Source organism: Acinetobacter sp. GW821-FHT01C12 (assembly GCF_059422625.1).
Window position 1 is genome coordinate 461,372 of sequence record NZ_JBWKXD010000003.1, and the last position, 44,867, is coordinate 506,238.

General features: G+C 38.5%; 45 protein-coding genes, 1 tRNA gene and 1 riboswitch (1 of these 47 cut by a window edge). Of the genes, 19 read left to right on the plus strand and 27 right to left on the minus strand.

All coding sequences use genetic code 11. The features are described from left to right. Positions 1-145, minus strand: partial view of a valine--tRNA ligase gene (locus AC07WY_RS11330; RefSeq protein WP_494736393.1) — the start only. 2,750 nt of this gene lie to the left of the window's left edge; 145 of the gene's 2,895 nt are visible here — the first part of the coding sequence; it begins with the start codon at positions 143-145; its stop codon lies beyond the left edge, outside the window. Between the two features lie 349 nt (positions 146-494). Between AC07WY_RS11330 and AC07WY_RS11335 the strand changes: the two genes are divergently transcribed. From AC07WY_RS11335 to AC07WY_RS11345, 3 genes are all read left to right on the plus strand, one after another. Then, on the plus strand, positions 495-1,190 hold the full coding sequence (locus AC07WY_RS11335) for a hypothetical protein (protein WP_004722586.1): 696 nt from the start codon (positions 495-497) through the stop codon (positions 1,188-1,190). A gap of 80 nt (positions 1,191-1,270) precedes the next feature. Then, positions 1,271-2,068: an SDR family NAD(P)-dependent oxidoreductase gene (locus AC07WY_RS11340; RefSeq protein WP_494736394.1), complete on the plus strand. Its 798-nt coding sequence runs from the start codon at positions 1,271-1,273 to the stop codon at positions 2,066-2,068. Between the two features lie 97 nt (positions 2,069-2,165). Beyond that, positions 2,166-2,930, plus strand: a complete 765-nt coding sequence (locus AC07WY_RS11345; RefSeq protein WP_494736395.1) for a PA3715 family protein — start codon at positions 2,166-2,168, stop codon at positions 2,928-2,930. A gap of 137 nt (positions 2,931-3,067) precedes the next feature. Here AC07WY_RS11345 and AC07WY_RS11350 read toward each other — a convergent pair whose 3' ends face one another. The 9 genes from AC07WY_RS11350 to sdsA form a co-directional block, all read right to left on the minus strand. Continuing rightward, on the minus strand, positions 3,068-4,099 hold the full coding sequence (locus AC07WY_RS11350) for an agmatine deiminase family protein (RefSeq protein WP_494736396.1): 1,032 nt from the start codon (positions 4,097-4,099) through the stop codon (positions 3,068-3,070). A 159-nt stretch (positions 4,100-4,258) separates the two neighbouring features. Further along, positions 4,259-4,687, minus strand: a complete 429-nt coding sequence (locus tag AC07WY_RS11355; RefSeq protein ID WP_239046328.1) for a YbjQ family protein — start codon at positions 4,685-4,687, stop codon at positions 4,259-4,261. 9 nt (positions 4,688-4,696) lie between these two features. Next, positions 4,697-5,047 (minus strand): YbjQ family protein, encoded by a 351-nt coding sequence (locus tag AC07WY_RS11360; protein ID WP_004819546.1) that lies wholly within the window; start codon positions 5,045-5,047, stop codon positions 4,697-4,699. Between the two features lie 103 nt (positions 5,048-5,150). Next, positions 5,151-6,611, minus strand: a complete 1,461-nt coding sequence (gene adeK / locus AC07WY_RS11365) for a multidrug efflux RND transporter AdeIJK outer membrane channel subunit AdeK (protein WP_004722574.1) — start codon at positions 6,609-6,611, stop codon at positions 5,151-5,153. After that, on the minus strand, positions 6,611-9,790 hold the full coding sequence (locus AC07WY_RS11370; RefSeq protein WP_494736397.1) for an efflux RND transporter permease subunit: 3,180 nt from the start codon (positions 9,788-9,790) through the stop codon (positions 6,611-6,613). Before AC07WY_RS11370 ends, adeK begins: the two co-directional genes overlap by 1 nt. A gap of 13 nt (positions 9,791-9,803) precedes the next feature. Continuing rightward, positions 9,804-11,060 (minus strand): efflux RND transporter periplasmic adaptor subunit, encoded by a 1,257-nt coding sequence (locus AC07WY_RS11375; protein WP_035371662.1) that lies wholly within the window; start codon positions 11,058-11,060, stop codon positions 9,804-9,806. Next, positions 11,060-11,698 carry a phosphatase PAP2 family protein gene (locus tag AC07WY_RS11380; protein WP_494736398.1) on the minus strand — a complete coding sequence of 213 codons (639 nt, stop codon included), beginning with the start codon at positions 11,696-11,698 and terminating at the stop codon, positions 11,060-11,062. Before AC07WY_RS11380 ends, AC07WY_RS11375 begins: the two co-directional genes overlap by 1 nt. 158 nt (positions 11,699-11,856) lie before the next feature. After that, positions 11,857-13,911, minus strand: a complete 2,055-nt coding sequence (locus AC07WY_RS11385; RefSeq protein WP_262085250.1) for a site-specific recombinase — start codon at positions 13,909-13,911, stop codon at positions 11,857-11,859. A gap of 15 nt (positions 13,912-13,926) precedes the next feature. Continuing rightward, positions 13,927-14,910: an All-trans-nonaprenyl-diphosphate synthase gene (gene sdsA / locus AC07WY_RS11390; RefSeq protein ID WP_244015307.1), complete on the minus strand. Its 984-nt coding sequence runs from the start codon at positions 14,908-14,910 to the stop codon at positions 13,927-13,929. 430 nt (positions 14,911-15,340) lie between these two features. On the opposite strand from sdsA, the gene rplU reads away from it, so the two are divergent. From rplU to AC07WY_RS11430, 8 genes are all read left to right on the plus strand, one after another. Next, the gene (gene rplU / locus AC07WY_RS11395; protein WP_004722561.1) at positions 15,341-15,652 is read left to right on the plus strand and encodes a 50S ribosomal protein L21; all 312 of its coding nucleotides are present in this window, start codon (positions 15,341-15,343) and stop codon (positions 15,650-15,652) included. 19 nt (positions 15,653-15,671) lie between these two features. Then, complete coding sequence (gene rpmA / locus AC07WY_RS11400) at positions 15,672-15,926, plus strand: 50S ribosomal protein L27 (RefSeq protein WP_004722560.1); 255 nt, start codon at positions 15,672-15,674, stop codon at positions 15,924-15,926. 252 nt (positions 15,927-16,178) lie between these two features. After that, positions 16,179-16,874 carry an outer membrane lipoprotein periplasmic chaperone LolA gene (gene lolA / locus AC07WY_RS11405; RefSeq protein ID WP_004722558.1) on the plus strand — a complete coding sequence of 232 codons (696 nt, stop codon included), beginning with the start codon at positions 16,179-16,181 and terminating at the stop codon, positions 16,872-16,874. A 174-nt stretch (positions 16,875-17,048) separates the two neighbouring features. After that, positions 17,049-18,575 (plus strand): carotenoid oxygenase family protein, encoded by a 1,527-nt coding sequence (locus AC07WY_RS11410; protein WP_262085251.1) that lies wholly within the window; start codon positions 17,049-17,051, stop codon positions 18,573-18,575. 102 nt (positions 18,576-18,677) lie between these two features. Beyond that, a complete protein-coding gene (locus tag AC07WY_RS11415) occupies positions 18,678-19,484 on the plus strand; it encodes an RsiV family protein (RefSeq protein WP_270382742.1) in 807 nt (268 codons plus the stop codon). A gap of 108 nt (positions 19,485-19,592) precedes the next feature. After that, positions 19,593-20,864, plus strand: a complete 1,272-nt coding sequence (serS, locus tag AC07WY_RS11420) for a serine--tRNA ligase (RefSeq protein ID WP_004722550.1) — start codon at positions 19,593-19,595, stop codon at positions 20,862-20,864. Between the two features lie 81 nt (positions 20,865-20,945). Continuing rightward, entirely contained in the window at positions 20,946-22,319 is a 1,374-nt protein-coding gene (gene cysG / locus AC07WY_RS11425; protein ID WP_034615647.1) for a siroheme synthase CysG, read from the plus strand. Positions 22,320-22,403: 84 nt separating this feature from the next. Further along, positions 22,404-22,883, plus strand: a complete 480-nt coding sequence (locus AC07WY_RS11430; RefSeq protein ID WP_004819563.1) for a tRNA (cytidine(34)-2'-O)-methyltransferase — start codon at positions 22,404-22,406, stop codon at positions 22,881-22,883. 693 nt (positions 22,884-23,576) lie between these two features. Here AC07WY_RS11430 and AC07WY_RS11435 read toward each other — a convergent pair. Together AC07WY_RS11435 and AC07WY_RS11440 are read right to left on the minus strand one after the other, a co-directional pair. Then, positions 23,577-23,954 carry a hypothetical protein gene (locus tag AC07WY_RS11435; protein ID WP_494736399.1) on the minus strand — a complete coding sequence of 126 codons (378 nt, stop codon included), beginning with the start codon at positions 23,952-23,954 and terminating at the stop codon, positions 23,577-23,579. Positions 23,955-24,056: 102 nt separating this feature from the next. Continuing rightward, positions 24,057-24,458, minus strand: a complete 402-nt coding sequence (locus AC07WY_RS11440) for a winged helix-turn-helix transcriptional regulator (RefSeq protein WP_494736400.1) — start codon at positions 24,456-24,458, stop codon at positions 24,057-24,059. A 167-nt stretch (positions 24,459-24,625) separates the two neighbouring features. Here AC07WY_RS11440 and AC07WY_RS11445 point away from each other — a divergent pair, with 167 nt between their 5' ends. Beyond that, complete coding sequence (locus tag AC07WY_RS11445; protein WP_494736401.1) at positions 24,626-25,327, plus strand: SDR family NAD(P)-dependent oxidoreductase; 702 nt, start codon at positions 24,626-24,628, stop codon at positions 25,325-25,327. A 31-nt stretch (positions 25,328-25,358) separates the two neighbouring features. Beyond that, on the plus strand, positions 25,359-25,916 hold the full coding sequence (locus AC07WY_RS11450) for a flavodoxin family protein (RefSeq protein ID WP_244015315.1): 558 nt from the start codon (positions 25,359-25,361) through the stop codon (positions 25,914-25,916). A 74-nt stretch (positions 25,917-25,990) separates the two neighbouring features. On the opposite strand, the gene AC07WY_RS11455 is transcribed toward AC07WY_RS11450, so the two are convergent. The 6 genes from AC07WY_RS11455 to rpoD form a co-directional block, all read right to left on the minus strand. Next, entirely contained in the window at positions 25,991-27,403 is a 1,413-nt protein-coding gene (locus AC07WY_RS11455) for an APC family permease (protein WP_004722537.1), read from the minus strand. Between the two features lie 333 nt (positions 27,404-27,736). Then, a complete protein-coding gene (locus tag AC07WY_RS11460; protein ID WP_419334813.1) occupies positions 27,737-28,921 on the minus strand; it encodes an iron-containing alcohol dehydrogenase in 1,185 nt (394 codons plus the stop codon). 3 nt (positions 28,922-28,924) lie between these two features. Then, positions 28,925-29,458: a hypothetical protein gene (locus AC07WY_RS11465; protein WP_004722534.1), complete on the minus strand. Its 534-nt coding sequence runs from the start codon at positions 29,456-29,458 to the stop codon at positions 28,925-28,927. 79 nt (positions 29,459-29,537) lie between these two features. Further along, on the minus strand, positions 29,538-30,227 hold the full coding sequence (lipB, locus tag AC07WY_RS11470; RefSeq protein ID WP_419334812.1) for a lipoyl(octanoyl) transferase LipB: 690 nt from the start codon (positions 30,225-30,227) through the stop codon (positions 29,538-29,540). A gap of 171 nt (positions 30,228-30,398) precedes the next feature. Next, positions 30,399-30,686 carry a YbeD family protein gene (locus tag AC07WY_RS11475; protein WP_004722529.1) on the minus strand — a complete coding sequence of 96 codons (288 nt, stop codon included), beginning with the start codon at positions 30,684-30,686 and terminating at the stop codon, positions 30,399-30,401. A gap of 127 nt (positions 30,687-30,813) precedes the next feature. After that, the gene (gene rpoD / locus AC07WY_RS11480; RefSeq protein WP_419334810.1) at positions 30,814-32,757 is read right to left on the minus strand and encodes an RNA polymerase sigma factor RpoD; all 1,944 of its coding nucleotides are present in this window, start codon (positions 32,755-32,757) and stop codon (positions 30,814-30,816) included. A 331-nt stretch (positions 32,758-33,088) separates the two neighbouring features. Here rpoD and AC07WY_RS11485 point away from each other — a divergent pair, with 331 nt between their 5' ends. Then, a complete protein-coding gene (locus AC07WY_RS11485) occupies positions 33,089-33,295 on the plus strand; it encodes a PA3496 family putative envelope integrity protein (protein WP_004722524.1) in 207 nt (68 codons plus the stop codon). Between the two features lie 66 nt (positions 33,296-33,361). After that, positions 33,362-33,886, plus strand: a complete 525-nt coding sequence (locus tag AC07WY_RS11490; protein WP_004722523.1) for a YecA/YgfB family protein — start codon at positions 33,362-33,364, stop codon at positions 33,884-33,886. A 71-nt stretch (positions 33,887-33,957) separates the two neighbouring features. On the opposite strand, the gene AC07WY_RS11495 is transcribed toward AC07WY_RS11490, so the two are convergent. The 3 genes from AC07WY_RS11495 to trhO all read right to left on the minus strand — a co-directional run bounded on the left by AC07WY_RS11495 (position 33,958) and on the right by trhO (position 36,854). After that, a complete protein-coding gene (locus AC07WY_RS11495; protein ID WP_262085261.1) occupies positions 33,958-34,566 on the minus strand; it encodes a LysE family translocator in 609 nt (202 codons plus the stop codon). 608 nt (positions 34,567-35,174) lie between these two features. After that, positions 35,175-35,750 (minus strand): DedA family protein, encoded by a 576-nt coding sequence (locus AC07WY_RS11500; protein WP_034615618.1) that lies wholly within the window; start codon positions 35,748-35,750, stop codon positions 35,175-35,177. A 171-nt stretch (positions 35,751-35,921) separates the two neighbouring features. Further along, entirely contained in the window at positions 35,922-36,854 is a 933-nt protein-coding gene (gene trhO / locus AC07WY_RS11505) for an oxygen-dependent tRNA uridine(34) hydroxylase TrhO (RefSeq protein WP_262085262.1), read from the minus strand. A 235-nt stretch (positions 36,855-37,089) separates the two neighbouring features. Here trhO and AC07WY_RS11510 point away from each other — a divergent pair, with 235 nt between their 5' ends. Continuing rightward, positions 37,090-37,572 carry a DUF1289 domain-containing protein gene (locus tag AC07WY_RS11510; RefSeq protein WP_494736402.1) on the plus strand — a complete coding sequence of 161 codons (483 nt, stop codon included), beginning with the start codon at positions 37,090-37,092 and terminating at the stop codon, positions 37,570-37,572. A gap of 212 nt (positions 37,573-37,784) precedes the next feature. On the opposite strand, the gene ribB is transcribed toward AC07WY_RS11510, so the two are convergent. After that, entirely contained in the window at positions 37,785-38,444 is a 660-nt protein-coding gene (gene ribB / locus AC07WY_RS11515) for a 3,4-dihydroxy-2-butanone-4-phosphate synthase (protein WP_004819596.1), read from the minus strand. A gap of 108 nt (positions 38,445-38,552) precedes the next feature. After that, a riboswitch (FMN riboswitch) is annotated at positions 38,553-38,710 on the minus strand. Between the two features lie 170 nt (positions 38,711-38,880). On the opposite strand from ribB, the gene AC07WY_RS11520 reads away from it, so the two are divergent. The 3 genes from AC07WY_RS11520 to AC07WY_RS11530 all read left to right on the plus strand — a co-directional run bounded on the left by AC07WY_RS11520 (position 38,881) and on the right by AC07WY_RS11530 (position 42,231). Then, positions 38,881-40,710, plus strand: a complete 1,830-nt coding sequence (locus AC07WY_RS11520; protein WP_494736403.1) for a DUF2157 domain-containing protein — start codon at positions 38,881-38,883, stop codon at positions 40,708-40,710. Then, complete coding sequence (locus AC07WY_RS11525; protein ID WP_494736404.1) at positions 40,707-41,321, plus strand: GDYXXLXY domain-containing protein; 615 nt, start codon at positions 40,707-40,709, stop codon at positions 41,319-41,321. Before AC07WY_RS11520 ends, AC07WY_RS11525 begins: the two co-directional genes overlap by 4 nt. Positions 41,322-41,532: 211 nt before the next feature. Continuing rightward, entirely contained in the window at positions 41,533-42,231 is a 699-nt protein-coding gene (locus AC07WY_RS11530) for a DUF4882 family protein (protein ID WP_333667992.1), read from the plus strand. Positions 42,232-42,276: 45 nt separating this feature from the next. Here the strand turns inward: AC07WY_RS11530 and panD are convergent, their stop codons facing one another. The 5 genes from panD to AC07WY_RS11555 form a co-directional block, all read right to left on the minus strand. Then, positions 42,277-42,657 (minus strand): aspartate 1-decarboxylase, encoded by a 381-nt coding sequence (gene panD, locus AC07WY_RS11535; protein WP_004722504.1) that lies wholly within the window; start codon positions 42,655-42,657, stop codon positions 42,277-42,279. A gap of 153 nt (positions 42,658-42,810) precedes the next feature. Further along, on the minus strand, positions 42,811-43,389 hold the full coding sequence (pth, locus tag AC07WY_RS11540) for an aminoacyl-tRNA hydrolase (RefSeq protein ID WP_004722502.1): 579 nt from the start codon (positions 43,387-43,389) through the stop codon (positions 42,811-42,813). Between the two features lie 20 nt (positions 43,390-43,409). Further along, on the minus strand, positions 43,410-43,706 hold the full coding sequence (gene rplY, locus AC07WY_RS11545) for a 50S ribosomal protein L25 (protein WP_004722499.1): 297 nt from the start codon (positions 43,704-43,706) through the stop codon (positions 43,410-43,412). 97 nt (positions 43,707-43,803) lie between these two features. Further along, positions 43,804-44,757, minus strand: a complete 954-nt coding sequence (locus AC07WY_RS11550; RefSeq protein WP_004722497.1) for a ribose-phosphate pyrophosphokinase — start codon at positions 44,755-44,757, stop codon at positions 43,804-43,806. Between the two features lie 35 nt (positions 44,758-44,792). Next, a tRNA-Gln gene (locus AC07WY_RS11555) sits at positions 44,793-44,867 on the minus strand.

The window sequence follows — 44,867 nt, forward strand, 5'->3', positions numbered from 1 at the left end:
CGTTCGGTGGCGGAATCATGATACAGAATGAATCGCCTTTACGAGACGGTTGGAAATAACCTTTCTCTTCCCAAGTCTTGTACCATTTTTTCTCGATCTCGGTAGGATCGTAGGTTGTAGCAATATTTTGCGCTGAATCAGTCATAGTAAAAACAGATCAAAAGTAAGTAAAAAATTGCATTCATTGTAGCAAATATTCATTAGGAATGTTGATTCCTGTTATGGCATATTTATCTTGAATTAAATGCAGCAATCAAAACATGAGAATACAAGATGCATTTGTTGTTTTTATCGATCTTAAATATGACAAATGTTGGATATTGTGGGGTTTTAACTGAGTCATATTTACAAATGCGTGTTTTAGATATTTGATTTGTTGAGAGTATTTGTGATTGATATTCAACAAATAGCAGTAGTTAAAGACAATGCAAGATATTTCAAGTTTTGCTAAGATCAAAATTGAATAGGACAAAACAACAAAAGGACACATAACAATGCAGTATAAAATCGATTTATTGATTAAACAGCAGACTTACCAAGAGTTAAAAAGCATTACCCAAAGTTTGAATCATGGCGAAAAAAGAGATCTGGCAAAACAATTAGGTAATGTCTTTACGGAAATGTCATGCCAAGTGCTGGATCAGGTTTTTGGAACCTTACTTGATGAACAACGTAAAAATGATGCACTAGATGCGACAGGGAAGAAAAAGCTCAAAGAAGCTGAACAGATTTTTGATCAGATTGAAGGGGCATTAAAAAAATATATGCCGTGGTCAATTTCCTTTTTTAGTAATGATCGTCTAAAGCCTGTGGCAAACCATATTCTTAAAAAGTTTGAAGATTCAGATGCAACTGAAGTGGTGATGTATTACCAATTAGACCGTAGCTTAGGGCAAGAAGCGACTAGCAATATTCAAAAGGTCATTCAAGGGGATACCAGTGCTTTGCCTGTAACACTAAAAAATTTGGTTAAAATTATTGACCTCGGTGTATCAGAATTTATCCGTGACCCTAAGACTTTGTTAAAATTTAACTTTGTGGTCGATAAAACCTTAAATGGTGTGATTAATATGATCACCAGTACTGGCTATAAACGCTTAGAAAAAGTTGGCGATGAATACAATCCTCGCAATGTAGAAAAGGCGCAACATTATGCAGAACATTTTAAAAAGTTTTTAGTTGAAGGTTAGTTTTTAAAAGCAAATCACTTGATTGATTTGGTGGGTCACGTGGTCTAATATTTATTCACCATATTCAAGAGCATAATAAAATGGAAAGCTTAGAAGGAAAGGTGGTTTGGATTACAGGCGCATCTTCAGGGATTGGTAAAGCCTTGGCTGCTGAATGTGCTTTACAAGGTGCACAAGTGGTTTTAAGTGCAAGACGTTTAGAAGAACTTGAAAAAGTTCGTATAAGTCTTCTTAACCCAGATCATCATATTTCTGTGGCAATGGATATTACCGATGAAGCACAAGTACGCCATGCATATGAACAAGTCTTAGATGAGAAAGGGTGTATTGATTGGTTGATCAACAATGCGGGTTTAAGCCAAAGGGCACTGATTGCTGATACCACAATGCAAACTGAACGTGCGATTATGGAAATTGATTACTTCTCTCAAGTGTTTTTGACCAAATTGGTTTTACCAACCTTTTTAGCTCAAAAATCTGGGCGAATTGCGTATATTTCTAGCGTTGCGGGCTTATTAGGGACGCAATATCGGGCATCTTACTCTGCAGCAAAAGCAGCGATTCATATGTGGGCAAACAGTTTACGCGCAGAAGTGGCACAAGATGGTGTTAATGTTTCTGTTATTTTCCCTGGTTTTGTAAAAACCAATGTATCTTTCAATGCCTTAAATGGTGCAGGAAAAGCACAGGCACATCAGGATGAAGCCATTGAAAATGGATTAGAAGCTGATGATTTTGCGCAGAAAACAGTTTCCGCTTTATTAAAGGGTCAAGAATATATTGTCGTGGGTGGGCGTAAAGAAAAATTGGGTGTGTTGGTTTCTCGTCTATCACCATCGACACTTTATAAAATGATTCGCAAGATGAAAGTAAAGTGATTGAAAATTCATAAATTTTGCCTGTATTGATAAGGCGTTTATACATTGTCTAAGCGCTTTTTCTTAATATGTTCCGTCTTTATAAGCACAAAAAAAGATGTTAAATCTAATGAAAATAATTTTTAAAGCCATCAGTCTACAATTCATATTGATCAGTGCCGTTTATGCAAATATTTGTGATGATACTCAAGTTGTTGCGCAAATATTGAAGCAGGCTAAAATTGTAAAGCTTGAACAGTCTTTAATCGACTGTAAACTCGATCCTGTTGATAATTCAAATATGATCATGGCTTATGCGCAATGGATTCCTGTAAAAGGTCATCCAGAAGAAGGGGATTATGCTTTAAATTTATTTAAGTTTAATCCAAAAAATTTAAAGCTTGTTTATCACTATGTTGTTGCAGAACGTATGGTTTCGGATGCAATTAGCTTAAATTCAATCCAGCTCGATACAGCAAATTATAAAGTCACTGATTCAAATCGAGCTTTGGGTTTAAGATTAAACTACTCAGGTCACTCACAACCCTTTCCTTTTTCTATGCAAGTGTTAAATTTATATGACTTAAAAAATAAAAAGCAAATCTTAGATAGTCTGATAGTTGAACGTGATCGGGCAGAAACGGATATGCAGTGTAATGCAGATATTGAAGAACGTGCTTCAACCTTAGTCATGCAGTCAACCCAAACCAAGAAATATACGGATATTTTGGTCAATAGCAAAATTAAACGCTACCAGATGCAAGTGATAAACGAAGATTGCCAAGAAGTTAATCATCACTCATCGCAACAACGGTTTGTTTTAAAATTTGATGGGAAAAAATATCAATTTCCTAAAAGTTTTAAAGATGAATATCAGTACTGATAGGCAATATAAGCAGTTGGATAGTAATGCTGAATATTAAACATTCATCTTCTGGTTAGCGAGCTAAAAGTTAGTCGTGAACTAAAAGATGAATGCTTTTAAAATAACAGGGTATTTAATGGCGATAAATGAAATATTTAATGTGTTTTATTGAAGTAGTTTAATAACAATTCAGCATTTTTGCCCCTTAATTGCCATGACATACAGCGTACGCCACCACCCATATGACAGACCTGTGCGGAGTGAATTGGAATGACAGTTCGTTTGGTTAGACGACGAATTTGCTGTAATGCCAGTGCATCTTGTTTAATACCAAATTGCGGAAAATAAATACGCTCAGGCGTAACCAGCATATTGGTATATAAACCACAAGCTGAACCAAATTTCTCATCATAAATTTCACTACCATCATAAGGTGTGGTGATTTCATGAATTTTGATATCTGGAATACCGCGTTTTAAATCAATTTTTAACTGTTTGGCGTAGTCGGGGTCTTCAGGATAGGTGTTAATCACTAACGTATTCTGATCTATAAAGCTTACGACACCATCCGCATGTTCTAAACCACCTTGTTCATCTGCTTCAATAAATGCAATATGTTTAGTACCTGTCAAACGGACCAGTTGTGCTCTAGCTTGAGTTTCGGTTAAATGATTATCAGCTAAGAATTTGGTACTTAACACAACATTACCATAACCATCTTCAACCCAATTACCACCATCATTGAGCAGTTGGGTCTGGGTAAATTTTAAACCAGCCTTTTGGCTATAGGCTTTAAAGTCTGCTTGAACATCATCAGAAATGGCTTGAGCTTTTTGGGTTCCACCTTGTCCTGCTGCGGTATAACGAAAAAGAACAGGTTGATTTGGATTGGCGCTGCTAAAATCACGCATCCAAATATCTTGCATAGGCGCGATGGTGACATGCTGTTTACCCAGTGCTTTGACATAATCAGGGTAAAGTTGTTGATCGGTTAAGATCATCACATTGTCACCATTTTGGATAATTTTCTTTGCATAATCGACATGAAAATCAAAAATGTCATCGATTTTTTCTGCATAGTATTTATCCTGACTTTGTGGCGAAGCCAATACAATCAATTCCGCATTTATTGTGAATGGAAGCATAGACAGTAATCCAATACTTATTTTAAGTGCTAAAGCTTTCATGATATCTAACCTGTTCATGAAGTTAAGATTCTTTCATTTTTGTTATGATCAGTGTATTTCATGATTTTTACATCACCAGAATACAAAATCAAACCGTCCAACAAAGATTGTGTATTCTAATGAAAAAATCATGATGATTATTTAAAAAGAGGAGGGAGATTAAGTTGCTGTTCCATAGGCAAATACTTCAACCATTCCACCTTGCATACCGAGTTCTGTGGTACTTAAACGTAAGCCCATAATATGCGTAGCTCCAATATTTTCAGCTTCCTGTTTTAATCTAACAATCGCCTCTCGACGTGCGCGATCGACGACACTCTCATAGGTGGTTAAACGACCACCAAAGAAGTTCTGAATTTGCGCAATAATATATTTAAAATAATCATGCGAAATCACCACATTACTACTGATAAGTTGCCCTTGCTTTTCAGAGACTTGGAACTTATTGGTATCAATACGAATATGAGCAAGCCGTTGTTCATTGTCTGTCAATTCTTTTAAATGCTTTTGTTCGATAAAACGTCCAAAACCCCAACCAATAAAAAACAGAACCAGTGTGAGCCCAATTTTAAAAATTAAACCATCCATCTGTTTCGCCTATTTTGAAAATGGATCAGGAAGTTGAGTTGTGGTCGGTTCAACAATGACCGCAGTACCATAGACAAAAAGTTCTGATGCACCTTGCGCAATATTAGAGGTGGAAAAACGGATTCCAACAATTGCATTGGCACCTAAACCATGTGCTTTTTCAATCATACGATTCATGGCTTCTTGGCGCGATTCTTCTAATAACTCGGTATAGCCTTTGAGTTCACCACCGACAATATTTTTTAGACCAGCCATAAAGTCACGTCCAACATGTTTACTACGGACGGTACTTCCATAAACGACATCAAGCTGTTGCTTTATGACATGTGCTGGAACAGTTTCTAAATTACTGAGTTTCATTTTAAATATTCATTGATGATGTCTTGCTTCAAACATAGGAAATTATCCATCAAAAAGCAATAAAAAAAGCCCACCGAAGTGAGCTTTGATCATCAAACTGAGATTAACTGACTTTTTTATCTTTTGAATGATATTTCAATTCAGATGAAGAGGCCGGTTGTGCAATTTGATCCGCAGTGTTGGCTTTTAGACCACCACCAAGGGTTTTATAAACCTCTACCTGATTGTTTAAGTTCGCTTGCTCTAATAGCAATAAACCTTGTTCAGCAGAGTAAGACGTACGTTGAGCATCTAAAACAGTTAAGTAACTATCAATACCAGCACGGAAGCGGGCATTTGAAAGTTTATAGGTTGTATTGGTTGCATCAACTAAACGTTTTTGAGCAGAAAGACGATCACCAATATTTTGGCGAGTCGCTAATGCGTCATTCACTTCACGGAAAGCAGATTGAATTGATTTTTCATAGTCAGATAACGCAATTTGTTGATCTGTTTCTGAAATCTTAATGTTCGCTTTACGTGTGCCCCAATCCCATAACGGAATATCAAGACTAGGACCTAAAGACCAAACGAAAGCACCTGATTTAAATAAATCACTTAAATCAGTAGATGCATAACCTGCAGTACCCGTCAAACTGATGGTTGGGAATAAGCGCGCTTTCGCAGCACCGATATTTGCACCAGCAGCAGAAAGTTGGTATTCAGCCGCTTTGACGTCTGGACGGTTGTTCAGCAAGTCACTTGGTAAACCTGATGCGAACGCAGCATTTGAAGTAATACGCGTTACACGTTGTGTTGGCAATAAGTTGTCTGGAACTGATTGTCCAACAAGCAGATTTAGCAAGTTCTGAGCTTGTGCAATTTGAGTCTTATAATTGGCAACATCATTACGTGCAGTTTCAACAGAAATCTGAGCCTGACGAACAGGCACTTCACTGTCAATACCGACATCAAAACGTTTTTTGTTGAGGTTATAAGAGTCAAGCTGCGCTTTTAATGTTTGGTCAGCGAGCTTAAGTTGTGCACTGGCAAAAGAGTAATTTAGCCAAGCTTGCGCAACTTGACTAATTAAGCTGATTTGCGTTGCATCACGCGCACTTGCAGTCGATAAATAAGTATCAAGCGCATTGTCTTTTAAACTTTTTACTCGACCCCAGAAGTCTAACTCATAAGCAGTCACACCAAGGCCAACATTATAACGTGTTTGAGCACCTACACCTTGATCCTGACGTAACAGACCACCACTTGCACCAATCGTTGGTAGTTGATTGTTTTCAGTGATTTGATAGGCTTGTTGAGCACGTTGAATGTTCAATGTTGCTGTACGTAAATCACGGTTATTGGCTAAAGCAAGATCAAGTACTTGAAGTAAGCGTTGATCTGCAAAAAACTCTTTATAACCTTGTTCAGCAATAGATGTACCACCGTTATTTTGAATATAACCTGTTGGTATGTTCGCCTGAGCTACGGGTTCTGGGCCACGCATGCTTTGACACGCTGTCAAAGCAAGCGCAAGTGCAGATACCGCAATGCTACGACCTGAAATAGACCATACTTTTTGCATCACGATTTATGCTCCTGAATATTTTGATTTTTAGGTTTGTACTTAAAGATACTACGAATCCATACGAAGAACACAGGAATAAAGAAGATACCTAAAAGTGTTGAGCTAATTACACCACCCAATACACCATAACCGACTGAGTGTTGGCTACCAGCACCAGCGCCGCTTGATAAAGCAAGTGGCAATACACCGAAACCGAACGCTAAGGTTGTCATGATAATTGGACGTAAACGCATTTTTGCAGCATGCAATGTCGCTTCAAACAATTCTTCGCCTTGTTCTTGCAACTCTTTTGCAAACTCTACAATCAAAATCGCATTTTTTGCAGACAAACCGATGACTGCAACGATCGCCACTTGGAAGTAGATGTTAAATGATAAGTTAGGATCACCTTTGATGACCATGCCTAACCAAGTTAAGGTAAATGCACCAATAACACCTAATGGCACGACCAGCAATACTGAAACTGGAATTGACCAACTTTCATATAAAGCTGAAAGGCAAAGGAACACGATAAGCAATGAAAGAATTAAAAGCGGAACAGTTTGACTGCCAGATTCACGCTCTTCTAAAGACAGACCCGTCCATTCATAGTCGAAACCTGTTAAGCCCATAGACGGTAACTTACCAATAATTTCTTCCATAGCAAGCATCGCATCTCCCGAACTTACGCCCGGTGCTGGTGTACCTTGAATGTTTGCAGAAGCTACACCGTTATAACGCTCGAGACGAGGTGAACCATAAGTCCATTGGCCTGTTGCAAATGCAGAGAATGGAACCATGGTGCCGCTATTGTTACGAACATACCACTTGTTTAAATCTTCAGGCATCATGCGAGAGCTTGATTCACCTTGAACATAAACTTTTTTCACACGACCACGATCAACGAAGTCATTGATATAAGAACCACCCCATGCCATGCTCATGGTCGAATTAATATCCGCAATACTGACTCCCATTGCACCAGCTTGTGCTTGATCAATGTTGATTTGATATTGAGGGGTATCTTCTTGACCATTTGGACGAACACCAGCAAGACGTTTGTCTTGAGAAGCCATACCTAAAATAGCATTACGTGCAGCAATAAGTTTATCGTGACCTTGACCACTGGCATCTTTTAATTGGATGTCAAAACCTGATGAAACACCTAATTCTGGCATTGCTGGTAATTGCAATGGCATGATGTAGGATGCATCTTTGACGATCATATTCAGTGCCATACCGCGTTGAATAATGGCGCCAATTTGTGATTCAGGTGTAGTACGTTCACTCCAGTCTTTCAATTTAATGAAAGCTAAACCAGCATTTTGCCCGACACCTGTAAATGAGAAACCAGAAACTGTAAAAATAGTATCTACATTTGCTTTTTCCTTATTTAAGAAGTAATCGGTCATTGTTGTGATGACTTTATCTGTCCGTTCAAGGCTGGCACTTGGTGGTAACTGAACAAGTGTCATAACTACGCCTTGGTCTTCTTCTGGTAAGAAAGAAGAGGGGAGCATTTTGTACAGTCCAACTAAGGCAACAATCACAGCAATATAGATCGCACCAGAGAAGATCTTATGATGGGTCATACGATTGACACCACCTTGGTATTTCTCCGCTACTTTTTCAAAACTGCGGTTAAACCAACGGAAGAAACGCGCAAAAATGTTATTGCTTGGTTCTTGATTTGGATCATGCTGTTTTAACAATGTCGCACAAAGAGCAGGGGTAAAAGTTAAAGCAACGATTAAAGACAAAACCATTGCTGTAACGAGCGTGATCGAAAACTGACGGTAAATTACACCTGTAGTACCACCAAAGAATGCCATAGGTACAAATACAGCAGTCAATACGCTGGTAATACCCACCAAAGCACCTGAAATTTGTTTCATCGATTTTTCAGTGGCTTCAACTGGACCAGCATGTTCTTCTTGCATTACCCGTTCGACGTTCTCAACCACAACGATGGCATCATCGACCAATAGACCAATTGCCAGCACCATGGCGAACATGGTTAAAGTATTGATCGAGAAGCCGAAAATATTAATAACTGCAAATGTCCCAAGTACAACCACAGGAACTGCCATTGTTGGGATAATCGTTGCACGCCAGTTCTGTAAGAACAAGAACATCACGAAGAATACAAGAACGATTGCTTCAATTAATGTATGTACCACACTTTCAATTGAAAGCTTAATAAACGGTGTGGTGTCATAAGCAATTTTATCTTTTAAGCCTTCAGGGTAGTTTTTACGCAATTCAGTTAAGCGTTTTTCTACAGCAGCAGCTGTATCAAGTGCATTTGCACCTGTTGCCAATTTAATTGCTACACCGCCCGCAGGGTTACCATTAAATTTAGAATCGAATTGATAACTGTCTGAACCTAATTCTACACGTGCAACATCACCCAAACGAACTTGAGCACCAGAAGACGTGTTTTTTAGGAAGATGTTTTTAAATTGTTCAGGTGTTTGCAACATGCTTTGCGCATTGACAGTCGCATTGAGGATCTGACCTTGTACAGCTGGAGCACCACCCAATTGACCTACAGCCACTTGTGAGTTTTGTGCACGAATGGCAGCAGCAATATCACTTGGTGTAACTTGCAAACTGGTCATTTTAGCTGGGTCTAGCCAGATACGCATTGCATATTGACCACCAAAGACTTGAATTTCACCTACGCCTGCAACACGACTCAGTGGTTCAGAAATATTTGAGTTTACATAGTCTTTAATGTCAGCGCCAGAAAGGCTGCCATCTGGCGAATAAAATGCAAGTACTTGCATAAAGCTCGCACCAGATTTGGTCACTTTTACGCCTTGACGTTGTACATCTTCAGGTAAAAGTGCAGTCGCTGACTGCAATTTGTTCTGTACTTGAACCTGTGCAATGTCTGGATCAATACCTTGTTCAAAATTCAGGTTGATTGATGCCTGACCATTACCCGCACTGTTCGATGAGATGTAACGTAAACCATCTAGACCATTCATTTGTTGTTCAATGATCTGCGTTACGGTGTTCTCAACAGTTTGTGCAGAAGCACCAGGATAAGTTGCAGCAATTGTCACTACAGGAGGAGCAATTGTTGGATACTGAGCAACAGGCATTTTTGTCAGCGTCAGGATACCCGCCAACATAATTACCAGTGCAATCACCCACGCAAAAATGGGGCGATGAATAAAAAATTGAGCCATATTCGTCTACCCCTTATGCATTTGAAGTAGCTTTTTGTTCACTGGATTTATTTTGTTGAACAGGTTGTGCTGCTGTACCTGGTTTAGCACCTGCTTGTGGTGCAGCCGCTTGAGGCTGATAAGGTTTAGCAACCACAGCTTGTTCTGGTTTTACTTTGGCAATACCATCAACAATCACTTTATCGCCAGTATTTAGGCCTTGAGTGACGATCCAATCTTTACCTTGAACACCTACAGTTGTTACAGGACGGCTTTCAACAACACCTTTTGCATTTACAAGCATCGCGATTGCTTGGCCAGTTGGTGTGCGTGTAATTGCTGCTTGTGGAACTAAGTAAGCATTTGGAATTACGCCTTGTACGATCTGCGCATTGGCAAACATACCTGGCAATAATAAATGATTAGGATTTGAGAAGACTGCACGTAAAGTCACAGAACCAGTGCTTGGATCTACACTCGCATCAGAGAATGCAAGGTTTCCTTCCACACCGTAGTAGCTACCATCTTCAAGTTTTAAACGAACTTTGGTGTTATTGCTACGATCAATACTACCTTGACTTAACTGTTGGCGTAGACGTAATAACTCAGCACTTGATTGGCTGATGTCTACATAAATTGGGTCAAGTTGCTGAATCGTAACCAAAGCATTGGCTTGGTTTGCAGTCACCAAAGCACCAGCAGTGACTGAAGAACGACCAGATTGACCTGAAATAGGTGAACGAACAGTCGAATAACCTAGGTCAATTTGTGCATTTTTAACAGCAGCATTTGATGCTGCAATATCTGCTTCAGCAAGTTTGATTTGTGCAAGCAAATCATCAAACTCTTGCTTAGAAACAGCATTGATGCCGACAAGTTGACGATAACGATTTGCTTTAACCTGCAAGGCATTTAAGTTTGCTTGCTGACGTACTAAAGCTGCTTTTGCACTGTCTAAGTTTGCACGATTGATGCTCGAGTCAATCTCATAAAGAGGTTGGCCTTCACGAACAAAACTACCTTCCGTAAACAAACGTTTTAAAATCACACCATTTGTTTGTGGGCGAACGTCAGAGATTTGATACGCTGAAGTACGACCCGAAAGTTCAACACTTTGTTCTACGCTTTGTGGCTGAGCAACAATGACACCAACTTCAGTCGGCGGCATTTTTTGGGCAGCACCACCAGCTTGTTGTGCTGATTTAGGATCTTTGCTGCAGCCTACAAGTGCAATACTTGTTGCGAGAGCACAAGCAGTAAGGGCAGGAGCCCAAAGCTTTGCCGACATCATTATTCCACCTCGTTTAGATTCTTATCTAAAAATAATTTGTTCTGTCTTAACGTTTCTCGTGACAGTATGAGCCATAAAATTGCAGCCCATATGACACCTATACTCCATCCAGTGAGTACATCAGTTGGGAAATGTGCCCCTAGATAAATTCTAGAGCCCCCCATGCTTAGAAACCATAAAAAGCCCCCCAAGCTAATCCATTTAACTTGGCGATGCTTTTGAAATATAAACATAATCGAACAGCATACAATCGCTGCATAAATGCTGTGAGCACTAGGAAATGAAGCACCATAGGTTTGCACCATTTGGTAGATTTCATCGGGTCTAGGACGATTAACCAGATATTTGAGTATCCAACCAATCGCCGCAGCACCGAGCAGTCCAATACTGATCATCAGCACATTTGCATATTGTTTTAGGCGTATGAAATATAAATTACATAGCCCTGCAATCACGATCATTGACGGTAAGCCGCCCAGATAGGATAGGGTGAGTGATAGACCATTTAAGACTTCTAAACGGTGTGAACTCATCCATACAACGCTTGAAAAATCAAACTGTTGTACCTGGTTAATGTTTAAACCAACACTCCCAATAAGTAAACCTATACAGCCAATAAGGAGCAATACGTAAGGCATAAGTTAACCTAGAGTATATAATTGCGTACGTTAAGTTTATTTAATCAACCGAAGTGTACTAGCCAGTACACTTTTTTTCAAGTGAGTAAATTTAGGTAATTTATACTAATTTCTTTTTGTGAAATAATTAACAATTTGCACAAAAAATAACAAAAATCCTAGTGATTTAGTTTGCTTTGTGAGTTTGCCTCATCTTCAAGTTGTAAGGGTTGTTTTGGCGGCCAGAAGAAATCTAAAGGACGGGTAGAAAAATGGGTAAATATGAGTTTTGCCAATGGTTTCCATTGCGAAAAACGAACTTGTCTTGCTCTGAGTGCGACAATAATGGTGAGTGTGAAGCTGACAAATAAGTTGGTCAAACCAATACACAACACGCCAAGGAAAGACACTATGATGAGGCCAATATCAGGTGAACCATTGATGGTCATTAAGCCTTGAATAAAGTTGGCAGCAGCAAACGCAATATGGCGAATATCTAATGGTAAACCTAAGATAAAACCAATGGTTCCCATACTTCCAAGCATGATCCCAAAGATAAAATTACCCGCTAAAGCGCCTAAGTTTCGCTCGATATAGTCTGCAAACTTGTCCAGTCTGGCTTGTCCCATCATTTTTTTCAATTTTATGTGAGCTTTTAAGCGAGGCCCGACTTTTCGATAGACTGACATATTGTCAAAATATCCAGCGATTAATCCCGATAAAAATAAACAAACACCTGCAATTGCTGCATGTGGAATTGCCAATGAGGTAAATGGATTTAGGCTGGCGAGTAAGGTTGTGGCTTTAGCATGCGTCAAAAGTGGTTCATGCATTGACAGTTGCCATAGATAGGTAATTAAGGCGGCAGTTGGAATCGCAATCGAAATATTTCCCAGAATTGCAATAAACTGGGTCCGAATAATATTAATAATCAGTCCAGCAAGTTCAGCAATTTGCGCTGTTTTTGAACCCTTTTGGTGCTGAACTGTTGATGCAAGTGCGGCCGCCGTCATCGCAGGCTGTTTGGTTGCTACAGTAAAGTGCAAAACATGGATCAGGATAAAGCCCAATGAATAATTCATACTGTAGAGAAAGGCATGCAAAAATGGCGCAAGGACTAAACGTGCAGTCAGTATTTTCAGGGTTGCCATGGTTGCAATAATCGCACCTGCGCCTGCAGCTGCTTTATACATGCCAAAGAAACCTTTTTTATCGGTACTTACATAATGTTCGCCTGTCTTACTGGCATTTTCAGTGACTTGTAGTGCGATTAACTCACTGTTGGTTTTAAGCAAATCACGCACACTGGTTTCACTATAGTGAGCATTGACTAAGTCAGTGAGCAATTCACCACAGAGCTGATAACGGATCTGATCATCTTCTACAAGAAGATTGAGTAAGAGTTCGATTCGATCAATACATTGTTCTAGTAACGAGAGTAGATAAGTCAGACTTAAACTCACCCCAATCCGTTTGATTGCTCGACGGATTTTTTGTACCACATCACGACATTGTTCAATCATGACCAACGCTTGGTCTGCATCAGGAGGAATACCCACAGCAAGCTCATCTTCATCGCGATGTTGTTTTTTATACGCTTCTATAAACTCAACAATTTCACGGTTTTGAACTAAAAAAGGCGATTCATATTCTTGAAGCTCAGGGTAGGCATTGATAAATTCAGGATATAAGCCAATACCACTGATTCGATAGGAAAGCACAGTAATGGCTTTGACAATATCGCGTTTAATTCCCAATTTATCGTTTTTATAACGATGACCTTGATTGAGTAATCGGAACAATTGTTCCCATTTCTTTTCACTGATATTTTCCAGCCAATATTTATCACTACGTTGGTGAAACACTTTGCCAACCAAATCTTTGAGATCTGATTCGTCTGTCAATAAAGGTAGAAAATGTGCGCCAATCCGTTGCCCAAGCTGATTCCAAAAGCCGTCTAAAGATAAAATCCCACTATCTGCATACAATCCTGCTTGTTTATAGTGATTGACCAGCTTGAGTAAGTAACCTTGAAATGCAGAAGATGCATTGGGTGTAGTGAGCAGTGCTTGAATTAAAGCATCAAATTTATTTTGACTTTCTTCTAAATTGTGGCTGTCACTGGGTCTGATACGATTGATTAACTCAATTAATATATCAGGATTGGGAACAACTTTTATGCCGTCAAGTTGTTCCTGCATAAGGAGGAAAAGATCATTAAATTGTATATGCATAAGCCTTGTTAAATTTTATTGAATTCGATGTAAGGCAAGTTGCGCTAAATTATACAATGCCTGGCGATACTCAGATTCAGGCAAATGATTCAAAGCTTGAATCGCAGCTTGAGTTTCTTCTGTGGCACGGCGACTACAATAATCTAAAGCACCTGAGCTCTGAACAATTTCAATCACACGATTTAAATCGCTTGTTCCACCAGTTGCGATACTTTTACGGATAATTTCGTGCTCTTCACCCTGAGTATTTGCTAAGGCAGAGATTAAAGGTAAAGTGGGTTTACCTTCCATTAAATCATCACCAATATTTTTACCTAATGTTTCAGCATCAGAGGTATAGTCTAAAATATCATCAATAATTTGAAAGGCATTGCCAAAATGACCTGCAAATAAACGTAATGGTTCACGATACTCAGGTTTCCCTGCAATGATGGCAGCACCTTCAGTTGCAAGTTCAAATAAACGAGAAGTTTTACCGTGAATAATATCTAAATAAGTTTGTTCAGTTGTTTCGGGTTGGTGCTGTGCTTGAAGCTGTAATACTTCACCTTCGGCAATTTCACAAGTGCCCGTCGAAAAGTCTTTGAGCAAGATCATATTGTCGAGATCAACCAGAAGATCAAAAGCTCGAGAAATCAGAAAATCACCCACCAACACCGCAGTTTGGTTGTTCCAAGTTGCGTTCGCAGTTGGACGACCACGACGTAAACCAGATTCATCTACAACATCATCATGTACCAATGTTGCGGTATGCAGCATTTCAATGATTGCTGCCAGTTTACGATAAGGGTCCATCTGTAGATCTGTTGCACCACATGCTTTTGCTGCAAGTAGGCACATGATTGGACGCATGCGTTTACCGCCAGCTTCAACAACATGTTTACTGACGGCCATCACTAAAGCAACTTTTGAGGTAATCCCTTCATTAATAAACTTGTCCATTGCAGCAAAGTCGGTTGCAACTGGAGCGAGAATATCTTGCTTAAAGTCGATGGTCATCGGGTGGGAGCCTCATGCAAATGCGTTATAAGTTGCTAGTGTAACAATTAACATGTCTGAATGTTGCTTTTGCAAGCAGACATCGTGCCTGAATCTTAATGATTTGTTCTTTCTTTGTCCAAAGATGAATAAAGCATTGAACATTCAATCGATCATTCTTTTGAGCTACATAGTAGCGGATTTGTTTTAAAAATCTATTTCAATTTTAGCTGTATCTTAAAAAAAAATTCATATTATCAAAGGGGAAATCTTAAAAAAACCATTATATGTAGATTATTTTCTATACAATGATAATATTTGCTGGAAATGACTTGTTGTTTAATTCATTATCACTTAAAATCTTTGCCCTTGAATAACCCCCAGTGGCGTTCGTCTTAAGATCGATATATTCCTTTATCGGCACGACGACACGGGTAAGTTGGAGTACATTATGTACGCAGTAATCCAAAGCGGTGGTAAACAGCACCGTGTTGTTGAGGGTGAAACCCTTAAAGTAGAATTGTTGAAAGCTGAAACTGGCGCGACTATTACATTTGATGATGTATTAATGGTTGTGAATGGCGAAAGCATTCAAATCGGTGCTCCAGTTGTAGCTGGCGCAAAAGTAACTGCAGAAGTGGTTGGTCACGGTCGTCATGACAAAATTCGTATTGTTAAAATGCGTCGTCGTAAGCACTACCGTAAACAACAAGGTCACCGTCAATGGTTTACCGAGTTGAAAATTACTACGATCGCAGGTTAATCACTAGGAGTATATAGACATGGCAACTAAAAAAGCCGGTGGTTCGACCAAAAACGGTCGTGATTCGAATCCTAAAATGTTAGGTGTTAAAATGTACGGTGGTCAAGCTGTGACTGCTGGTAACATTATCGTTCGTCAACGTGGTACAGAATTCCACGCTGGTACAAATGTTGGTATGGGTCGTGACCATACTTTATTTGCTACTGCTGACGGCGTAATCAAATTTGAAGTGAAAGGTCAATTTGGCCGTCGCTATGTATCTGTTGAAGCGTAAGCTTTAAGAGTGCAAAAAAGCCCGCTTTATTGCGGGTTTTTTTATCAGTTTTTTTTAGCATTAAAGAAAAAACCATCTTCATCATGATGAATAATTTTCAACATATTGCACCAATAACAATACAAAACTTCTTATTTTCTCAATTATTACTGACTCAATTTGGTTTAAGATAAGCAATCTAATAAATTACATTCTGTGCCAAATATTATTTGAATATTTTAATTGAGGTACAGACATAGAAAAGGTGAACATATGAATATGCTTCGTAAAACGATGGGTGCAGTGGCTATAAGTGCAGCGCTGTTTGCACCTGTAATGAGCACAACAGTTTTTGCAGCAACTGCTGCTTCGGAGCAACAAGCAACCGCAAATTTGGTTAAACAACTCAGTGGTGTAAAAAGCTTTACTGCAAATTTTGAGCAAACCACAAAAGCGACTCAAACAGGTAAAGTTGCACAGAAAAAGGGTTTAACCGCTCAGCATATGAATCAAACCTTTAAAGGTACAATGAAGGTTGAGCGTCCTGGTAAATTCTATTGGGAAACCACCACGCCCGCAAAACAGACTATTGTGACCGCAGGTCGTACAGTGTGGATTTATGATCCTGACTTACAGCAGGCTGTACGCCAAAGTTTAGATGAGCAGGTTGCCAATACACCAGCATTACTACTCAGTGGTAATACTGAGCAAATTCAAAAGGCTTATCGTATTACTCAGCCGAATGCAGGTAAAACTTACTATACCTTGTATCCAAAACAAAAAGATGGTGCTTTCCAAAGCTTGACGATTAGTTTTGGGGCGAAAAATGCACCGACTTTAATGATCTTGCAAGATTCTTTGGGTCAAACAACCACTGTGCGTTTTAACAATGTACAGGTCAATGCCGCTATCCCTGCATCTACCTTTAATTTTGTGCCGCCTAAAGGCACAGACATTATTGATCAATAAACGATTTTGATTGAATAGAAGAGCAACCGTAAGGTTGCTTTTTTTATGCCGATTAAACAGAACAGAGCAATAGACTTAGCCATGTAATAATAGCTACGAGCAAATAAAGTGGCTTTCAATACAAGATTATTCTATGCTCAAACAAGGGTTTGAATATAAAAACTGAGATGCTGTATGTATCGCAAGACACAATTGAAACTCAAACATTACCCAAAGATGACTGCGCAAAAGTCATTTTTGAATGTTTTGAGGCAAAAGTTAATCTGCATGATTGGGCGATTTTTAAGACGGCATCGTCGTGACGCAGAAGTCAATCTTTATCAGCAGAAGCTTTACCAGCCAGTTGAAGAAATTATCACAACCAACTTAAAAATATCAGGAATTATCCCACCGCATTTAAATGGTTTATTGTTAAGAATTGGCTCAAATCCGATTGATGTCGCAAAGCCGACATTATTTGAATGGTATCTTGGTCATGGAATGATTCACGCACTCAAATTACAAGCGGGTAAAGCAATCTGGTTTAAAAGCAGTATGCTGGCCACAGATACGGTGCAGCAATATAAACAACAACCAGCAATAGGCGGCTTTCGCCGTGGTGCACATGATGTTGTAAATACCAACATTTTTAAACATGCAGGAAAACTTTGGGCGGTGATTGAAGCTGGCGCGTTTCCAATCTGCTTAGATGATGAGTTAAATGCAGAACGTTATCAGTTGTTTAATAGTGATGCTGATTTACCGTTTACCGCACATCCTCGTAAAGATGCTAAAACAGGGCACTTACATGCGATTAGTTATGATGCTTTAGATCGTAAAAATGCCTATTACCAAGTGATTGATCAGCATGGCGATTTAATTCATGTCACGCAAATTTTATTACAACATGGTCCCATGATTCATGATTGTCTCATTACACAACAAGAAGTTTTGGTTTTTGATTTTCCGCTTACTTTTTCAATGACGCGATTATTGCATGGTGCAAGTGTTCCCTATCAATGGAATAAACAGCATCAAGCACGTATTGGAATATTGCCTAAATATGCAAATGCTGAACAGATTCAGTGGATTGAGCTTGAACCATGTTTTGTTTTTCATGCAGCAAATGCTTTTCGTGATCATGAAAATAGAATTATTTTAGATGTTTTGGTACATCAGGACGATTTTGAACATTCCCAACACGCAGCTTATGAATTGCAACATGCACAGTTAGAACGTTGGCGCATTGATTTAAGCTTACAAACGCTACATAGAACTGTACTCGACTCTCGAATTCAAGAATTTCCGAAAATTGATGCGCGTTTTACTGGGGTCCCATATCGCTATTTATACACTTTGGGTTTTGCTGAAACTACATTGTTCAATTGTTTATATATTCATGATTTAGAAATGCAAACATTTGTGAGTTATGATTTTGGTATACAGTGGGCAATTGGTGAAGTTACTTTTGTGGCTAAGCATGAACACAGTGCAGAAGGGCATGGATATTTGATGGCCTATTTGCATCATGTAGAGGGGGAAGCAGCCAAAGCTGTTATTTTAAAAGTAAATGGACTAGAAATAGCTGAGCAGGCTGAAATTGATTTGGGCGTACATATACCACTGGGATTTCATTGTAATTGGGTTGAGAACCATGCAAATGTAGATTTCAATCAAAATGACAATGTTGGCGCTAATTTGAATAAAAGAGTTAGCACATAGGCTTAAACAACAAAATTTCAATAATTAACAATTATGAATATTAATTTAAAGGTTCTGGTTTTATGATAGGGCTATTACTAAATATGCTTTAAAGATATAGAAATGAAAGTAAATTTTAAAAGTGGTCTGATTTTTTTATCTCTTTTATCCAGTATGCTCATGGTTAGCGCATGCCAAGAAAAGCCAGCACCTCAAGCAGAACAAGCTGCAACAGCAACTCAACACGCGCAAATACCATTGATTCAAGCTAAGGTTGAACGCGTCAATGTGGTAAAAAAACAGTTTTGTGATGAAGATGGTTGTACGCAATATGATTTGCAAACTGTAAAAAGTAATGTGCCTTGGCTAGATGAGTATTTTCTAAATCGTATTAAAAAAGATGTACCTGGCGCATTTGAGAAAGATCAAAATCATGCCCAAGCTGAAAGTGAAGCGCAATCTTCACCTAAAGGCTTAAATCAAAATTCAATTTATGTTCGTTTTATTTCACAACAAAATAATTTAGCCACTTTTGTGATCCAGACTTATACCTATGCAGCCGGTGCTGCTCATGGGATGTATCACAATGAATATGTGACATTCGATTTAAGCACGCAAAAGCGCCTCGCCCTAACAGATATTTTAAAACCAAACGTCGAAGCAAAAGTTGCTGAACAGCTTTATGATGCCAATGCGAACTGGTTGATTCAAAAGGATATTACGCGTGATAAATTGCAGTTAAGTGATAACTATTATTACGGTGTAAATGGTCTGGTTTTTGTTTATCCATTATATGAACTTACTTCTTATGCAGAAGGTATGCCTGAGTTAAAGCTGCCGTATCAAGTGGCAAAAGATTTGATTAAAGCCGAGTATTTACCAAGTCTACCTCAAGTCGAAGCGACTGTAGAAAAACCTGTTACACCTTAATTGTCTTCAAATCATACAATTCATGTATGTCTAATGCTCTGTCACTGTATTTTTTACAGTGAAGAGCTTACACTATAGTCAGTTTTTTTCTTACCCTTTAGATTGACTATGATCGACCCGAAATTAATCAGAAATAATATCGAGGCTGTAAACTTAGCCTTAGCCAAACGTGGTGTACAACTCAACGTTGAAGAATGGGCATCACTAGAAGCTCGCCGTAAAGAAATTCAGTCTAGAACTGAAAACTTACAGGCAGAGCGTAATTCGGGTGCGAAACAAGTTGGTCAAATCAAAAAATCTGGTGGCGATGCTTCAGAAATCATGGCACGTATGGGTGCGATTGGTGATGAAATTAAAGCCGCTGAAGTTGAATTGAATGAACTTCAAGCTGAATTAGAAGCAAAACTACTCTCAATCCCAAACATGCCACATGAGTCTGTGCCAGAAGGGAAAGATGAAAGTGATAATGTTGAAGTTTTAAAGTGGGGCACACCACGTCAATTTGATTTCGAAATCAAAGACCATACTGACCTTGGCGAAATGATGGGTGGGTTGGAGTTTGAAACTGCAACCAAGTTAACGGGCACACGTTTCAGCGTATTGAAAGGTCCATTGGCGCGTTTACAACGTGCATTGACCCAGTTCATGCTGGATACCCATACCTTGAAAAATGGTTATACCGAAGCTTATGTCCCTTATCTTGTCAATGCAGACTCATTGCGTGGTACAGGTCAACTGCCTAAATTTGAAGAAGATTTGTTTAAATTACAAGGCGAAAAAGAATACTATTTGATTCCAACCGCCGAAGTTCCAGTGACGAACTTTGTCCGTAATGAAATCATTGATGCTGACCGTTTACCGTTGAAATATGCTGCGCATACACCATGTTTCCGTAGTGAGGCAGGTTCTTATGGTCGTGATACGCGCGGTTTGATTCGTCAACACCAATTCGACAAAGTTGAAATGGTCCAAATCGTAAAACCTGAAGACTCAATGGATGCTTTGGAAGCATTGACAGGTCATGCAGAAGGGATCTTACAAGCTTTAGGCTTACCATATCGTAAAATCGTTTTATGTGGTGGTGATATGGGCTTTGGTGCGTGTAAAACTTATGATTTAGAAGTTTGGGTACCAAGCCAAGATACATATCGTGAGATTTCTTCTTGTTCAAATATGGGCGATTTCCAAGCACGCCGTATGATGGCGCGTTATCGTGCAGACCAAAAGAAAACTGAGCTGGTACATACTTTGAATGGTTCTGGTTTGGCTGTCGGTCGTACTTTATTGGCTGTGATGGAAAACTACCAACGTGCCGATGGCTCTATTGAAGTGCCAGAAGTGTTACGCCCGTACATGGCTGGTGCAACATTTATCGACTAAATATCGAAAACTCGATATTTGGTTCAGTTTTGTGCATAAATATTGCTTAGTACAATCAGATTTGAACTTTTGAGGAACACTGTGGAAATTTTCCCAATTTCATTAAAACTACAAGGGCAACCTTGTCTGATTGTGGGTGGTGGGCATATTGCTTACCGCAAAGCAGTATTACTTGCAAAAGCTGGTGCAGTGATTCATGTGGTTGCACCTGATATAGAGCAAAATCTTTTAGATATTGTCCATTCAACCCATGGGCAATATCATGCAGATAAATTTGATCGTCAAATTAGCCTAAGTAGCTATCGTTTGGTGATTGCTGCAACCAATGATAAAGCTGTCAATCAAGCTGTTTTTGAAGCTTGTGAAGATTTAAATGTGTTAGTCAACAGTGTTGATGATCCTCCACATTGTCGCTTTATGGTGCCTGCGATCATTGATCGTTCACCACTGGTGGTTTCAATTGCCACCAATGGTGCCTCTCCTGTTTTATCTCGCCAGATTCGTACTCAGCTTGAAGCGTCTATTCCTCATGGAATGGGTAAACTTGCTGATTTTTCTGGGAAATGGCGTAAAGCTGTTAAAGAACAGATTACTAATCCTGATGAACGTCGAATCTTTTGGGAAGATTTATATGCCAGCCCTTTAAAAGAGCAGGTGTTTAATGACAATCTCATAGAGGCAGATCGTCTAATTGAACAAGCTTTAACAAAATGGCAAAAACCAAAAGGTGAAGTTTATTTGGTGGGTGCAGGACCAGGTGATCCAGAGCTGTTAACCTTAAAAGCACTTAGATTGATGCAGCAAGCGGATGTGGTGATTTATGATCGTTTGGTGTCCCCCGCGATTTTAGAATTGTGTCGTCGTGATGCTGAAAAAATCTATGTGGGTAAAGCACGTTCAAATCATTCTGTGCCACAAGATGGGATTAATGCATTACTGGTCAAATATGCCACCGAAGGTAAACGTGTCTGCCGTCTAAAAGGTGGTGATCCGTTTATATTTGGTCGCGGTGGTGAAGAAATTCAAGAGCTTTTTGCGGCCAATATTACGTTCCAAGTTGTTCCGGGCATTACCGCCGCATCAGGGTGCTCAGCTTATGCTGGGATTCCGCTTACACATCGTGATTATGCACAAAGCGTCCGTTTTTTGACGGGACATTTAAAAGAAGGTTCACCAGAGCTACCCTGGAATGAGCTGGTTTATGAAAATCAGACATTGGTTTTATATATGGGCTTGGTGGGACTAGAAAAAATTTGTGAAAATCTAATATCACATGGTCAACGTCCAAATATGCCAGTGGCTTTGATCTCCAAAGGGACAACCCCTGATCAAAAGGTGGTGGTTGGAACATTGGCAGATATTGCATCAAAAGTTGAAGAAAACCATATTCAAGCGCCTACTTTGACCATTATTGGTGAAGTGGTGAGTTTACGCGAACAGTTACAGTGGCAATAATATCTGCCTAAATTTTTCTTTAAAAAAACAGACATGGTCTTTTTTAAAGGACTTAGGTTGTATTCTGATAAGTAGAGATCTCCCGTGATTCATGTTGTTTTATACGAGCCTGAAATTCCTGCAAATACAGGGAATATCATTCGTTTATGTGCCAATACCGGTGCACAATTACATTTAGTCAAGCCTCTAGGTTTTGAACTGGATGATAAGAAGTTGCGCCGTGCAGGATTGGATTATCATGAATGGGCACATATGAAAGTTTGGGAAAACTTTGCTGAATGTTTGGCACATTTAAAGGTGCAGGGAATTGATCTTGATGCGATTTATCCTTTAACCACCAAAGGCACTGAAACACCACATACCTCAGATTTAAACCGACCTGTGGCTTTATTGATGGGGCCAGAAACACGTGGTTTACCAGAAGATGTTCGTATGATGTTCCCTCAGTCGCATTGGATTCGTTTACCTATGGCACCGAATTCACGTAGTCTGAATTTATCGAATGCCACCGCAGTAATTCTATATGAAGCATGGCGTCAGCAAGGGTTTAAAGAGTTAAAATAAAAATCATAACCCATCGCATAGATGGGTTTTTACTCTTATTAATTTAGAATTTCCTTTTTGGAAGGAGCAATGAGGTTATGGTTGTATAAGCGATCTCATCCGATTGGGATTTGCCTTTAAAATCAGTAATCCGAATATTTATCTTAATTTTTTGTCCTTTCTTTGCAATATACCAAATATTTGAGTGATTCTTTCTTCTATAACTATAGTCAAACCGCCTAATTATTCATACAAGTGATTTACATCAACTCATTGATCATAAGTTTTTGTATTAACTTTTAGAAACTGTTGATTATCGATTCATTTTTTATACTTTTGAATTCTAGATGTTTATCCTATCGCGGGGCGACAGGGATGTAGCCGTTGGGTGGGGGTACAGGACGTACCCCTCGCCCAATAGAAGATTTTTGTCACTTTTCATCTCTGAAAAGTGAGGCACCGCCTACGCAAAGCTATTTAAACTTTGAATGTAAGGTGTGGCAATGCAAGGCAAGCTTTTTTATAATCAAATAATTTATTTTTCCATACAATTGATTTAATTAAAAATATTAATTAAGAGCAATTATATTCTTGTGTCTGAGTTTTTTTGACAGGTTGCCTATATAACGTTCCTAAATAGTGTTGACAGCCTGTATCAGGCTGCACCCCAATGCTTGTACTTTCTTATTCAGACCTTAAAAAATCAGATTTTAACTATTTGTTTGCTTCTAAATAGGTCACCGTTTCAGATTTCGGTATACCTTTATAATCTGTGATTAAGATATTCAGTTTAATGTTTTGTCCTTTTTTAAATTCAGAGCGATTCGGGAAATCGCTTAAATTTTCTTCTAAGACTTTGCCGATATAGTGTTGACAACCACTATCTGCTCGGCCAGCGGCTTGCGCTTTTTTTACAACACCTTTTATGTTGAGTGATGTTTCCTCAACTTCACCTAAGCCATCTTTATTGATATATAGCGTACGTGTAGAAGAGTTTTCTAAAAGTTTAACCTCTAAATCACAAGAATTTTCATAGGACGCAAAAGCACTATGGCTGAGGATTACTAGGATAAAGAGAAGTGGAATTTTCATTATTTTGTCCTCTTTGCTATGTTTTTATTTAAATGACGCTGAGCTGATATCATGCTTACAACATAGCGAGTTGAGTATAGGTCGTATTTAGAGAGTTGAGGTTTAGGCTTCTTGTAGCAGTGTTGGCTCATTTTTTGCTTGAATGGCATCAAATTGTTTTTGAGCACGAATGACATGTTGCACATTACCTTCAGCCCAGAGTTTAAATGATAAAGCAGTTTGAGCAAACTCAAAGCCTAGAGAGGTTAATGCATATTCAACACGAATCACATTGTTTTCATGAATTGTACGGGTGATAAATCCATCTCTTTCCAGAATTTTTAATTTCTGGGAAAGTACTTTAGGTGAGATGCCTGTTAAGTTTTTTTTCAGTTCATTGAAGTGTTGAGAGTGCTGATGAAGTCGATAAATAATCATCAAAACCCACTTATCTGCAAATTTTTCAAAAAAAGATCTTGCCGGGCAGTTTGGATGAAAAATATTAAAATTGAATACATTAGTCATCAATCTATACCTCAATTTGGAAAGTTATAACCAAGAAATGACCAGTTACCATGTAGTAACTAATTGATACTAGATTTCAAAAGTATATCATAAATTAATCAGGTCAATACAACTTCTGCTGATTGATAGCATTGATCGACCCTTTTATATTTATGAGCGTGGTTTTAATGAAAATAACAGATGCGGTCGTTTTTATTACAGGTGCAAATCGTGGTCTAGGTTTAGCACTTGCCCAGCAAGCGATACAACGTGGTGCCAAGAAAGTTTATGCAGGAATGCGTAATCTTCAAGATTTTAATCAACAGGGTATTATTCCGATTGTTGTAGATGTCACAGATCCCGTATCTATTCAAAAAGCTGTTGCAGAATGTGGTGATGTCAATCTATTAATCAACAATGCAGGTATTGCACGCTTAAATGAAAGCCCTGTAGATGCAAATATTGCAGCAGTGACACGGGCGGTTTTAGAAACCAATCTTTATGGTGTGATCAATACGACTCAGCAATTCTCTCCAATTTTAGCAAGCCATGCTGAAAGTTATATCGTCAATATTTTATCGGATGTGTCTTGGGAACCCAGCACGATGTTAGCCAGTTATGCGATTTCTAAAGCGGCAGCATGGTCATTTACCAATTCAACTCGGCAATGGTTAGCAAAAGCCAATGTTCATGTGATGGGGGTACATGTTGGTTTTATCGACACAGATTTAACCCAATCACTGGATATTGCCAAAATTTCTCCACATACAGTGGCGCAACACGTATTTGATGGAATTCAACAAAATGCCTTTGAAGTGTTGGTTGGGGAATCTACCCAACAACTCAAACAAGGTCTAACTGCAACCCCTCCAAGTTATATCAAACATTAATATACCTATCATCTCAATCAGAGGACTTATCATGTCAAAAATCGCTGTTGTTTATCATTCAGGTTATGGCCATACCAAAGTCATTGCAGAAACTTTTGCCAATGAAATTCAGGCAACGCTCATCGAAGTGGATCAAGAGGGCAATATTCAAGATCAGGATTGGGACACTTTAGATACCGCAGATGCAATCGTATTTGGTGCGCCAACTTACATGGGCGGTGTACCTTGGCAATTTAAAAAATTTGCAGATGCATCTTCTAAGCGTTGGTTTACTCGTGCATGGGCAGACAAGGTTTTCGGTGGTTTTACCAACAGCGCAAGTTTAAATGGCGATAAGCAAGTCACGTTAATTTCTTTACATACCTTGGCTTCACAACATGGTGGTATTTGGGTCAGTCTTGGTTTGGCACCATCAAACACTAAAAGCGCTACACGTCAGGATGTGAACAGCTTAGGCGGTTCTGTCGGCTTATTGGTTCAATCACCTGCTGATGCCAGTACAGATGAGATTCCAAGCGGTGATTTAGAGACTGCAAAACAATATGCAAAACGAATCAAAGCGATAACGGAAAAATTTATTGCAGCATAATTGCAGTTGATATGACTAAAATAAGAAAGGCGCATAAAGCGCCTTTCTTATTTGATTACACCCACAATAATCAATTATTCATGTTCATTGTGTTGTGGTGCAGGGTAGCGGAAACCACGAGTTTTATAGGCTAAATAGGCAACACCTAATACAGCCCATGCAAGCCCGAGTTTTAATGCCATTTCATCAATTTCTAACCACATCAAGAATACGCTGGCAAAACCAAGAGATGGAATCACCACATAATTGATGATTTCTTTCAGTGATTTTGTTCTGCCGTCACGTAAGGCGTAACGTGAAATCACAGAGAAATTAACAAAACTAAATGCAGTTAAAGCACCAAAGCTAATTAAGTTGACAATATGTTCAAGGTCAAGAAAACCCGCTGATAACGCAACAACACCAACAATCAAAATATTATAAGTCGGGGTATGTAATTTTGGACTAATATGACCAAAAATCTTTTTGTTAATGACGCCATCACGACCCATTACATACATCAAACGGGATACCCCAGCGTGTGCAGAAATACCAGAAGCCAGTACAGCAATGACCGCAAAATACAATACTAACTTTTTAAATGCGATACCTGTAATTGCCGTTAAAATGGTTGCATTGCCAAGTGCTTCAAGCATCACAGGTTGAGATTCATCCAGCGGATTAAAGTAAAGATTGGCATTACTTGGGAAAAATAGCTGAATAAAATAGGTACTAAAAATAAAGATAATACCCGCGATCAACGCTGTAGAGAAAATTGCTTTTGGCAAGGTTTTTTCAGCATCTTTGGTTTCTTCTGCAAGGGATGATAACGCATCAAACCCTGTGAAAGAGAAACAAAGAATCGTTGCACCACCGATTAATGCACCAATTGCCGTCATTTCACTCCAGAATGGAGCAAGTGACCATAATTCAGCTTTATCTGGGTTTAAGGTGCCATCTGCGTAAATGCCTTGAGTTAACAGTAAGTAAACTTCATAAACAAAATAGAAGATGATCGCAAGTTGCACCACAACAATGGTACTGTTAAATCGAGCAACAAAACGTGAACCAAACAAGTTGATCACAGTCATAATCGCCGTCAGTGCAATGACCCAGATCCAGTTATTCACATCTGGGAATAAGGCTCTTAAGTAAATATCAGCCAAAATGATGTTGACGAGTGGAGATAATAAATAATCTAACCAAGAAGACCAGCCAACCATAAAGCCGACATTCGGGTGAATCGATTTTTGCGCATAGGTATAAGCAGACCCTGACGAAGGGTAGCGCTTGATCATATGACCATAACTGATAGAGGTCAGAAGGATGGCAACAAGCGCAAAAATATAAGAAGTTGGAACATGTCCATGGCTTCCGTCTGACACTAAACCAAAGGTATCAAATAAGGTAAGTGGCTGAATATACGCTAGACCAATAATGATAATATGCCACAGCACAAGATTTTTTTTCAGTTTTGCTGTGGATTGAGTCCCAGAGATATCTGTCAACGGCGTTATCCTCTTAATCGTTGATCAAGGATCAGTCATATTTATAAGGATCGTTTGAGACGAACGATCCCCCCTAAGAATAAAACAAAAGTGCGCCAATCTACTCTAAAAGGTCACATTTGTCAGTAACTTTGTTGGCTTTTTTAGCAGAAAACGTGCCATCTTGATCAAAAAATAAGTGACTGCCCATTCTGCAAGATAAAAGCCCGATGTTTAGATAAACATCAGGCTATTTACTATCGGGGGCTGTCAACATTTCATCTGTAGACTACATCACTGCAAACATAGACTTAGTGCCAATAGCTCGCTCTATATTGTCGCAATTTTAGACAATTACCAAGCTTTTTCTAAGATTGACTTTAAATCTTTAAAGGTTGCTTCTTTCGGATTGAAAATAATTGAGCCGTCATTGAGCGCTTTTTCGGCAACTTCATCCAGCTGTGCTTGAGTAACTTTACCTGTTTCACTCAAGGTACGTGGAAGCTTAGTCAAATGATAGAGACGATCACGCATGGTATTTAACGTCTCTATGGCCTTATCCGCACGCTGGTTTGCAGGGGTCTGTGCGTAAATATCAGCACCAGCAAGTGGCAATAATAGATCGGCAATCTTGTCACCATTCACTTCCTTGTTGTATTCCAAAACATAAGGAAGAAAGAGATTCATACATAAGCCATGAGGCAAATGCGCTACTGCACCTAAAGCATGACCAAGAGAATGCACAATACCAACCATTGAATTAGAAAATGCAATGCCAGCCATTGTTGAAGCTTGAGCAAGTTCTAAGCGGCCTGTTGCATCACTAGGATGATCCAGTACATCAAATAAACTTGTACTGATCTTTTTGATGGCAGCAGTTGCATACGCATCGGAAATTGGATTGGCTGCAATACAGGTATAAGCTTCTACAGCATGTGTCATGGCATCCATCGCTGTCATTGCTGTCAGATGTGGCGGCAATGTTTGGGTCATACGTGGATCAAGAATCGCCGCATGCGGCATTAGGTAATTTGAGGCAAATGCCATTTTCACATTTTTTTGATTGTCTGATACGACCGCAGCCAAGGTCACTTCTGAGCCTGTACCTGATGTCGTAGGAATCACAAAAAAAGGTTTAAGTGGGCGAGGGAGGTTGTGTGCACCTGAATACTTAAGTAAATCATCACCACCCTCAGAGACTAAAATATTGGCTGTTTTAGAGGTATCAATAACCGAGCCACCACCCACAGCAATAATCGCATCACAGTTATTTTCACGATACGCTTGTGCTGCAGCACGAACTGTTTCAAGGCTTGAATCAGGTGGAACATCATCGAAAATAATGCCAATTTCAATATCAGTAGATTCAAATGCAGCTTCAATAGGCGCTAAAAGGTGATTGGCACGCACACCTTTATCAGTGATGATCATTGGGCGTTTAGCGCCTAATGATGCAAGTTCGAAAGGGATATGTTCGAGTGCAGCATGACCAGCGATCACTTTTACAGGACAGAAAAATTCGTAATATGGTTTAGCCATGTGTTAAGCACTCCCTTTTAAATATGATTGGGCAACTTTAAGATAGATATTTGCAGCGCCCGCTAATTTTTCTTTTAAGCTTAATTCTGATGGATATTCTTTTACCGCGAGTTCAGCAACCAGTTTAGGTAAAATTAATGCTTCCATTTTATTCAGACAACGCACTAAACGGATGGCGTGTGCCACATCTCCATCTGCGATCATACGGTCATTTGCAAAAGCTTGAGCTGTACTTTCCTGAAATGAAAAGACTAAAAAAGCATGATGAACATGTTTGAAAATAATCGATAGATCAGGCTTAGCGTCTAAAGATTTAACCAGTTCAAGCTGCTTGTTTTGATTGACTCTGGCAATAAATGAAGCGCCGTTTGGAAAAACTTTCATTGATAATGTAAAACCAACAGGGAGTACAGATACTTCATGTTTAATTTCATCATCAACTTGACTCGCCATGACCAAACCTCTGCCAATCACATCCATCATGAGTTTGACATAGGCTTGTTCTAAAGCGGGTTTGATAGATTTACTTGAAATCACTCGTTAGTCCCTTATATAAAATTGTACTTTTGTTTTAGAGTAATTACTCTAATTTGTTTTCAGATAAAAATAAAGCGATTTATTTGTGAATGACTTCATGGTCATTTGATTTTTTGTCGATGACTTCAATATCACTAAAGTAACCACTCTGTTGAAAATACTCAATCACATCTTTTGATAGTTGCTTGTAATCAGGATAATTTTTAATCAAATCGCAGACACGGACCATTTCCAAACCAGCATAACCACATGGGTTAATGGTATGGAAGCCATCTAAGTTACAATCAATATTTAATGCTAACCCGTGATAACTACGTCCTTTGCGGATTTTAAAGCCCAGTGAACCAATTTTACGTTCGTTGACATAAACACCTGGTGCATCAGCTTTGGCATAGGCATCGACATCATATTTCTTGAGCAGATTGATCATTAAGTGCTCTGCATAAGTGACCAATGTACGCACATTCCATTTCAAGCGATTCAAATCAAACATGAAATAAATCACCATTTGACCAGGACCATGCCAGGTAACTTGTCCACCACGATCTGATTGAACAACAGGGATATCACTGTGCATTAAAATATGTTCAGGTTTGCCTGCTTGTCCCTGAGTCAGTACGTCAGGATGTTGCAAGATCCAAAGCTGATCTGGAGAATTTTCATCACGTTGTTCAGTAAAAGATTTCATTTCCTGAAAACGCTCGGCATAAGGCGTTAAGTCTTGATATTGACGAATAATCAGATGTGGTTTTAGAACAGCATCGTTCACAGACAAGTGCCCTTAAAATATAGAAATCGCTTTAATTATAAAGAAATTTAGTTTGGAAAAGTGAAAGCAATTGCTGATCATTTGCAAATAAGCCAGCAGGGCATATTCCCCGATAAAATCAGGGTGAAAAAAAACACGCCATTGTGGCGTGTTTTTTAATTCATTTCAGCATTACAAGGCAGTACGAATATGTTCGCAAGCAGCAAGGTCAGCATACAAGGCATGCACTTGCTCAAGCTCTTCAAAACGTAATTGAGCTGTAATCGAATGATATTTACCAGTACGTGATGGTTGTACAACAAGTGTCGCTTCATTAAATTCAGGGAAATGTTTTACCAAAATTTCAACTACAGCACCACGTAATTCTTCACCCGCATTACCAATCAATTTAATTGGGTAATCCATTGGAAAAACCCAAAGATCTTCTTGTAATTCGCGAGATGGAGTGCGGTCTAACATTTTTTCACCTCTAATTTATCAACAATGCCTGCATAAGTGCAGGCATAGTGTTTCTCTTAAATACTTAATGGGGTTACTCGATTGATTTTCAAGTCCCGAAAGTATTCATAGATTGAACAAATTCAACTTAGTCATTTTCAAGGAACGAACGTAAGTGTTCTGAACGCGAAGGATGACGAAGTTTTCGTAAAGCTTTGGCTTCAATCTGACGAATACGTTCACGGGTTACATCAAACTGTTTACCTACTTCTTCCAAAGTGTGGTCAGTCGGCATGTCGATACCAAAACGCATTTTTAAGACTTTTGCTTCACGTTCAGTTAAGTTTTCAAGTACTTCACGTGTTGCTTCTTTTAAGCCTTCTGAAGTCGCAGCATCGACTGGTGAAGTGATGTTGCTATCTTCAATGAAATCGCCAAGATGAGAATCTTCATCATCACCAATTGGCGTTTCCATAGAAATTGGCTCTTTAGCAATCTTAAGCACCTTACGAACTTTAACTTCGTCCATTTCTAGACGTTCACCTAATTCTTCAGGAGTCGGTTCACGACCCATTTCTTGAAGTAATTGGCGAGATACACGGTTGATCTTGTTAATCGTTTCGATCATATGTACAGGGATACGAATTGTACGTGCTTGGTCCGCGATTGAACGGGTAATCGCCTGACGAATCCACCATGTTGCATAGGTCGAGAACTTATAACCACGACGGTATTCAAACTTGTCTACCGCTTTCATCAAACCAATGTTACCTTCTTGAATTAAATCCAAGAATTGTAAACCACGGTTTGTGTATTTTTTCGCAATTGAAATTACCAAACGTAAGTTGGCTTCAACCATTTCTTTCTTGGCACGACGAGCTTTGGCTTCACCAATCGCCATACGTTTAGAAATGTCTTTAATTTCTTTAACGTTTAGATCAAGGTCTTTTTCAATATCAGCAATCTTTTGTTGGAATGCCAATACATCTGGACGAACTTTTTCTAAATAGCCTTTTAATTCAGCAGGTGCTTTTGCAATTTGTTCATCTAACCAAGCAGGATTTGATTCCTGACCCGGGAACGATGTACGGAACTGTGTACGATCCATACGACCACGACGAACTGCATAACGCATCACTTCACGTTCAGAGGTACGAATTTGTTCGTGCGTGCCACGAATCATCTCTGAAATGATGTCAAATAAACGCGGCGTAAATTTAAACATCATAAACACAGTTGCCAGTGCTTCCATTGCCTCAGTACCTTGAGTACTGTTACGGCCATGTTGCGCAATTGCAACTTTTGCACTGTTCCAAACTGCTTCTAGCTCTTCAAAACGCGCTTTTGCGATTTCAGGATCTGGACCAGATTCACCTTCAGAATCGTCATCACTTTCAGACTCTTCTTCTTCGTCTTCATCATCCAACTTCACTTCTTTAGTCGGTTTTGCAGAACTATCTTCTTCTTCAACGATTACTTCAGCTTCGTCTTCTAAAACTTCTGGAATCACTTCGTCAGATTCAGGATCTAAATAGCCTGATAAAATATCAGCAAGGCGACGTTCGCCAGTTTCATAATCTTTATATTCTTGTAAAACAACTTCTACAGCATTTGGCCAGTATGCAATTGAATGCAAAACGTCACGAATACCTTCTTCAATACGTTTGGCAATACTAATTTCGCCTTCACGTGTTAAAAGTTCAACGGTACCCATTTCACGCATATACATACGTACTGGGTCAGTGGTACGACCTGGCTCATTTTCTACAGAGGCAAGTACTGCAGCAGCTTCTTCTTCTGCAACTTCATCGCCAGCTTCGCTATTCCCTTCGAACATTGCATCGTCAGTTTCAGGTGCACGTTCATGAACTGGAATACCAACGTCTTGAAGCATTTGGATAATGTCTTCAATCTGTTCGCTTTCGGTGATCGAGTCTGGGAGATGATCGTTAACCTCAGCGTAGGTTAAGTAACCTTGTTCTTTGCCTCGGCTAATAAGAGCCGCTACTTGGGAAGTAGGGGAATGCATTTCGCTCATCTTTACTCTCTTCTCGTTGAATCTGTGGCAATGAAAAACCGTGCGTAATCGCACAATCTGTTAAAATATATCTTTGAATAGCTCGCATATTCCATCGGAAGAAATCAGCATAAAACTGTCCGATAAAATATTCAGAATTTAAATTCAATCAAATAGGTGGGGGTGAAATTGTTATTTTCAAGATCATCCCGTGCGATTTCTATTCAGAAAATGTCATAAAATAGTAAGACGCAGGGTGGATTATATCATTACATAAAATAGGGCTCGAAAAAAGCCCAAATTCGCATTTAAATGTAAAAAAAACGGAAAAAACTTGACAAGTTTTCTGAAGACAGATAAATAGCGCCTAGACCCATTCACTTTTTTTCATTATGAGGTAGTTTTAGTGTCTTCTACAGATTTTGAACTAGATGATAACTACGGTGATGATGATGTTAGTTTCGATGAGTCATCAAGCAAAATTAGCGCCAAAGAATCTTTAGAAAAGCGACGTTTGATCGATGATTTACTTGCTCAACGTCGTTTAGAAAAAGATTTAAAAGATTTTGATTATGACATTGATGATGACGATGATTTTGATGACGAAGATTAAAAATTCATTGGGCATGGCGTGGGAAAATGCTATGCTTAAATCTGATACAAATTTACTGGAAACAAAATGAGTGCTTTAGATTTAGACCTACTGAGTGATTATCTAGATGGTGACCAAAATGAATTTGGTCTAGATTTCGCAGCGACTCATGGTTTCTTGTGCGCAATTGCGGTTGGTCCTACTTTTGATAAATGGCTTGATGAGCTATTTGATAATAATCAAAAGAAAGTTCCAGCAGAAATCATTGTACAAATCAAAGCATGGCTTGAAGCGATTCGTCAAAACTTAGCCAATGAAGAAGGAATTACATTTCCTTTTGAAATTGAAGAAGCTGATGTTGAATCAAGCTTAGGCGACTGGAGTGTTGGCTTTGTCGATGCAATGTTCCTGAATGAAGAAGCTTGGTTTGCACCAGAATATGAAGATCAAGTTGTTGATCTCACACTACCAATGATGGTGTTCAGTGGTATTGATGATGAAGATCCTCAAATGGAATCTTTCCGCCGCAACGGCCAGTTAATGGACGAGATTGCTGAAGAAATTCCTGAAAATCTAAATGAAATTTATTTGATGTACCACACACCAAATTAATTTGCGCGTATAAAAAAAGCATGCTCACTGAAAAGTGGCATGCTTTTTTTGTTGGTGATTTACGCCAATAGTTAAAACCGTGCAAATAATAGGCTACAACCTAAAATAAACAGTAAAAGGCCAATCACACGATTGGTCACCACTTGGCGATCTAAAATTTTATTTCGTATGCTGGGATGTGCACAAAATAAGGCAATCAAGCCAAACCAAACAAAATGACTCAGCGAAATAAACGCACCATAAGCAAAAAGCTGAATGGTCGAATTTCCTGTAGAAGTCATCAGCTGAGCAAATAAACTGATTACAAATAAAGTTGTTTTGGGATTTAGGCTATTGGTTAAAAAACCATGTTTAAACGCTTGCCAGCTACTGATACCAACACCAATTTCATCCAGTTTTATTTTTGCCTGCGTAAATGTTTTATAGCCAAGATAAATTAAATAAGCAGCGCCAATATATTGAATTGTTTGTAAAAGATAGGGCATATGATTTTTTAAAAAACCCAGGCCAAGTAGGCTATAACCCACATGTATCCAAACACCGCAAGCAATACCTAAAGCAGTGCTTAATCCAATATTTCGACCATATAAATAACTGTTTCGTGTCACGATAGCAAAATCAGCGCCAGGACTTATTACTGCCAAGCAGGTGATTAAGATCACAGCAATCATTTCATTCACTCATGTATCCTTTTTTACACAGTTTTAATTATTTTTATATTTTTCATATATTTGTATTGGGTTAAAGCGATAATATTTTGATGAAATACATGATTTTTTGGAATGTATAGTGCTTGCCGTTGAATTCACTCAAATTTCTCAATCGCTCGGAAGTTTTGCTCACATCGAATGTGTGGTGATTTTTTACGATCGCTGTGGTGTATTGTTTACGGTTGGGTGATTTTTATACAGTGATGCTATTTATATATGGTGATCGTGTTTCAATTGGTCGGCATTGGTGAAACGGGGAGTATAAGAAAATATAAACAATAGGCTTCTTTTATAAATCCTGTTAAAACCCATAAATCAACAGATAGTGCCTCTCATCCTAGCTTTTCCTCAGCGAGAAAGAACTATCAAGCTTCATTTCGCATGATCATTTTGATTTATGAAAGCTCTAATGTCTTTGTGGTTATTTTTGGAATTCGCTGATTATTTGCCAGACAGCTAATGTTAAGAACATAGAGCTTGGCCAAGCAAATACAAATTTGTCTGCTTGACTCAATGCACACAAATCTCAATGTACACAAATAGTGTGTTTTAATTGAATGCTGGGAGCATAATAATTTTTAGCGTGCTTTTGATTTTTTATAGAAAAAATAAGCAACTAAAATTAGAACAATGGTAATGATCACATAGCCCACGCGACTAAAAATTTGTTGCATGAGTTCTATATTGTTTCCAAAATAATAACCGACACATGCAAGAAAAGTGGTCCAGATAATTGTCCCTACGCTGCTATACAGCATAAATTTCCAAAAGGGCATATGACTCATGCCTGCAGGGATACTAATCAAAGAACGAACTGCGGGAACCATTCGCCCAAAGAAAACCACGCGATGTCCATATTTTTCAAACCAATCTAAAGCTTTTTTGACATCTTCTGATTTGATAAAAAGGTATTTACCATAGCGGTCAACCCAATTAAAAATGCTTTGATTTGGGATTTTTCGACCCACCCAATACAACAACGCTGCTGCAACCAATGAACCGATGCTGCCTGCGATAATCACACCCGATAATAATAATTGACCTTTAGATGCAGCAAACCCAGCTGATGGCATAATCACTTCTGAGGGAATCGGCGGGAAAACATTGTCTAAAAACATCAAAAGAGCAATACCAAAGTAACCAAGTTGCTCCATGATCGAAATAATCCAATCAGTCATTTTATATATAAAAATAGGGCGTTATAAACATGGTATGGTTTTCATTTATCAAAATATAGTGAGAATTTGTTGTGTTGTTAAAATATCTAAATAAAAACCGCAGCCAATAAGCTGCGGTTGAGTGAAGCATTTTAAAATTGATTGAGATTAAAGACGTTTGCGTTTTGCTGCAGTAATTTGTGATTGACGCATACGGAAACCTTCTTTTTGTTTCTCAGATGTTTTATCAATACAATATTTGCAAGAAACACCATGTTCATAACTTGGCAACTCGGCTTCTTCAGGAACAAGTGGCCAACCACATGCATGACATTTAATATTTTCGCCTTCTTCCATACCATGGGTCACCGCAGTACGACCATCAAATACGAAACATTCACCTTCCCACATACTTTCATCAGCAGGGGTTTCTTCAAGGTATTTTAAAATACCGCCTTTAAGATGATACACCTCGTTAAAACCTTCTTGAAGCAGTAGCGATGTTGACTTTTCACAACGAATACCGCCTGTACAGAACATCGCAATTTTCTTATCTTTATGCTGTTCAAGTTCTTTTTTTACGTATTCTGGAAATTCACGAAAGGTTTCTGTTTTAGGATCAATCGCGCCTTTAAAAGTACCCGCTTTATATTCATAATCATTACGTGTATCAATCAAAATCACGTCATCACGCGCAATCAGTTCGTTCCATTGTTTTGGATCAAGATAATGCCCAACAAGATCACGAGGTTTGACTTCTACACCTAAAGTTACGATTTCGTTCTTTAGCTTAATCTTCATTTTACGGAATGGCTTTTCATCACTATGTGATTCTTTATATTCCATGCTATTAAAGCCTTCATTCAATAAGAATTGATGAATGACATCAACCGCTTGACGATCGCCAGCAACAGTTCCGTTAATTCCTTCACCTGCAATAATGAGAGTACCGCAAAGGTTGATGGTTTTTACCAAGTCTAAAAGACGTTGTTGAAGATCAGCAGGATCTTGAACTTCTTTGAATTGATAAAGTGCTGCAACAACCCAACCAGAGGTCGCTTGCTGTTCTACAGGTGCAAGCTGTTCTACAGTAGCGTTCATGGAGTACTCCAAATATTTAAGATAGAATAAAATTTAAGGCGCATATTTTAGCGTGATTTACATGAATATGCGAGAAAACCCTAGTCTTTGTAGTGTTTTTTTATTCCCTGAAAAAAATATGGGTTTTTATACTAAATATAGTGCTTTAAAATATTTTATATACCATATATAGTATTGCGAAATGATTATTTCGTGCCGAAAAAGTGTGTCACATCGTTGATGTAAGGAGTAAATTTTGAGTAACGAACGTCGGATACCCACCTTAACGCCATGCGCTGGTCGTTGTTCAACGGTATTTGGTGATTCTGTTTGTCGTGGTTGCCGTCGTTTTAATCATGAAGTGATCCAATGGAATACATATGATTCAGCGCAACGTTTAGCCGTTTGGAAGAGGCTGGATGTACAGCTCGATCAAATTTTAATTCCGATGCTACCTTTTGCTGATTTAAGACATATTGAAGGTTTTATTTTGGGTAAACGTATACGAGTGATGGATTCTGCTTCTAAAGGGCGCAAGTTGTATCATGCATTAAAAATTTGTGAAAAAAATAAACATCTCGCAGAAGAGAGTGGTTTGGGAATTCAAGCGAAACAGGTAAAACCGCTTTGGGATGAGTTTGAACGTCGTGTATTGGCATTGGCCAATGCAAGTTATGATTTCGCATGGTTACGTGCAGACGGTATTCGTCAAAGTATTTTACATTTGGAAGATGTTTAAACTCAGTTTCTGCAATGATTTATTATTCATCAGCTTGATATTTTGGCTATTTAATTTTAATCAGTGTCACTTATAAAAAATTAAAACAAAAACTGACGCTGTCATTTCATCGCACTTTAACCAAAAATACCTAATCAAGATTAAAAAGCCAGTCCATAGATTTGAACTGGCTTTTTAACTCTGTCTAAATATTAATGACTTAAAATATTTTCTTAGACATTGTGTTTTAAACGATACTGAACCAATTCTTCAATGGTAATCAGCGTTAAATGATGCGTTTGTGCATATGCTAAAACTTGAATGCCTGAAGCCATTGTTCCATCAGGATTGGTCACTTCACATAACACACCAGCGGGTTTTAAACCGGCTAAACGTGCCAAATCAATAGAACCTTCAGTATGTCCACGACGGGTTAATACACCACCATTACGACCACGCAATGGAAAAACATGACCAGGGCGATTCAGATCACTTGCGACAGCACCTGTTTTAATTGCAGCATGAATAGTGGTGGTACGGTCTTTTGCAGAAACGCCTGTTGTTACACCTTGTGCTGCTTCGATGGTAATGGTAAAAGCCGTTTTAAATTGACTTGAATTGTCCTGAACCATCGGTGGGAGTTCAAGGTGATCTGCTAGATCATCGGTAATGGTTAAGCAGACAATACCTGAACCATCACGAATCATACGTGCCATGGTTTCAACATTGAGGGTTTCTGCTGCAACAATTAAATCTGCTTCATTTTCACGATCAAAATCGTCCATGACCAAAACAGGTTTGCCTTGGCGCATATCTTCGATTGCTTGTTCGATACGTTGGTCTGCAGGGGATAGTGCAGAAAAGAAAATTTCGGGTTGAATTAAACTAGACATTGAAACGCTCTCGTAAAGTTAAAATACGGTTGAACATTTCAGGACATTTGAAATAGTGGCGTTACAAAACCTTTTCCAATAGCGAATATTGAAATTTTTAAGCTGTGACGTCGTCTTCTTTCATCCGGACTATACCGTCGGCTTTGGCATTTCACCAAATCTGCGAATCACAATTAAGCGTGATAAGCTCGTGGGCTGTTGGCTCAGGATTGAAAATCCGTCCAATTTACCACCGGTGGGGAATTACACCCCGCCCTGAAGCGATGTGCATTTATTATAGACACTTTTTTACTAAATGGATGCTTTTTTTTAGAATGATCAGTACTATAGATAGAACAATAGTTGCTATAGAAAATAATTAAACTTTTACATTTAAAAGAATATTTGTGGTCATAGTGATCAACAAATAGCAAAGCATAAAATAAGGAGACTCAGCTTGATCACGATTCAGCAAGATGTCTATTCATGGCGTAATGATGACTTTGTTAAACACTTACAGGTTTTAGGATTTGCTCTAATTGCAGTTAGTATTTTATATCTGACCGCTGCAAATTGGTTTATGTTGCCTCAGTTTTTTCAATTGGCAATTCCACAACTTTTTTTGTTACTCAGTGCTGTAGCCAGTATTTTTTTAGTTCAGCATGATTATTTAGTACAGTGTTTGCATACAATAAGTGGTTTGATGATTGGTTTAAGTTTAGCTGTCATTGGTCAAATTTATCAAACAGGGGCAGATAGTTATTTACTATTTTTAATCTGGTCTATTTTATTACTGCCGTGGTTGTATCGTCCAAATATTGGTGTTTTTACATTGCTCTGTATTGTCAGCCAACTCACCTTATTTTTGTTTTTTAAACAAACATTTTGGGCTGATGAATATCCTGTCACATTTTTATTTAGCTTAAATCTCCTTTCATTATTTCAGTTTTATTTTTGTCTTCGTTGTTATCAAAAGCTGCGTTATCTCTTTGTTTTATGGTTTGGCATTCTTTCAATTTGGCATATGGGGCTATTTTTATATGGTGACAGTAATTTAGCATTCGCCACAGCCATGGTTTTTACATGGATAGACCTTAAGATCGCTTATTTAATATCATCATTTTTTCTACTTTCTGTCGCATTAACTTATTTTTATCGAAAAAGAGATCAGTTATGTAGTGTGCTTTCAGCAGTAGGTTTAGGGATTACGTTTACGCTGGTGATTTTCAAATGGATGAATAGTCTGTTTCGTGAATCCGAAGTGCTCGGATTATTTTCAATTGCACTAGTGGTTTTCGCTTGGTTTGCATTGATTACTTTTTTATTGATTAAGTTTATCCCACAAAACAAATTTAACAATATTCCTATCGCAGTGGGTGCATGGATTGCAGGTGTTTTATTGGCATCATTGATGCTGACATTTTGGGGCAATTTTTCCTTGATCATGGGGGCCATTTTTGTGGTATTGGCTGCCTTTATTTTAAGAAGCAAACAAGCTTTATTTTTAAGGCAGTTTGCTTATTGTATATGGGTCGCAGGGCAAAATGCTGTGATTTTCCACACGTTTGAATTAACTGACCAATTCTTTCCAATTTTCTTTATTCAATTTGCCATGCTGTGTCTCAGTTATTTTATTCGCAGCCATTGGTTCTTTATTTTTATCCAACTATTTGCCTTATATTTATCAGGTATTGCGTTGATTTGGGATTTAAACGTTCTGCTTGGATTACATCGTTTTGTTGAAAGCTTTTCATTTCTGCTCTTGCTAAGTTATGGGTTTTATCTCGTAATGATTTGGGTGCATCGTATTCAACCTAGTCAATATCAACGCAGTTTAGCATTGGCTAATTTATTGATTATTCTTTCATCTTTGGGTTTTTATACACTATTTGGACAATATGAATTAGAGAAAATTAGATACCTTCCTATTCTCAGCTTGGGGCTACCTATTTTGTGGTTGGCTTTGTTTATGGTGTTGAGGATTCGCAATCAATTTAGCTTGATTGCTCAATTGATTTTATTGGCTTTTGCTGCAGTACTGATATTTTATGGCTATTTTGAAATTTTTATTTGTATCACCATACTTTCATGGGCATTGTCACAGCACGATAAGATTGTCTATGGTTTTGCTTTAGTGACTTTGGCGTTAACCTTATGCTTTATTTACTACGCGTTGAATGTCAGCTTCCTTGTTAAAAGTCTAAGTATTTTTAGCTCAGGATTAATTTTGTTAGTACTGACTTGGGTGCTGCATAAATTCCAATCAAAAGAGGGGATAAATACATGAAAAAATTCATTCCTCTTTGTCTTGCTTTAAGCTGTATTGTTCTTTTTCTAGGCATCATTTTTAAGAATGAACAGCATCTGAAGAATAGTCAGAGTATATATGTCGACTTACAACCTGTTGATCCACGTTCATTAATACAAGGTGATTATATGGTGCTGAGTTATCAACTTTACTTTGCACCGCAAAAGCAAAATCGGGGCGATCAGAACAATGTAGATCCAAGTGATAGTGATGAAAATCATATTTTTTCGGGGCATTATTTTGATCAAGTGATTGAAAATAAGCCTTCGGTTACGGCTTATGTTGAATTGGAACAACAGAAAAAGGTGGCACATACTTATTTTGAAAAACCTAAAGATGCGCAAACTGTAAAATTGATTTTGAAAAACCCTGATAATCGGCATAGGTCACTTTATCCTGCATCCAATAGCTTTTTATTTGCAGAAGGTTTAGCTGAATGTTATCAGCAAGCAAAATATGCTGAGTTTAAGGTGGATCAGCAGGGCAATGCGATTCTTGCATCTTTACGAGGAGAGCATTTACAAGATCTGGAGTGTGAGAATAAACAACGCTGGCGTGATGGATTTCGTTCAGTAGATAAATCGTCATAAGATGATGAACTTGCTAGCGAGCTTCTGCAATATCGACGTATTGAAAAAAATACTTTAAATAAAAGCCGTACTCAATCTTTATAAGAGATAGAAAGAAGATCGCTCCAGCAAATACGTACTGATTATGAGTATTAAATGAGGATTTAAAACTACTAAAGTAAGTGCTTAAACTAGATTTAAGTATTTGTTTAATATAATAAAGGAATTAATTATGAAAAAGTTTTCTTTAGGTGCCTTAACATTTGTAATATCAGCTTCTGTATTCGCAGATTGTAATGCTGGTAGTTTTAAAGTTGAGGGAATTTCAAGTTCGGGATCTTGGTCTAATTTAGTGAGTTTACAAGGTCAAAAGTTTACATCTTATGTTCAGGCTAACGTGGGTTTGGAAAGTAAAGCTGAAACAAGTGCTTATAAGGTACTTCCAAATTCTAATATCATTGCTTTTGAGTATAAATCAGTAGTTCCAGTAAATTTAACTGGTAGTGAGGAGGCGGGTGGGTGGTTGTTAAATTCATCTACCAATAGTAATACGGTTACTAATGGGGCGCTTTTTGCTCCAGCATCAAATAATGATGGGCTAAAATTAATATTACTTGGTTTGGGAAATCCAATCCCATTATATCAATCATTTGAAAGTATTAATGGTGAGGAGAATAGGATTGGTATTTACATTAATAAACAAACTAAGCAAATAGGATATATTTTGAATGGTGTAAATAAAGGCTATAAGTGGTCTTTTACCACACCATTTAACGATATGGGCTTTATATTAATGAATGGATTTACTGGATTCGCTAGTAATTCAACAAAGATCGGGAATGAAGTGACAATGGAGCTCATTACTGATTATTCTAAATTACAATACCAATATCCATCTGGCTCTACAGATATTTGTGGAAATACTATTTAAATAAAAAACCCGCAACATTGCGGGTCTTGAATCATCTGTGTGCAATTATGCAACTTGAACAGGGATACAGTTTGCTGTGTGATTTACTGTATTGTCTGGATTTGCATATACAAGACGTGGTTTATGCGCATCAGCTTCAGCATTGGTAAAATCACCAAATGTGGCAATAATCATTAAATCACCAACATCAGCTTGAAGTGCAGCGCCACCATTGACTGAAATGATGCCTGAACCTTCTTCGCCACGAATCGCATAGGTTGTAAAGCGCTTACCATTAGTCACGTTCCACATATGAATTTCTTCATATTCACGGATACCAGCTAAATCCAAAAGAATACCGTCGATTGCACAAGAACCTTCATAATGTAATTCTGCTTGTGTAACAACACAACGATGGATTTTTGCTTTTAATAAACGAGATAGCATGATTTGCGTCTCCAGAGTAGCCCTTACAATTGTTATCTTGTGTTGAATCAACAATTTTCAATAGGGGGATGCATTTGAAAGCGCATTTTGCTCTTAAAAATGAATCATGGCAAGAAAAATTGTTGAACAAAGAACATAAAATTTAGGTTTAAATTATGCTTTATAAGCATTGATTTGATTCATTGCTTGCTGAATCTCACCATTAACCAATAATTTTGTTTTGCCTAAAGCATGGTGTATTGCATCATCCATTAAAGTCTGTTCACTGCTTGGTGCTTTACCAAGTACATGTCCTGAAACTTTTTCTTTAGCGCCAGGATGACCAATACCAATACGTAAGCGATGAAAATTAGAACCAATATGAGGAACAATGTCACGTAGACCATTGTGACCACCATGTCCACCGCCAGTTTTTAAACGAATGACGCCCGGATTCATATCCAGTTCATCATGAGCGATGAGAATTTCTTCTGGTTTAATTTGGTAGAATTTTGCAAAGGGAACAACACTTTGACCAGAAAGGTTCATAAATGTTGTGGGCAATAGTAGACGAACATCTTGTCCTTCAATATTACCGCGACCACTGATTCCTTTATACTTTGAATCAGTTTTTAATGTAATACCATATTGTTCTGCAAGGCGTTCGACGAACCAAAAGCCTGCATTATGGCGGGTTTGGGCATATTCAGAACCTGGATTACCCAAACCAATAATCAGTGAAAGTTTACTCACTCATTTACACCATTTAACACTTATGCGCGTTTAAAGTCAGCGTGCATTGGTGTGTTTTTAGCTGGGTGACGTTGTAAAGCTTGAATTTTAACGCTTTCAACTTTACCTTCGATGTTAAGATCGATAACTTCTTCAAAGAAAGAGTTGTTTTCTAAAGCTTTAACAAGCTCGCGAAGTTCTAAAGTAACCGCTACAGGTTCAGCAGAACCACCATAGATGATTGCTGGAACTTTATTTTGAAGACGAAGGCGGCGGCTCGAACCTTTCCCTTGAACTGCTTCTTCACGTGCTACTGCATTTAATACGAAGTTTGCCATGATGACATTTCCTCATTGAGTGTAATTGACTGAACTTTCGACCAGCCCAGTGATATAAAGCCCTACCAAAGAGTAGGGCTTTGAAAATTTGGCGCTATTATAGATAAGAATCGAACATTGCGCTAATAGATTCTTCGTTGTTAATACGACGAATTGTTTCAGCAACCATACTTGCTACTGAAACTTGGCGAATCTTACCAAGTTTTAATGCTTCATCTGAAAGTGGAATTGTGTCAGTAACAACCAATTCATCAATTACAGATTTGCTTAAATTTTCGAGTGCTTTACCTGATAGTACAGGGTGCGTTGCATAAGCAACCACTTTACGAGCACCAAAAGTTTTTAGTGCGTCGGCAGCTTTACACAAAGTACCAGCTGTATCAACCATGTCATCAACAATCACACAGTCACGATCACGTACATCACCAATCAAATGCATCACTTGTGATTCATTGGCTTTTTGACGACGTTTATCAATGATTGCAAGGTCGATATCACCCATTTGTTTTGCAACAGCACGTGCACGAACTACACCACCAACGTCAGGTGAAACCACCATCAAGTTATGATGTTGTTGTTGACGTAAGTCAGCAAGCAAAGCAGGCGTACCGTAGATGTTATCTACAGGAATATCAAAGAAACCTTGGATTTGGTCAGCATGCAAGTCGATCATTACAACACGGTCAATACCCACAGTGGTGAGCATGTCTGCTACAACTTTTGCAGTAATTGGAACACGAGTTGAACGAGGACGACGGTCTTGGCGTGCATAACCGAAGTATGGAATTACAGCAGTAATACGACCAGCACTTGCACGACGCAAAGCATCTGCCATTACTAAGATTTCCATAAGGTTATCATTCGTAGGGGCACAAGTGGGCTGTACGATAAACACGTCTTTACCACGCACATTTTCAGTAATTTCGACAGTGATTTCACCATCAGAAAATTTACCTACAGCAGCAGCTCCCAGAGGGATGTGCAAATGGCTAACGACTTTTTGGGCGAATTGTGGATGCGCAGTTCCACTAAAAACGACAAGATTGGGCATGAAGCACCCTTGGCGGTTGGCAGATTTGAATTAGATGGCAGGGGCGGCTGGATTCGAACCAACGGATGCCGAGATCAAAACCCGGTGCCTTACCACTTGGCGACGCCCCT

Coding starts and splice junctions, on each gene's coding strand:
- AC07WY_RS11530 (WP_333667992.1), top strand. CDS start 41,533: ATGAAAAAGTTTTCTTTAGGTGCCTTAACATTTGTAATATCAGCTTCT.
- AC07WY_RS11525 (WP_494736404.1), top strand. CDS start 40,707: ATGAAAAAATTCATTCCTCTTTGTCTTGCTTTAAGCTGTATTGTTCTT.
- lolA (WP_004722558.1), top strand. CDS start 16,179: ATGAATATGCTTCGTAAAACGATGGGTGCAGTGGCTATAAGTGCAGCG.
- sdsA (WP_244015307.1), bottom strand. CDS start 14,910: ATGACCATCGACTTTAAGCAAGATATTCTCGCTCCAGTTGCAACCGAC.
- AC07WY_RS11385 (WP_262085250.1), bottom strand. CDS start 13,911: ATGCATATACAATTTAATGATCTTTTCCTCCTTATGCAGGAACAACTT.
- AC07WY_RS11415 (WP_270382742.1), top strand. CDS start 18,678: ATGAAAGTAAATTTTAAAAGTGGTCTGATTTTTTTATCTCTTTTATCC.
- AC07WY_RS11335 (WP_004722586.1), top strand. CDS start 495: ATGCAGTATAAAATCGATTTATTGATTAAACAGCAGACTTACCAAGAG.
- AC07WY_RS11500 (WP_034615618.1), bottom strand. CDS start 35,750: ATGGAGCAACTTGGTTACTTTGGTATTGCTCTTTTGATGTTTTTAGAC.
- rplY (WP_004722499.1), bottom strand. CDS start 43,706: ATGGCAAACTTCGTATTAAATGCAGTAGCACGTGAAGAAGCAGTTCAA.
- rpmA (WP_004722560.1), top strand. CDS start 15,672: ATGGCAACTAAAAAAGCCGGTGGTTCGACCAAAAACGGTCGTGATTCG.
- AC07WY_RS11550 (WP_004722497.1), bottom strand. CDS start 44,757: ATGCCCAATCTTGTCGTTTTTAGTGGAACTGCGCATCCACAATTCGCC.
- AC07WY_RS11435 (WP_494736399.1), bottom strand. CDS start 23,954: ATGAAAATTCCACTTCTCTTTATCCTAGTAATCCTCAGCCATAGTGCT.
- AC07WY_RS11460 (WP_419334813.1), bottom strand. CDS start 28,921: ATGGCTAAACCATATTACGAATTTTTCTGTCCTGTAAAAGTGATCGCT.
- AC07WY_RS11475 (WP_004722529.1), bottom strand. CDS start 30,686: ATGTTAGACCGCACTCCATCTCGCGAATTACAAGAAGATCTTTGGGTT.
- serS (WP_004722550.1), top strand. CDS start 19,593: ATGATCGACCCGAAATTAATCAGAAATAATATCGAGGCTGTAAACTTA.
- AC07WY_RS11370 (WP_494736397.1), bottom strand. CDS start 9,790: ATGGCTCAATTTTTTATTCATCGCCCCATTTTTGCGTGGGTGATTGCA.
- AC07WY_RS11350 (WP_494736396.1), bottom strand. CDS start 4,099: ATGAAAGCTTTAGCACTTAAAATAAGTATTGGATTACTGTCTATGCTT.
- AC07WY_RS11340 (WP_494736394.1), top strand. CDS start 1,271: ATGGAAAGCTTAGAAGGAAAGGTGGTTTGGATTACAGGCGCATCTTCA.
- AC07WY_RS11375 (WP_035371662.1), bottom strand. CDS start 11,060: ATGATGTCGGCAAAGCTTTGGGCTCCTGCCCTTACTGCTTGTGCTCTC.
- AC07WY_RS11410 (WP_262085251.1), top strand. CDS start 17,049: ATGTATCGCAAGACACAATTGAAACTCAAACATTACCCAAAGATGACT.
- trhO (WP_262085262.1), bottom strand. CDS start 36,854: ATGAACGCTACTGTAGAACAGCTTGCACCTGTAGAACAGCAAGCGACC.
- AC07WY_RS11490 (WP_004722523.1), top strand. CDS start 33,362: ATGAGTGCTTTAGATTTAGACCTACTGAGTGATTATCTAGATGGTGAC.
- ribB (WP_004819596.1), bottom strand. CDS start 38,444: ATGTCTAGTTTAATTCAACCCGAAATTTTCTTTTCTGCACTATCCCCT.
- AC07WY_RS11345 (WP_494736395.1), top strand. CDS start 2,166: ATGTTAAATCTAATGAAAATAATTTTTAAAGCCATCAGTCTACAATTC.
- AC07WY_RS11445 (WP_494736401.1), top strand. CDS start 24,626: ATGAAAATAACAGATGCGGTCGTTTTTATTACAGGTGCAAATCGTGGT.
- adeK (WP_004722574.1), bottom strand. CDS start 6,611: ATGCAAAAAGTATGGTCTATTTCAGGTCGTAGCATTGCGGTATCTGCA.
- AC07WY_RS11355 (WP_239046328.1), bottom strand. CDS start 4,687: ATGGATGGTTTAATTTTTAAAATTGGGCTCACACTGGTTCTGTTTTTT.
- panD (WP_004722504.1), bottom strand. CDS start 42,657: ATGCTATCTCGTTTATTAAAAGCAAAAATCCATCGTTGTGTTGTTACA.
- AC07WY_RS11380 (WP_494736398.1), bottom strand. CDS start 11,698: ATGCCTTACGTATTGCTCCTTATTGGCTGTATAGGTTTACTTATTGGG.
- AC07WY_RS11360 (WP_004819546.1), bottom strand. CDS start 5,047: ATGAAACTCAGTAATTTAGAAACTGTTCCAGCACATGTCATAAAGCAA.
- AC07WY_RS11440 (WP_494736400.1), bottom strand. CDS start 24,458: ATGACTAATGTATTCAATTTTAATATTTTTCATCCAAACTGCCCGGCA.
- rplU (WP_004722561.1), top strand. CDS start 15,341: ATGTACGCAGTAATCCAAAGCGGTGGTAAACAGCACCGTGTTGTTGAG.
- AC07WY_RS11450 (WP_244015315.1), top strand. CDS start 25,359: ATGTCAAAAATCGCTGTTGTTTATCATTCAGGTTATGGCCATACCAAA.